This is a genomic window from Streptomyces aureocirculatus (assembly GCF_000720475.1).
GTDB classification, from domain to species: Bacteria; Actinomycetota; Actinomycetes; order Streptomycetales; family Streptomycetaceae; genus Streptomyces; species Streptomyces aureocirculatus.
In genome coordinates this window covers 115,031-156,070 of sequence record NZ_JOAP01000006.1, presented here as the reverse complement: position 1 = coordinate 156,070, position 41,040 = coordinate 115,031, and the positions used below count along the sequence as shown (strand labels likewise).

38 protein-coding genes (1 of these 38 running past the window's edge) are annotated in these 41,040 nt (G+C 70.3%); 19 read left to right on the top strand and 19 right to left on the bottom strand.

The window, feature by feature from the left end; all coding sequences use genetic code 11:
- Positions 1–278: 278 nt before the first annotated feature.
- On the bottom strand, positions 279–773 hold the full coding sequence (locus tag IG78_RS0108135) for a MarR family winged helix-turn-helix transcriptional regulator (RefSeq protein WP_030560713.1): 495 nt from the start codon (positions 771–773) through the stop codon (positions 279–281).
- A 300-nt stretch (positions 774–1,073) separates the two neighbouring features.
- Here IG78_RS0108135 and IG78_RS0108130 point away from each other — a divergent pair, with 300 nt between their 5' ends.
- A complete protein-coding gene (locus IG78_RS0108130; RefSeq protein ID WP_030560712.1) occupies positions 1,074–1,928 on the top strand; it encodes a lysozyme in 855 nt (284 codons plus the stop codon).
- A 313-nt stretch (positions 1,929–2,241) separates the two neighbouring features.
- Here the strand turns inward: IG78_RS0108130 and lon are convergent, their stop codons facing one another.
- Positions 2,242–4,677: an endopeptidase La gene (gene lon, locus IG78_RS0108125; RefSeq protein WP_030560711.1), complete on the bottom strand. Its 2,436-nt coding sequence runs from the start codon at positions 4,675–4,677 to the stop codon at positions 2,242–2,244.
- Between the two features lie 237 nt (positions 4,678–4,914).
- Here lon and IG78_RS0108120 point away from each other — a divergent pair, with 237 nt between their 5' ends.
- On the top strand, positions 4,915–5,580 hold the full coding sequence (locus IG78_RS0108120; protein ID WP_037687442.1) for a GNAT family N-acetyltransferase: 666 nt from the start codon (positions 4,915–4,917) through the stop codon (positions 5,578–5,580).
- 216 nt (positions 5,581–5,796) lie between these two features.
- On the opposite strand, the gene IG78_RS0108115 is transcribed toward IG78_RS0108120, so the two are convergent.
- The 3 genes from IG78_RS0108115 to IG78_RS41790 all read right to left on the bottom strand — a co-directional run bounded on the left by IG78_RS0108115 (position 5,797) and on the right by IG78_RS41790 (position 7,986).
- A complete protein-coding gene (locus IG78_RS0108115) occupies positions 5,797–6,489 on the bottom strand; it encodes a hypothetical protein (protein ID WP_030560709.1) in 693 nt (230 codons plus the stop codon).
- Between the two features lie 87 nt (positions 6,490–6,576).
- On the bottom strand, positions 6,577–6,975 hold the full coding sequence (locus IG78_RS0108110; RefSeq protein ID WP_051852434.1) for a PadR family transcriptional regulator: 399 nt from the start codon (positions 6,973–6,975) through the stop codon (positions 6,577–6,579).
- Positions 6,976–7,098: 123 nt separating this feature from the next.
- Complete coding sequence (locus tag IG78_RS41790) at positions 7,099–7,986, bottom strand: rhomboid-like protein (protein ID WP_404827828.1); 888 nt, start codon at positions 7,984–7,986, stop codon at positions 7,099–7,101.
- Between the two features lie 553 nt (positions 7,987–8,539).
- On the opposite strand from IG78_RS41790, the gene IG78_RS0108100 reads away from it, so the two are divergent.
- From IG78_RS0108100 to erm, 6 genes are all read left to right on the top strand, one after another.
- Positions 8,540–9,268 (top strand): spermidine synthase family protein, encoded by a 729-nt coding sequence (locus IG78_RS0108100; protein ID WP_030560706.1) that lies wholly within the window; start codon positions 8,540–8,542, stop codon positions 9,266–9,268.
- A 66-nt stretch (positions 9,269–9,334) separates the two neighbouring features.
- Positions 9,335–10,075, top strand: coding sequence for a response regulator transcription factor (locus IG78_RS0108095; RefSeq protein ID WP_016641312.1), 741 nt, complete (start codon positions 9,335–9,337; stop codon positions 10,073–10,075).
- A 149-nt stretch (positions 10,076–10,224) separates the two neighbouring features.
- Positions 10,225–11,301 (top strand): HAMP domain-containing sensor histidine kinase, encoded by a 1,077-nt coding sequence (locus tag IG78_RS0108090; RefSeq protein WP_030560705.1) that lies wholly within the window; start codon positions 10,225–10,227, stop codon positions 11,299–11,301.
- Between the two features lie 298 nt (positions 11,302–11,599).
- Positions 11,600–15,433 (top strand): multifunctional oxoglutarate decarboxylase/oxoglutarate dehydrogenase thiamine pyrophosphate-binding subunit/dihydrolipoyllysine-residue succinyltransferase subunit, encoded by a 3,834-nt coding sequence (locus tag IG78_RS0108085; protein ID WP_030560704.1) that lies wholly within the window; start codon positions 11,600–11,602, stop codon positions 15,431–15,433.
- A 153-nt stretch (positions 15,434–15,586) separates the two neighbouring features.
- Positions 15,587–15,769 carry a DUF6104 family protein gene (locus IG78_RS0108080; protein WP_030560703.1) on the top strand — a complete coding sequence of 61 codons (183 nt, stop codon included), beginning with the start codon at positions 15,587–15,589 and terminating at the stop codon, positions 15,767–15,769.
- Between the two features lie 278 nt (positions 15,770–16,047).
- Positions 16,048–16,830, top strand: coding sequence for a 23S ribosomal RNA methyltransferase Erm (erm, locus tag IG78_RS0108075; protein WP_030560702.1), 783 nt, complete (start codon positions 16,048–16,050; stop codon positions 16,828–16,830).
- 273 nt (positions 16,831–17,103) lie between these two features.
- Here erm and IG78_RS0108070 read toward each other — a convergent pair whose 3' ends face one another.
- Positions 17,104–17,940: a hypothetical protein gene (locus tag IG78_RS0108070; protein ID WP_030560701.1), complete on the bottom strand. Its 837-nt coding sequence runs from the start codon at positions 17,938–17,940 to the stop codon at positions 17,104–17,106.
- Between the two features lie 209 nt (positions 17,941–18,149).
- Here IG78_RS0108070 and IG78_RS0108065 point away from each other — a divergent pair, with 209 nt between their 5' ends.
- A complete protein-coding gene (locus IG78_RS0108065; RefSeq protein ID WP_030560700.1) occupies positions 18,150–19,145 on the top strand; it encodes a DUF4097 family beta strand repeat-containing protein in 996 nt (331 codons plus the stop codon).
- 1 nt (position 19,146) lies between these two features.
- Entirely contained in the window at positions 19,147–20,394 is a 1,248-nt protein-coding gene (locus tag IG78_RS0108060; protein WP_030560699.1) for a PadR family transcriptional regulator, read from the top strand.
- A 107-nt stretch (positions 20,395–20,501) separates the two neighbouring features.
- Here the strand turns inward: IG78_RS0108060 and IG78_RS0108055 are convergent, their stop codons facing one another.
- From IG78_RS0108055 to IG78_RS0108040, 4 genes are all read right to left on the bottom strand, one after another.
- Positions 20,502–21,074, bottom strand: coding sequence for a Clp protease N-terminal domain-containing protein (locus IG78_RS0108055; RefSeq protein ID WP_030560698.1), 573 nt, complete (start codon positions 21,072–21,074; stop codon positions 20,502–20,504).
- A complete protein-coding gene (locus IG78_RS0108050; RefSeq protein ID WP_030560697.1) occupies positions 21,074–21,283 on the bottom strand; it encodes a helix-turn-helix domain-containing protein in 210 nt (69 codons plus the stop codon). Before IG78_RS0108050 ends, IG78_RS0108055 begins: the two co-directional genes overlap by 1 nt.
- Positions 21,284–21,357: 74 nt before the next feature.
- Positions 21,358–22,320 (bottom strand): zinc-binding dehydrogenase, encoded by a 963-nt coding sequence (locus IG78_RS0108045; RefSeq protein ID WP_030560696.1) that lies wholly within the window; start codon positions 22,318–22,320, stop codon positions 21,358–21,360.
- A gap of 407 nt (positions 22,321–22,727) precedes the next feature.
- A complete protein-coding gene (locus IG78_RS0108040; RefSeq protein ID WP_030560695.1) occupies positions 22,728–23,969 on the bottom strand; it encodes an NAD(P)-dependent malic enzyme in 1,242 nt (413 codons plus the stop codon).
- Between the two features lie 565 nt (positions 23,970–24,534).
- On the opposite strand from IG78_RS0108040, the gene IG78_RS0108035 reads away from it, so the two are divergent.
- The 3 genes from IG78_RS0108035 to IG78_RS0108025 are packed head-to-tail and all read left to right on the top strand — an operon-like array spanning position 24,535 to position 27,243.
- Positions 24,535–25,497 carry an ABC transporter substrate-binding protein gene (locus IG78_RS0108035; RefSeq protein ID WP_030560694.1) on the top strand — a complete coding sequence of 321 codons (963 nt, stop codon included), beginning with the start codon at positions 24,535–24,537 and terminating at the stop codon, positions 25,495–25,497.
- 37 nt (positions 25,498–25,534) lie between these two features.
- Positions 25,535–26,482, top strand: coding sequence for an amino acid ABC transporter permease (locus tag IG78_RS0108030; protein ID WP_030560693.1), 948 nt, complete (start codon positions 25,535–25,537; stop codon positions 26,480–26,482).
- On the top strand, positions 26,482–27,243 hold the full coding sequence (locus tag IG78_RS0108025; protein ID WP_030560692.1) for an amino acid ABC transporter ATP-binding protein: 762 nt from the start codon (positions 26,482–26,484) through the stop codon (positions 27,241–27,243). The genes IG78_RS0108030 and IG78_RS0108025 overlap by 1 nt, the downstream gene beginning before the upstream one ends.
- A 108-nt stretch (positions 27,244–27,351) precedes the next feature.
- On the opposite strand, the gene IG78_RS0108020 is transcribed toward IG78_RS0108025, so the two are convergent.
- Complete coding sequence (locus IG78_RS0108020; RefSeq protein WP_030560691.1) at positions 27,352–28,125, bottom strand: class I SAM-dependent methyltransferase; 774 nt, start codon at positions 28,123–28,125, stop codon at positions 27,352–27,354.
- A gap of 117 nt (positions 28,126–28,242) precedes the next feature.
- Here IG78_RS0108020 and IG78_RS0108015 point away from each other — a divergent pair, with 117 nt between their 5' ends.
- The gene (locus IG78_RS0108015) at positions 28,243–28,872 is read left to right on the top strand and encodes a CGNR zinc finger domain-containing protein (protein WP_030560690.1); all 630 of its coding nucleotides are present in this window, start codon (positions 28,243–28,245) and stop codon (positions 28,870–28,872) included.
- Here the strand turns inward: IG78_RS0108015 and sodX are convergent.
- Positions 28,776–29,237, bottom strand: coding sequence for a nickel-type superoxide dismutase maturation protease (sodX, locus tag IG78_RS0108010; RefSeq protein ID WP_030560689.1), 462 nt, complete (start codon positions 29,235–29,237; stop codon positions 28,776–28,778). The genes IG78_RS0108015 and sodX overlap by 97 nt on opposite strands.
- 165 nt (positions 29,238–29,402) lie before the next feature.
- On the opposite strand from sodX, the gene sodN reads away from it, so the two are divergent.
- Complete coding sequence (gene sodN / locus IG78_RS0108005; RefSeq protein WP_030560688.1) at positions 29,403–29,798, top strand: superoxide dismutase, Ni; 396 nt, start codon at positions 29,403–29,405, stop codon at positions 29,796–29,798.
- Positions 29,799–30,327: 529 nt separating this feature from the next.
- Positions 30,328–32,355, top strand: coding sequence for an elongation factor G (locus IG78_RS0108000; protein WP_030560687.1), 2,028 nt, complete (start codon positions 30,328–30,330; stop codon positions 32,353–32,355).
- A gap of 1 nt (position 32,356) precedes the next feature.
- Here IG78_RS0108000 and IG78_RS0107995 read toward each other — a convergent pair whose 3' ends face one another.
- The 6 genes from IG78_RS0107995 to IG78_RS0107970 all read right to left on the bottom strand — a co-directional run bounded on the left by IG78_RS0107995 (position 32,357) and on the right by IG78_RS0107970 (position 38,484).
- Entirely contained in the window at positions 32,357–33,379 is a 1,023-nt protein-coding gene (locus IG78_RS0107995) for a sigma-70 family RNA polymerase sigma factor (RefSeq protein WP_063760718.1), read from the bottom strand.
- Between the two features lie 293 nt (positions 33,380–33,672).
- Positions 33,673–34,602 carry a hypothetical protein gene (locus tag IG78_RS0107990; RefSeq protein ID WP_030560685.1) on the bottom strand — a complete coding sequence of 310 codons (930 nt, stop codon included), beginning with the start codon at positions 34,600–34,602 and terminating at the stop codon, positions 33,673–33,675.
- Between the two features lie 168 nt (positions 34,603–34,770).
- On the bottom strand, positions 34,771–35,151 hold the full coding sequence (locus IG78_RS47750; protein ID WP_107054839.1) for a hypothetical protein: 381 nt from the start codon (positions 35,149–35,151) through the stop codon (positions 34,771–34,773).
- Positions 35,152–35,195: 44 nt separating this feature from the next.
- Positions 35,196–35,795 carry a dihydrofolate reductase family protein gene (locus IG78_RS0107980; protein WP_030560683.1) on the bottom strand — a complete coding sequence of 200 codons (600 nt, stop codon included), beginning with the start codon at positions 35,793–35,795 and terminating at the stop codon, positions 35,196–35,198.
- Positions 35,796–36,125: 330 nt separating this feature from the next.
- Positions 36,126–36,725: a GNAT family N-acetyltransferase gene (locus tag IG78_RS0107975; protein ID WP_030560682.1), complete on the bottom strand. Its 600-nt coding sequence runs from the start codon at positions 36,723–36,725 to the stop codon at positions 36,126–36,128.
- 352 nt (positions 36,726–37,077) lie between these two features.
- Positions 37,078–38,484 (bottom strand): family 2B encapsulin nanocompartment shell protein, encoded by a 1,407-nt coding sequence (locus IG78_RS0107970; protein ID WP_030560681.1) that lies wholly within the window; start codon positions 38,482–38,484, stop codon positions 37,078–37,080.
- Positions 38,485–38,854: 370 nt separating this feature from the next.
- Between IG78_RS0107970 and IG78_RS0107965 the strand changes: the two genes are divergently transcribed.
- The 3 genes from IG78_RS0107965 to IG78_RS0107955 all read left to right on the top strand — a co-directional run bounded on the left by IG78_RS0107965 (position 38,855) and on the right by IG78_RS0107955 (position 40,779).
- Positions 38,855–39,088: a hypothetical protein gene (locus tag IG78_RS0107965; RefSeq protein WP_030560680.1), complete on the top strand. Its 234-nt coding sequence runs from the start codon at positions 38,855–38,857 to the stop codon at positions 39,086–39,088.
- Positions 39,089–39,231: 143 nt separating this feature from the next.
- The gene (locus IG78_RS0107960; RefSeq protein ID WP_030560679.1) at positions 39,232–39,822 is read left to right on the top strand and encodes an N-acetylmuramoyl-L-alanine amidase; all 591 of its coding nucleotides are present in this window, start codon (positions 39,232–39,234) and stop codon (positions 39,820–39,822) included.
- A gap of 42 nt (positions 39,823–39,864) precedes the next feature.
- Positions 39,865–40,779, top strand: a complete 915-nt coding sequence (locus IG78_RS0107955) for a 1-aminocyclopropane-1-carboxylate deaminase/D-cysteine desulfhydrase (protein ID WP_030560678.1) — start codon at positions 39,865–39,867, stop codon at positions 40,777–40,779.
- A gap of 7 nt (positions 40,780–40,786) precedes the next feature.
- Here IG78_RS0107955 and IG78_RS0107950 read toward each other — a convergent pair whose 3' ends face one another.
- Positions 40,787–41,040, bottom strand: the end of a protein-coding gene (locus IG78_RS0107950; protein ID WP_030560677.1) for a Na+/H+ antiporter. It continues 1,345 nt past the right edge of the window; only the last 254 of its 1,599 coding nucleotides appear in the window; its start codon lies beyond the right edge, outside the window; it ends in the stop codon at positions 40,787–40,789.

Here is a 41,040-nt window from a genome sequence, read left to right as displayed (position 1 = left end):
GTCCCGGGGGGGGCGGTGCCGGGGGGCGTGGGGTGACGGGTGGTGCGGGGTGGTGGTGCGGGGGCGGCCGGGTGGCGGTGCGGGGCGCAGTGGGGCGACAGTGCGGGGGCGCAGCCTGGTGGCGATGCGGGGCGCAGCCCGGCGACAGTGCGGGGCGCAGCCCGGCGGCGATGCGGGGCGCAGCCCGGCGACAGTGCGGGGGGGCGGCGGGGCGAGGAGCTCAGCACGGTCCCCGTGGGCGGCGGCGCGGCGCGAGACCCCGGTGGATGCCGTCCGCCCTAGGACTCCGCGCCGACGTTGAGTTTGTGGAGCAGCCGAGCCAGCTCGGCGACCTCCCCCCGGTCCCACCCGGCAAGCTGCCGAACATACCGCGCCCGCCGGGCCACCCGAACCGTCCGGAACCGCTCCCGGCCTTCCTCCGTGAGCCGTACGAGCCAGGCCCTGCCGTCGGCGGGGTCCGGCTCCCGCGCGACCAGACCCAACTGCTCCAGGCTGCGCAACTGCCGGGACATCGTCGCCTTGCCGACCCCGATGAAGGCGGCGAGATCGGTGGCGCGCCGCGGCCCCGACTCGTCGAGGAACGCGAGCAACCCGTACGCCGCAGGCTCCAGCTCCGGATGCACCTGCCGGGCCATCTCCCCGGAGGACGCCCGCGCCCGGCGAAGCAGCAACGTCAACTCGCGCTCCAGGGAGAGGAACTCGTGGTCCACACCACCTTCGACCGCCGCCTCGCCCCTCTCGGCCCCACCGCCGTGAGCCGCGTCCTCGCGCATGTCAGCACCCATGCCACACTTTCCCGATCCTGAAAGTTTCCGCCGACCGCGGCCATCGCCGCAGCTCGCCCAGTATTTCGCAGGAGTAGACCAACGGCGGGCACCGGCGCCCCTTCCCTCACACGGTCTACGTGCGTAGCGTCATTTCTGACATGTTCACACCATCGACATGTCGACAGGTCCCCCCACCGAGTCCCCTACGTACGACGCGCCCGCCCCCGCGACGTGGGAACCGTGAGCCACACGCAGGGCGCCGCACGCCGGCGCACGGGACTCCACGAGGCCTTTCGGAGGCACGCCATGCCCGTGCACAGACCCGGTACGGCCCGCCGCGGACACCACAACGCGGTCGGCATTCTCCTCGCCGTCCTCTCCGCTCTCGCCCTGCTGATCACCCTGCCCGGCGCCGCGCAGTCCGCCGACGGTTCCGCCCGCGGTGACGACGTCCCGCCGCGCGGCTCCGCCCGCATGGGCATGGGCGTCGCCGAGCACGACGGCCAGGGCGGCCGCCCGACCGGCGGCTCCGCCGCCCAGACCGAGGGTGTCGACGTCAGCAGCCACCAGGGCAACGTCAACTGGTCAGCCCTGTGGAACAGCGGCGTGAAGTGGGCCTACGTCAAAGCGACGGAGTCCACGTCCTACAAGAACCCCTACTTCGCCCAGCAGTACAACGGCTCCTACAACATCGGCATGATCCGTGGCGCCTACCACTTCGCCACCCCCGACACCTCGAGCGGCGCCGCCCAGGCCAACTACTTCGCGAGCAACGGCGGCGGCTGGTCCCGCGACGGCAGGACCCTGCCCGGCGCCCTCGACATCGAGTGGAACCCTTACGGCGCCGCCTGCTTCGGCAAGTCGCAGGGCGCGATGGTCGACTGGATCCGCGACTTCCTCACCACCTACAAGGCGCGCACGGGCCGCGACGCCGTCATCTACACCGCCACAACCTGGTGGAAGCAGTGCACGGGCAACTACGGCGGCTTCGGCGCCAGCAACCCCCTGTGGATCGCCCGCTACAACACCAGCCCCGGCGAACTCCCGGCCGGCTGGGGCTTCCACACCATGTGGCAGTACACCTCCACCGGCCCCATCGTCGGCGACCACAACAAGTTCAACGGCGCCTACGACCGGGTCCAGGCCCTGGCCAACGGCTAGCCCCTCCGCGTAGGCAAGATTCCGCGTACGGAAAGGTCCCGCCAGCGGCAAGTTCCGCGTACGGCAAGGCTCTGCCTGCGGCAAGCCCCGCCTGCGGCCAGTTTCCCCGTACGCCGAGGCTCCGCGCACGCCGAGACTCCGCGCACGCCGAGGCTCCGCCCACGGCAAGGCTCCGCCCACGGCAACGGTCCGCGTACGGCAAGGCCCGGGATCCGCGAGGATCCCGGGCCTTCGCTTCCCCACCGCGCCCGTCACGCCGCGGCGGGAACCCCGGCCACGCCTGCGCAGCCCTGCCGCCGCGCGGGCGCCTTCGTCACGCCGCCGCGGGCACCCGCACCTCGGCCGGTGCCAGCGCGAGTTCGAGGACCTGCCGGACGTCCGTCACCGCGTGCACGTCCAGCTTCTCCAGGACCTCGGCCGGGACGTCGTCCAGATCCGGCTCGTTCCGCTTGGGGATCACCACGGTGGTGATGCCCGCCCGGTGCGCGGCGAGCAGCTTCTGCTTCACCCCGCCGATGGGCAGCACCCGCCCCGTCAGCGACACCTCACCGGTCATCGCCACATCCGTACGGACCGGGCGGCCGCTCAGGAGCGACGCCAGCGCCGTCGTCATCGTGACGCCCGCGCTCGGGCCGTCCTTCGGCACCGCGCCCGCCGGGAAGTGGATGTGCACACCCCGGTCCTTCAGGTCGCCCACGGGCAGTTCGAGCTCCGCGCCGTGCGAGCGCAGGAAGGAGAGCGCGATCTGCGCGGACTCCTTCATCACGTCACCGAGCTGCCCGGTGAGCGTCAGTCCCGCCGCGCCCGTCTCCGGGTCGGCGAGGGACGCCTCGACGAACAGCACGTCGCCGCCCGCTCCCGTGACCGCGAGGCCCGTGGACACCCCGGGCACCGCCGTACGGCGCTCCGCCGGGTCCTGAGCGGACTCCGGCACATGGTGGGGGCGTCCGATGAGCTCGCGCAGATCCTCCGCGTCGACCGTGAACGGTAGCTCGCGCTCGCCCAGTTCGTGCTGCGCCGCGACCTTGCGGAGCAGCCGGGCGATGGACCGCTCCAGATTGCGCACGCCCGCCTCGCGGGTGTACTCCCCCGCCAGCTTGCGCAGCGCGTCCTCGCCGATCGTCACCTCGCCGTCACCGAGCCCGGCCCGGTCCAACTGGCGCGGCACCAGGTGGTCACGGGCGATGACGACCTTCTCGTCCTCCGTGTACCCGTCGAGCCTGACCAGCTCCATACGGTCGAGCAGCGCCTCCGGAATGGCCTCCAGGACGTTGGCCGTGGCCAGGAACACCACGTCGCTCAGGTCGAGTTCGACTTCCAGGTAGTGGTCGCGGAAGGTGTGGTTCTGCGCCGGGTCGAGCACTTCGAGGAGCGCGGCCGCCGGGTCGCCCCGGAAGTCCGAGCCGACCTTGTCGATCTCGTCGAGCAGCACCACCGGGTTCATGGACCCGGCTTCCTTGATGGCCCGCACGATCCGTCCGGGCAGCGCGCCCACGTACGTCCGCCGGTGCCCGCGGATCTCCGCCTCGTCCCGCACCCCGCCGAGCGCGACCCGCACGAACTTGCGTCCCATCGCGTGCGCCACGGACTCCCCGAGCGAGGTCTTGCCGACACCGGGCGGGCCGACCAGGGCCAGGACCGCGCCGCCGCGCCGCCCGCCGACGACGCCCAAGCCGCGTTCCGTACGCCGCTTGCGCACCGCCAGGTACTCGGTGATGCGCTCCTTGACGTCCTGCAGACCCGCGTGCTCGGCATCGAGGACCTCCTGGGCGCCCTTGATGTCGTACGCGGAAGCGCTGTCGTCGGTTCGCTCGTTCCAGGGCAGTTCGAGCACCGTGTCCAGCCATGTGCGGATCCAGGAGCCCTCGGGCGACTGGTCGCTGGCGCGCTCCAGCTTCTCGACCTCCTTCAGCGCCGCGTCGCGCACGTTCTCCGGCAGGTCGGCCGCCTCGACACGGGCGCGGTAGTCGTCGGACTCGTCCTCGCCGTCCTTGCCGTTGAGCTCACGCAGCTCCTTGCGCACGGCGTCGAGCTGGCGCCGCAGCAGGAACTCGCGCTGCTGCTTGTCCACGCCCTCCTGCACGTCCTTGGCGATGGACTCCGCCACGTCCTGCTCGGCCAGGTGCTCCCGCAGTTGCTCGGTGGCCAGCTTCAGGCGCGCCGTGGGGTCCTCGGTCTCCAAGAGCCGGATCTTCTGCTCGGTGGTGAGGAACGGTGAGTACCCGGAGTTGTCCGCGAGCGCCGACACGTCGTCGATCTGCTGCACGCGGTCGACCACCTGCCAGGCACCGCGCTTCTTCAGCCAGCTCGTGGCCAGCGCCTTGTACTCCTTGACCAGCTCCACGGTGGCGCCGGGCAGTGGATCGGGCACGGTCTCCTCGATGCGGGTGCCCTCCACCCACAGGGCCGCGCCGGGACCGGTCGTACCCGCCCCGATGCGCACTCGGCCACGCGCCCGGATCAGCGCCCCCGGATCCCCGTCCGCGAGCCGGCCCACCTGCTCGACCGTGCCGAGCACACCGGTGGCCGCATACGTCCCGTCGATCCGAGGAACAAGCAGCACCGTGGGCTTGCTACTGCTTCCACTGGACCGGGCGGCGGCCTGCGCGGCCTCCACCGCGGCGCGTACATCGGCATCGGACAGGTCGAACGGCGCCACCATGCCGGGCAGCACGACCTCGTCATCGAGCGGCAGCACGGGCAGGGCAAGCGGCGCGTTGGCCCCTGACGCAACGGACTCAGCAGTCATGATCTCCCCTTCGGCATTCAAGTTGAGCTATACCGACTCAATGCTTATGAGCCCTGCAATGTTCCTCGGCCGTGTTCGCTGTCAGCGATCACCCCTGTCGCCTCCAGAAACCCTCTAAGTAAGGTTCACTCACGCCTAGCAGCTATTACTCACTCGGTGGCCACTACTTTCCCTCCGGTCCGCTCACCGGCCCACTTACTGAAGAGGTGCTCCATGCACGGCACAGAAGGAGCTCGAATGTCGGGCGGCGAAGCCGTACGCGCCTGGGTCGACGGCTGGGTCGCCTCCCGCGGGGCCGCCCCTCCGCTCATGGAACCGTGGGGCTTCACGGTGGACGTGGGCCAGATCAAGCACCCGACCAGGCACGTCATCGGCAGTACGGGCACGGACATCCAGGAGGCCGACGTCCGCAAGGTCGCCGCGTCGGTGACCGGAGCCGATGTGTGGCTGAAGGTCTTCGACTCCCCCGCCCGCGTCGCCCCCTGGCTCGGCTCCGAGTGGTGGCTCGACCCCGAACCCGGCTATCTGATGACCGTGCCCCTCGTCCCCGTCACCTCGGACCGCCTGACCGTCCCCGACGGCTACCGTCTGCGCACCTGGGCGCGCGGTGGCGTGATCCGCGCCATGATCGCCTCCGCCGACGGTGCCTGGGTGGCGCGCGGCCAGATCGCACCGACCGGCCGCACGGCGGTCGCCGACCAGATCGAGACCTCCCCGCAGCACCGCCGCAAGGGCCTGGGCAGCCTGATCATGCGCACCCTCGCGGCCGCCGCCTTCGAGCAGGGCGCGGAGATCGGCGTACTGGCGGGGACTCCGGAAGGACGCTCCCTGTACGAGTCCCTGGGGTGGCGGGTGGTCGCGGATCTGACGAGCGCGCGGCGGAAGGGGCCGGAGGAGGCCTGAGGCCAGGTATCCCGCGGGCTCGGCCGCCCTTGCCTGCTGAGGCCAGGCCGCTGCGGGGCTCGGGGCGCCTGCGGAGGCTCGGTCGCTTTCGGGGAGAGGCCCCCTCGGGGGCTCGGCCGCTTGCGGAAGCCAGGTTCCCTACGGAGGTCAGGCCACCGCAGGGCCCAGGTGGCCGGGGTTCCCGGAGCCCCCGGGAAGGTCCGCCCTCCCGGCGGGCTACCTGACGCCCGCCGCCGCGCCGGTCTTTCTCGCGCGAGTGTCCGCGTACGCGTACGGCAGCCCGGGGACCATCAGCAGCAGCGCCACCCAGAGAGGCAGTCGGAGCAGGCTGCCGTCACCGAACAGCGACGAGGCGATCTGCGCGAACGCCACCCCCGCTCCGCCCACGAGCAGCCAGCCCTTGAAGCCGAGGGAGCCGCGCTTTATCTCCACGGCGACGGTGCCCACGAGTATCACCGCGTAGAACGCCAGCCGCGGCGCTTCGATGGACAGCGTTAGCGTCCGGTCGATCAGGTGCGTGAGGAGCAGCAGCGAGCCGAGGACGAACGGGGTGAGCGCTGCCATCCGCAACACCCGCCGGTGCAGGGGTGTACGCGCTCGGGCCCAGGTGGCGGCGAACGCCTTGGCGTCCGGGCCGACCACGTCCTGGGCGGAGCGGCCTGCCGCGGCGGCCTCCTCAAGGTGCGCGGAGAGCTCGGCCAGCATCTCGCGCACGGAGGCGTCGTCGATGCCTCTGTACTCCCAGTTGCTGCGGCAGATCGCCAGGACGCGGGTTCTTTCCGCAGCCGCGGTTGTCTCGCCGGGGCCGAGTTCGCGTTCGAGTTCGGGTTCGCGGCCGGGTTCGAGTTCGGGCGCGGTTACGGTCGCTCCGTCACGGGCCGATTTCCCACTCGTCGTCTGTTCCGTCATGTCGTGCGTCCCCCCAGTCGCTCTGCCGCTGGTCCCTGCTGAATCCGTGGCCCTACGGCCCCACTGACCCTGCTGGCCCTGCTAGCCCTACTCGTGCTGTTCGTGATGGCCGTGCTGTTCGTGATGGCTGTGCTGTTCGTCGTCCAGCGTCCTGGAGACCGCCACCGTGAAGGTGCTCCAGGTGGCGCGGCCGGTGGCCAGCTCGGCTGCGCCCGCCTCGGTCAGGCGGTAGTACTTGCGCGGAGCGCCGCCCGCCGCGGACGGCGCGCGATAGCTGTCGACCAGCCCTGCTCGCTCCATACGGGCGAGCAAGGGATAGATGCTGCCCTCGCTCACCAGGTCGAGCCCGCTCTCGGTCAAGGCCTCCACGAATTCATAGCCGTACCGAGGCCGTTCGCCGATGAGCGCGAGCAGGCACAGATCCAGCACCCCGCGCAGCAACTGACTGCGGCGCTGGTCGTGCGACGCGGACAGCTCCTTTGTCATGCAGTACAAGATAGTCGCTATTACCTTGCACCGCAAGACATTTATGCGGAAGTCAGAGTTCCGGCTGGTGGCAGAGGTCGAAGCCGGGTCGGGATGAAGGGGAAACGGGGGGCGCGGAACGGGCTAAGTAGCCAGGCCGGGCCCCGCGGACCCCCGTCGCCGCAGCAGCGGCCACGTCGCCACGCCCACGACGAACGCCAGCAGATGACCCCAGTTGGTCATCGGATCGGCGAAGGCCACGAGGTCCTCGACGAGCATCCAGCCGAACCCCGCCAGGACGGTCCAGCGCAGCCACGGCGTGAGCAGCCCGGCGAGGGCGCCGACGCTGGCGGCGACGCCGAAGCTGATGCCGTAGTCCAGCCGGTGCAGGGAACTGCCGGGGAGGTGGCCGGCCAGGACCGAGAGCCCGACCGGGACTTCGGTGACCAGCGTGGCGACGACGTGCCCGAGCAGGAACACGCCCGCGGTGCGCAGGCCGCCGATGCGGCGCTCCAGCGCCGTGAGGACGAGCAGGAACACGATGGCGTACGGCGATGTGATGCCACCGGCGATCCAGAGGGCGCTGGCGAGGAGGACGAACACCGGCCGGTCCGCGAGGTGCGCCACGTCGGTGCTTGACCCCTGTTGCAGGGAGGAGACGAAGGAGGGGTCCGCGTGCTCGGCGAACAGCGAGGTCAGGAGGAGGAGAGCGGCGTATGCGAAGGTGAAGGGCGTTCCGGTCGGCGTCGGCAGGACCCGCCACGGCCGCAGCCGCAGCAGCCCGGCCGCCCACGGCCCCCGGGCGGCCCGCGCACCACAACCACCGCGAGCACTGCAAGCGCGGGCACCGCAAGCGCGGGCACCGCAAGCGCGGACACCGCAGGCGCCACAAGCACCGCGGGTGCCACGAACACCGCAGGCACCATGAACACCGCGGGCACCATGAACACCGCAAGCATCACCAGCACCACGAGCGCTATGAGCACCACGAGCGCCACGAGCACCAGAGCCCCCGGGCCCGGACGGACCCACGAGGGGGCTCACGGACCCAAAACCCGCCCCCTCCACACCCCCCTCGGCAGCCCCCCGCCTGCCCACCTGACGCGGCACAGCGTCAAGCGTCGACACAGCGCCAAGCGTCGGCACAGCACCAAGCGTCGGCACAGCCTCGGCAGCCCCGACAGCCCCGGACGGCAGAACCGCCGCCTCAGCACCCACCCCCGCGGCCATCCCCGTACCGACCGCATCGGCGCCCGCATCGGCGCCAGCGTCGGCGCCCGCGCCAGCACCCGCATCGGCGCCCCCGCCAGAAACCCGCACACTCCGGTTCACGCCGAGGCGCTCCTTGTCTCACGGACCTTCCATCACGGATAGATCACGGTTCACGCTTCACTGATCGTTCCCGTGCTGTCTATGACCGACGCCACGTGAGACGCGGGTCACAGAAACTCACATCAACCTCATGGCCTCTCCCGGCGTTGCCGGAGCGGCCCGTTCGCGTTCCTTCCGGAAGGGGGCGGACAGCCGTGGCGCAGAGGCGCGGAAAAGGCCGGGAAAGCCGGCGCGAGATGGAGAGAATGGGCCGATGCACACCCCGTACCGACCTGATCCCCCCGTGGTTCTCGACCGGCGCGAAGGCCCGCACGGAGAAGTCGTCCTGCGACGCCACGGAGACCTGCTGCAGATCATTGCCAATGGCACTTTCCTGATGGACACCTCGGACGGCCGCTCGGAGCGTCTCCTGGTCGACGCCGCCTACGAAGCGCTCGACGGGCGCCCACGTCCGAGCGTTCTCATCGGCGGTCTGGGAGTCGGTTTTTCCCTGGCCCACGCGGCCGTGGACCCGCGCTGGGGCCGCATCACCGTGGTCGAGCGCGAGCAGGCCATCATCGACTGGCACCTCGAAGGACCGCTCTCCGCGCTCTCCAAGGAAGCGCTCTCCGACCCACGCACGGACATCCTGCACGCCGACCTGGTCGCATATGTCAGCGGCGCATTCGCAGGCGCCAACGGCTCACCGGACGCGCCCCCGGCCTCGCACGCGGCGACGTACGACGCCCTGTGCCTCGACATCGACAACGGACCGGACTGGACCGTCACCCAGAGCAACGAAAGTCTCTACTCGCCCGCCGGTCTGGCCGCCTGCCACGCCCGTCTGAACCCCGGCGGAGTGCTCGCCGTGTGGTCCGCCAAACCCTCATCCGCTTTCGACTCCGCTCTACGGAATGCCGGGTTCCAGCAGGTACGTACGGAAGAGATCACCGTTGCCCGGGGCGTACCGGACGTGGTGCATCTCGCGACAAGGGCTGCGTAGCCGAGGTGCCGTCACGCCCCGTACTCTGCTGACCGGACACCAAGCGATCACGTCAGGGGCGGGGCGATGGAGCAGACACACACCTCCCACAACAGCGCCACGGCAGCGATGCCTGGCGCCCAGCGCCGAGTACTGGTGGTCGAGGACGACCCGACGATCGTCGACGCCATCGCCGCCCGGCTGCGCGCTGAGGGTTTCGTCGTGCAAACGGCGGCGGACGGGCCGGCGGCAGTGGACACAGCACAGGCCTGGCAGCCGGATCTGCTGATCCTCGACATCATGTTGCCGGGCTTCGACGGCCTGGAGGTCTGCCGTCGCGTGCAGGCCCAGCGTCCGGTGCCGGTGTTGATGCTCACCGCGCGGGACGACGAGACGGACATGCTGGTCGGGCTCGGCGTCGGTGCCGACGACTACATGACCAAGCCGTTCTCGATGCGCGAACTCGCCGCGCGCGTGCACGTGCTGCTGCGCCGTGTCGAGCGTGCGGCGCTCGCCGCCACGACACCGCGCAGTGGCATTCTGCGCCTCGGGGAGCTGGAGATCGACCACGCGCAGCGGCGTGTGCGGGTGCGCAGTGAGGACGTGCACCTGACACCCACGGAGTTCGACCTCCTGGTGTGCCTCGCCAACACCCCGCGCGCGGTGCTCTCGCGCGAGCAGCTCCTCGCCGAGGTGTGGGACTGGGCCGACGCGTCCGGCACCCGCACGGTCGACAGCCACATCAAGGCACTGCGCCGCAAGATCGGGGCGGAACGCATCCGCACGGTCCACGGCGTCGGATACGCCCTGGAGACCCCGACGCCATGACGGCGGACCCAGGCACCGCGGCCGACCCCGGCGGGACGGCACACGGTGCCCTGAGCGGTACGCCGGGCAGCGCCCACGGCACTCCCGGCGGCGCTGTGGAGGGTGGCAGGGCCCCGGCGCTGCGGTGGCGCTGCGACCGTGGCGGAGGCATGGGCCCGAACGGCCCCTTCGCGGGCCTGCGGCCGTTCTCCATCAAGACCAAGCTCGGCACCCTGGTCGTCGTCTCGGTGTTCATCACCACCGGGCTGCTGATGGTGGCCATGGAGACGGAGACCGAGCTGCGCTTCATCACCGTCTTCTCGGTGATCGCGACCCTGCTCATCACGCAGTTCGTGGCGCACAGTCTCACCGCGCCACTCGACGAGATGAATTCGGTGGCCCGCGCGGTCTCGCTCGGCGACTACACCCGCCGGGTGCGCGGCGCCGACCGGCGCGACGAGCTCGGTGACGTGGCCACGACGATCAACCGCATGGCGGACGACCTGGAGGCCCAGGACCAGCAGCGCAAGGAGCTCGTCGCCAATGTGTCGCACGAGCTGCGCACTCCCATCGCGGCACTGCGCGCCGTCCTGGAGAACGTCGTGGACGGCGTGTCCGCCGCCGACCCGGAGACGATGCGGACGGCCCTGAAGCAGACCGAGCGCCTTGGCCGCCTGGTGGAGACCCTGCTCGACCTCTCCCGCCTCGACAACGGCGTCGTACCGCTGAAAGCGCGTCGCTTCGAAGTGTGGCCCTATCTGTCGGGTGTCCTGAAGGAGGCCAACATGGTGGCCTCCGCGCGCAAGGGGATGCCGTCCGGTTCCGGACGGCACACGCGTACGGACGTCCATCTGCACCTGGACGTCTCGCCGCCGGAGCTGACGGCGCACGCGGACGCCGAGCGCCTGCACCAGGTGGTGGCCAACCTCATCGACAACGCGGTCAAGCACAGCCCACCGCACGGCCGCGTGACGGTGCGCGCCCGGCGCGGCCCCTACCCCGAGTCCTTGGACATGGAGGTCCTGGACGAGGGGCCTGGCATCCCGGAGTCGGAGTGGCACCGGGTCTTCGAGCGCTTCAACCGCGGCGCGCACGCCGGTGCCGCGCCCGGCAGCGACGGCGGGACCGGGCTCGGCCTCGCTATCGCGCGCTGGGCGGTGGATCTGCACGGCGGACGCATCGGCGTGGCCGAATCGGCCCGGGGCTGCCGCATCCGGGTCACCCTTCCGGGCCTTCCAGAAGATTGAAGTTGACGTAAGGTTCGAGGTGGAAGTGCTCCTAGGGCACGCGCACCGCGCGCAGCAGGAGACGCAACCGCGTGTCGATGTACCCAGGGCGGGCACACCCGCCCTCACCAGGGCTCCACGCGGTTCAGCGGCATAGGCAAACCTCGCTTGTTTCCCGCCATTTCCAGCACCGAAACCAGCTTTCCGGTGTGACTTACGCGACGGATGCCGGGCCCGGTCTGCACTGGACGACGATGGAGGCGTAGCCTTTATTTCCGCTGTCCATCACCTTGTGAAGCGGAAGAGGGCGGTTGCCGCCGTGTCGTCACAGTCCCCCAGTAACTCGAGCACCACGACCGACCAAGGAACGCAGGGCAAGAACCCTGCTGCCGCGTTCGGTCCCAATGAGTGGCTCGTCGACGAGATCTATCAGCAGTACCTCCAGGACCCGAATTCGGTCGACCGAGCCTGGTGGGACTTTTTCGCCGACTACAAGCCAGGCGTAGGCGCCACCGTCGTCGCCCCGGCCAAGCCGGCGGGTGACGCGGCCGCGGGGGCCGCGTCCACCACGTCCCCCGCCCCGGCGTCCCCCGCCCCGGCCGCCGCGCAGCCCGCGGCACCGGCCGCTCCCGCGGCGCAGCCCGCTGCTGCCGCGCAGGCCCCGGCCCCCGCCGCCAAGCCCGCCACCGCGAAGCCCGCAGCCGCCAAGGCCGCGCCCGCGAAGGCGGAGCCCGCCAAGCCCGCCGCGTCCGCCAAGGCCTCGGCGGACGCCAAGGAGTCGGCGGGACCCGAGTACGTCACGCTGCGCGGCCCGTCCGCGGCCGTGGCGAAGAACATGAACGCCTCCCTGGAACTGCCCACGGCCACGTCCGTGCGCGCCGTCCCGGTGAAGCTGCTGTTCGACAACCGCATCGTCATCAACAACCACCTGAAGCGCGCCCGTGGCGGGAAGATCTCCTTCACGCACCTGATCGGGTACGCGATGGTGCAGGCCATCAAGGCCATGCCGTCGATGAACTACTCCTTCGTGGAGAAGGACGGCAAGCCCACCCTCGTCAAGCCGGAGCACATCAACTTCGGCCTGGCCATCGACCTGGTGAAGCCCAACGGCGACCGCCAGCTCGTGGTGGCGGGCATCAAGAAGGCCGAGACCCTGAACTTCTTCGAGTTCTGGCAGGCCTACGAGGACATCGTCCGTCGCGCCCGTGACAACAAGCTCACGATGGACGACTTCACCGGCGTCACGGTCTCCCTGACCAACCCGGGCGGTCTCGGCACGGTCCACTCTGTGCCGCGCCTGATGCCCGGCCAGTCGGTCATCATGGGCGTCGGCTCGATGGACTACCCGGCGGAGTTCCAGGGCACTTCCCAGGACACCCTGAACAAGCTGGGCATCTCCAAGGTCATGACGCTGACCTCGACGTACGACCACCGCGTCATCCAGGGCGCGGCGTCCGGCGAGTTCCTGCGCATCGTCGCGAACCTCCTGCTCGGCGAGAACGACTTCTTCGACGAGATCTTCGAGGCGCTGCGCATCCCCTACGAGCCGGTCCGCTGGCTCAAGGACATCGACGCCTCGCACGACGACGACGTCACCAAGGCCGCCCGTGTCTTCGAGCTGATCCACTCCTACCGCGTCCGCGGCCACGTCATGGCCGACACGGACCCGCTGGAGTACAAGCAGCGCAAGCACCCGGACCTGGACATCACCGAGCACGGCCTGACGCTCTGGGACCTGGAGCGCGAGTTCGCCGTCGGCGGCTTCGCCGGCAAGTCGATGATGAAGCTCCGCGACGTCCTGGGCGTGCTGCGTGACTCGTACTGCCGCACCACCGGCGTCGAGTTCATGCACATCCAGGACCCGAAGCAGCGCAAGTGGCTGCAGGACCGCATCGAACGCCAGCACGCCTCCAAGCCGGAGCGCGAGGAGCAGTTGCGCATCCTGCGCCGACTGAACGCCGCCGAGGCCTTCGAGACGTTCCTCCAGACGAAGTACGTCGGCCAGAAGCGCTTCTCCCTGGAGGGCGGCGAGTCCGTCATCCCGCTCCTGGACGCGGTCATCGACAGCGCCGCCGAGTCCCGCCTCGACGAGGTCGTCATCGGCATGGCCCACCGCGGCCGGCTGAACGTCCTCGCGAACATCGTGGGCAAGTCCTACGCCCAGATCTTCCGCGAGTTCGAGGGCAACCTCGACCCGAAGTCGATGCACGGCTCCGGAGACGTCAAGTACCACCTGGGCGCCGAGGGCACCTTCACCGGCCTGGACGGCGAGCAGATCAAGGTCTCCCTGGCCGCCAACCCCTCCCACCTGGAGGCGGTCGACCCGGTCCTGGAAGGCATCGTCCGCGCCAAGCAGGACATCATCAACAAGGGCGGCACGGACTTCACCGTCCTGCCGGTGGCCCTCCACGGAGACGCGGCCTTCGCGGGCCAGGGCGTCGTCGCGGAGACCCTGAACATGTCGCAGCTCCGGGGCTACCGCACCGGCGGCACGGTCCACGTCGTCATCAACAACCAGGTCGGCTTCACGGCCGCTCCGGAGTCCTCGCGTTCGTCGATGTACTCCACGGACGTGGCCCGGATGATCGAAGCGCCGATCTTCCACGTGAACGGTGACGACCCGGAGGCCGTCGTCCGTGTCGCGCGGCTCGCCTTCGAGTTCCGCCAGGCGTTCAACAAGGACGTCGTCATCGACCTGATCTGCTACCGCCGCCGCGGACACAACGAGTCCGACAACCCGGCGTTCACGCAGCCGCTGATGTACGACCTGATCGACAAGAAGCGCTCGGTCCGCAAGCTGTACACCGAGTCCCTGATCGGCCGCGGCGACATCACCCTGGAAGAGGCCGAGCAGGCTCTCCAGGACTACCAGGGCCAGCTCGAGAAGGTCTTCACGGAGGTCCGTGAGGCCACCTCGCAGCCCGCCCCCGCGGAGGTCCCCGAGCCGCAGGCCGAGTTCCCGGTGGCCGTCTCCACGGCGATCAGCCAGGAAGTCGTCAAGCGGATCGCCGAGTCCCAGGTCAACATCCCCGACCACGTCACCGTGCACCCGCGTCTGCTGCCGCAGTTGCAGCGCCGCGCGGCCATGGTCGAGGACGGCACGATCGACTGGGGCATGGGCGAGACCCTCGCCATCGGCTCCCTCCTCCTGGAGGGCACCCCGGTGCGCCTGGCGGGCCAGGACTCCCGCCGCGGCACGTTCGGCCAGCGCCACGCGGTCCTCATCGACCGCAGCACGGGCGACGACTACACGCCGCTGCTGTACCTCTCCGAGGAGCAGGCCCGCTTCAACGCCTACGACTCGCTGCTCTCCGAGTACGCGGCCATGGGCTTCGAGTACGGCTACTCCCTGGCGCGTCCCGAGTCCCTCGTGATGTGGGAGGCGCAGTTCGGCGACTTCGTCAACGGCGCGCAGACAGTCGTGGACGAGTTCATCTCGTCGGCCGAGCAGAAGTGGGGCCAGACCTCCGGCGTCACCCTGCTCCTGCCGCACGGGTACGAGGGTCAGGGCCCCGACCACTCGTCGGCTCGCCCGGAGCGGTTCCTCCAGCTCTGCGCGCAGAACAACATGACGGTCGCGATGCCGACCCTGCCGTCGAACTACTTCCACCTCCTGCGGTGGCAGGTGCACAACCCGCACCACAAGCCGCTGGTGGTCTTCACGCCGAAGTGGATGCTGCGCCTCAAGGCCGCGGCCTCCAAGACGGAGGAGTTCACGACGGGCGGCTTCCGCCCGGTCATCGGCGACGCGTCGGTGGAGACCGACGCGGTCCGCAAGGTCGTCTTCTGCGCGGGCAAGCTCTACTACGAGCTGGAGGCCGAGCGGCAGAAGCGCGGCGTCAAGGACACGGCGATCATCCGCATCGAGCGTCTCTACCCGCTGCCGGGTGCCGAGCTCCAGGCGGAGATCGCCAAGTTCCCGAACGCCGAGAAGTACCTGTGGGCGCAGGAGGAGCCGGCGAACCAGGGCGCGTGGCCCTTCATCGCCCTCAACCTCATCGACCACCTGGACCTGGCGGTCGGCGCCGACATCCCGCACGGCGAGCGGCTGCGGCGCATCTCCCGCCCGCACGGCTCGTCCCCGGCGGTCGGCTCCAAGAAGCGTCACGAGCAGGAGCAGGAGCAGCTCATGAACGAGGTCTTCGAGGCCTAGGCCGCGGCGGTTCACGCCGTTCGGTACGTCGGGAGGGCCCGGCCGCCAGTCCTGTACGGGACTGGGGGCCGGGCCCTCCGGCGTACGGCCGTACGATGAAACGGAACGCATCCCGGCCGCAGGACCGGGTTCCGCCCGCACCAGGAGCAAGAGTTGTACTTCACCGACCGTGGCATCGAGGAGCTGGAGAAGCGGCGCGGCGAGGAGGAAGTCACCTTCGAGTGGCTCGCCGAGCAGCTCCGCACCTTCGTGGACCTGAACCCGGACTTCGAGGTCCCGGTGGAGCGGCTCGCCACCTGGCTGGCGCGCCTGGACGACGCGGACGAGGACGAGTAACCAGCTCTCTACGTAGAGGTCGCTTCCGATCCCCGGGCAGGGGCCGCATCAGGTCCCCGGGTGAAGTCCGTGCCCCCGGAAATTCAGTTGCCGGAGGGCCCTGGGGGTCCTCTACGCTGACCGGCATGTGCGCATTCGCAGCCATGGCTTTGACGAGGACCCGCCGCGCCTAGCGGCGGGCTCCCTCACTTCATTCAGGACGTGCCCCGCCGCTTCAACGCGTCAGCGCCGAGCGGCCCTTCGTGCTGCCCGGCTCACCTCGAAGCCGCGGAGATCCTGTGCGCACGCACCACCATGGCCGTCATGAGTTCGGCCAGAACTTCCTCACCGACGACGCCGTCATCAACACCTTCGTAGACCTCGTGTCCCGCACCCACGGGCCCATCGTCGAGATCGGCACCGGAGACGGTGCTCTGACCCTCCCCCTGCAACGTCTGGGCCGACGCCTGACAGGCATCGAGATCGACAGCCGCAGGGCGGAGCGGTTGCGGCGGCGGGTCGGCCCCTCGACGACGATCGTCACCGCCGACTTCCTCCGTCACCGGCTCTCCGCCGGGCCGCACGTCCTGGTCGGCAACCTCCCCTTCCACGAGACGACCCCCATGCTGCGCCGCATCCTGCGCTCGCCGGGCTGGACCGACGCCGTGCTGCTCGTGCAGTGGGAGGTCGCACGCCGCCGCGCCGGGGTCGGCGGGGCGACGCTGATGACCGCCCAGTGGTGGCCCTGGTACGAGTTCGGCCTCTCGGGCCGCGTACCGGCGGCGGCGTTCCGGCCGCGCCCGAACGTCGACGGCGGGTTGATGACGATCACCCGTCGAGAGCGCCCGTTGGTGGCGGGCGCGCGGCAGCAGGAGTACCAGGACTTCGTCCAGCGCGTGTTCACCGGGCGGGGTCGCGGGCTCCCCCAGATCCTCACCGCCGCGGCCCCCGACCTGCCGAGGCGCCGGGTCCAGGAGTGGGTGCGGTGGGGCGGCGGCTCCGCCCGCCTGCCCAAGGACCTGGACGCACGGGACTGGGCGGAGCTGTTCGGGATGCGGGTGGCTGGGGGCCGGAGGGTGTAGGTGCGGCGGGGCGGTTCCGGCGGGCGCAGGTGTGGCGGCGCTGTTCCGGCGGGGGTAGGCGCGGAGGAGACTGTTCCGGCGGGGGTAGGCGCGGAGGAGACTGTTCCGGCGGAGGTAGGCGCGGAGGAGACTGTTCCGGCGGAGGTAGGCGCGGAGGAGACTGTTCCGGACGGTGCTCGCGCGGCGGAGGCTGTTCCGGGGACGCGGCGCGATGCGACGGCTCCGGGGGCGCGGGCGCGCGGTAGGGCGGCGGGGGACCGAGGACCTGCACTCCTACGCCGCGCCCCGCGCCCGTTCGCACTCCTGGGCCAGACCAATCCCCCCGTGCAGCACCAGCAGCGCCCCGGCCGCCGCCCACCCGTGACTGCGGCGACTGAGGGACCAGAGCAGGAGCGGGACCCCTGCCGCCAACTGGGCTCCGGCCAGGGCGCGGCCGAGCGGACCGTGCTCGGTCGCGTCGAGCTCCGCCCGCACGGCCTCGCGCCAGCCGGACCACTCAACGTGCCGGACGTCGTCCCGCGTCCGGGCGGCTTTCCGCAGCCGGTCCGCCGATTCGCCGGGGCTGAGGCCGGTCGGCAGGGCGACACCCACTCGGGTGAGAACCGCCACGAGGCCTCGCATACGGGTGCGCGCGTCGGCCGCCGGGTCGGGCCGGGTCAGCGTGTCCAGGGCCTGCATGTCGAGCACCGGGTCCAGGCCGAGGCGGGCGGCGAGCGTCCGCATGGCCTCGCCCTCACCGACCGCCGTGCCGTTGGCCAGCCACACGTATCCGACCGTGCGGCGGAACCCGGCCGCGAGCGTGCAGCCGGAGCGGTCGGCGTCCCACCACAGCGCGAGCACCGGCCACGGCGAGCCGACGGCGAGCGCCGTGGCCCAACCGGTGAGCACCCGGTCCACCGGCTCACCGCCGTCCAGCCACGGCGTGCCCTCGGGCACGAGCACGCTCCACTCATCACCCGCGGGCAGCAACAGCATCCGCTCCCGCAGCAATTGCGCGACCGTCTCGACGGAGTCCACCCCGGCCCGGCAGAGCAACAGGGCACCGTTGGAGGGACTGGAAGGACTGGAAGGACTGGAAGGACTGGAGGGGCCAGAGGGCTCGGATGGCATGGCTCCACGCTAGGACAATTTGCGCATACCAGCCCATGAACCTCTACGCGAGGGCAGACGGCGAAGATCAGGACGAACGCGGAGTGACACGGAGAGAGAAGCGAAGAAGGCACAGGTCTTGACTTACCGGATCCGCGATATATCGTGTATGGCAGATACGCGATATTGCGCGTCGTGTCGCAACGACCCGCTCGAGGAGGTCCGCCACCATGCCGGAGTGGTCTGTCGCCGAACCAGGAATGCTGACATTCGACGAGCCCGTGAGGACACTGCGCGTCCGCGTGGTGAACGGCACGGTGAATGTCGTCGGCACGGACGCGACCGCGTCGAGACTGGAGGTCACCGAGATCTCGGGCCCTCCCCTCAGCGTCGCGCACCGCGGTGGCACGTTGTCCGTCGCCTATGAGGACCTGCCGTGGAAAGGCTTGCTGGAGTGGCTCGACCTCAGAGGCTGCGGCCGGGGCAGGCGTCGCCACGCGGTGATCTCGCTCACTGTGCCCGCCGGGACCCGTGTGGAGGTGGGCGCCATCGGGGCGGGCGCGGTGATCTCAGGGATCGAGGGCGGCGCGGCCGTACGGGGCATTTCGGGTGACACGACCCTCGTCGGCCTCGCCGGCTCCGTCCACGCCGAGACGGTTTCGGGCGATGTCGAGGCCCAGGGCGTCACCGGCGACCTGCGGTTCGACTCGGTCTCGGGCGATCTGACCGCCGTCGAATGCTCGGGGTCCTCCGTTCGAGCCGAATCGGTGAGCGGCTCGATGATCGTGGACCTGGACCCGGCCATGGGCGTCGCCGACGTGGGGCTCACGAGCGTGTCCGGCGAGATCGCCGTCCGCCTCCCCCACCCGTCCCACACGGAGGTGACGGCGAACACCACGAGTGGTTCGGTCTCCAACGACTTCGAGGACCTGCGGGTCAGCGGCCAATGGGGGGCGAAGAAGATCACCGGCAGGCTCGGCTCGGGCGGCGGCCGGCTGCGGGCGACGACGATCTCCGGCTCGATCGCGCTCCTGCGCAGACCGTCGATGGAGGAAGATCTGCACTGGGCGCGGAAGCCACCACGGGGCGCACCCCCCGAAGACTCCCCGCCCCGGCCCGAGCGCCCTGCGACCGCCGCCCCGACCGGCGCCCAGGACGCGGACGGCCCCACCGCCGCCCCGAAGGCGGAAGCCGCTGACGGCCCGACCGACAAGAAGGTGCTCTGAGATGTCTCCCGTGTTCGCCCACGGCCGCCTGCGCCTGTATCTGCTCAAGCTTCTGGACGAGGCCCCACGTCACGGCTACGAGGTGATCCGCCTCCTGGAGGAGCGCTTCCAGGGCCTGTACGCCCCTTCGGCGGGCACGGTCTATCCCCGTCTGGCCAAGCTGGAGGCGGAGGGCCTGGTCACGCACACCACGGAGGGCGGCAGAAAGGTGTACGCCATCACCGACGCGGGCCGCGCCGAACTGGCCGACCGCAGCGGTGAACTGGCCGACCTGGAGCTGGAGATCCGCGAGTCGGTCGCGGGGCTCGCCGCCGAGATCCGCGAAGGGGTGCAGGGAGCGGCGGGCGAGCTGCGGCGAGAGATGCGAGCGGCCGCACAGGAGGCGCGTGCCGACGGCGACTCCGGCACGGGTCTCGGCTCGGGCTTCCCGTACGCCTCCGACTTCCTCGACGGCTCCTGGACGGACGGCGACGGCTGGCGCCAGGCGAAGGAGGAGTTCCGGCGCGCCCGCAAGGAGTGGAAGGAGCAGGCACGGCGGGCCAAGGACGAGAGCCGCCGTGCCCGTGAGGAGGCACAGCGGGCGCGCAGGCAGGCCAAGGACGCGCAGGAGCAGGTGCGGGCACAGGCCCAGGAAGAGCTGCAGCGCATGGCCAAGCTCGTGCAGGAGCAGGTGCAGGTCCACTTCTCGCGGAACGACTGGCCGACGGGCGTCCACGAAGGCCTGGCCGAGCTGGCGAAGGAGTTCGGCGACCTCGGGAAGCAGTTCGGGAAGGAGTTCGGCAAGGACTTCGCCATGGACTTCGGCTTCGGGACGTCGCACAGTGCGAAGCCCTACGGGGAGGAGCCCTCCGGGGAGGAGCCTTCCCGGGAAAGCAGCTCCGGGCAGACGGCCGACGGGGAGAAGGTCTCCGGCGAGAAGGTCTCCGGGAAACCCGCGGGGGGCGGGGCGACCGGGAGTGATGCACCCGGGGGCGGGGCGTCCGAGCCAGGCCCCGTCTTCACCGCCGAGCGTGACGAGGTGCCTGTCGAGTACGTCCCGGACTGGGCGAAGGAGGACTCGACCGGCGACCCCGCACGCGACCTGGACCGCCTCCTGGACCGCTTCCGCGACGACATCCGCGACGCCGCCCGCGACCACGGGGTGTCCGAGGAGCAGCTCCGCGAAGCCCGCCGCCACCTCTCGGAAGCGGCGGCCCACATCGCGGTGGCGCTGCGCGCACCGAGGTCCCCCGGGGCCGCCACGCCCTGACCCGGGCTGCCCCCGACCCGGGCTGCCCCCGACCCGGGCTGCCCCTGACCCGGGCTGCCCCTGGCCGGGCCCTGGCCGACGCCCGGCAGGTGTACGGGGTGAGGGCCTTACGCCGACGGATGCGAAGTCGGATACAGCACGCGCTCGACCGACGCCCGGGTCACGCCGTGGTCCGCAAGGACCTCGCACACCACGCCGGGGCGGGTCGTGAGGGCGAGGAGGATGTGTTCGTCGCCGATGCTGCGCTCGCGCCGGGCGGTGGCGATGCGCAGGGCACGTTCCAAGGTGCTCTTGGAGTCCGGGGTGAAGCCACGGTGTCCGATCCAGGCGGCGAGACCCTTGCGCTGCCTGGTGCCCGAACCCGCCAGTGCGCCGGCTCCATGGGTCTGCTCGACGCGGGAGACGATCTCCTCGACGTCGATGCCGAGTCCTGCGAGGGCTTCGGTCTCGGCCTGGCTGAGGCCACCGCGGCGGCGCGTCTGCGTCAGCGCCCGGGCGATGTCGTCGCGGCGCCGGTCGGCCCCGAGGGCGGCCAGGGCGAAGGAGGCCCGGGTGCCCCCGCGGTCGAGGAGCGCCAGCAGAAGGTGACCGTCGTCGACGGAGTCGGCGCCCGCCTGTTCGGACTGCTCGACCGCGCCTGTCACCACATCGCGGGCACCCCTGGTGAACCGTTCGAACATCACTGCCTCCCGTACTTCTTGTGCACGGCCTGCCTGCTCACGCCGAGTTCGGCGGCGATCTCCTGCCACGACCAGCCCTGCCGGCGCGCGCTGCGTACCTGCACGGCCTCCAGTTGCTCCGCCAGGCGCCGCAGCGCGGTGACGGCACGCAGGCCGACCCGTGGATCGCTGTCGCCCGCACGCTCGGCGAGATCCGTAGCCTTGGTCATGCCCGTCAACGTACGTTGACAAGCCCGCGCTGTCAACCAAGGTTGACGGCGCGGGCTCGACGGAGCGGCGAGGTTCAGAGGGTCAATACGATCTTGCCGAACTGGCCGCCCGCCTCCAGGCGCTCGAAGCCCTCGCGGGCGCGGTCGAGGGGCAGCTCTTCGTCGATGACGGGCCGCACCCCGGTGGTGGCGCAGAACGACAGCAGGTCCTCCAGCTCGTCCTTGGAGCCCATGGTGGAGCCGACGATCTTCAGCTCCAGGAAGTAGACGCGGGTCAGCTCGGCGTGGGAGGGGCGATCGCCGCTGGTCGCGCCGGAGATCACGAGGGTGCCGCCGGGGCGCAGGGACTTGATCGAGTGGGACCAGGTGGCGGCGCCGACGGTTTCGATGACCGCGTCGACCCGCTGCGGCAGCCGGGCGCCGGACGGCACGGCCTCGATGGCGCCCAGTTCGAGGGCACGCTTGCGCTTGGCCTCGTCACGGCTGGTGGCGAAGACCTTCAGCCCCGCCGCCTTGCCGAGCACGATCGCGGCGGTGGCGACACCGCCGCCCGCCCCCTGGACGAGGACGGAGTCGCCGGGGCGTACGCCGGCGTTGGTGAACAGCATGCGGTAGGCGGTGAGCCAGGCCGTGGGGAGGCAGGCGGCCTCGGCGAAGGAGAGTTCCTTGGGCTTGGGGAGGACGTTCCAGGTGGGTACGGCGACCTGCTCGGCGAAGGTGCCCTGGTACTTCTCGGTGAGGATGGATCGGCGCTCGTTCGGTCCGACGCCGTGGCCGCTCTGGCCGACGACGGAGTGCAGGACGACTTCGTTGCCGTCCTCGTCGGTGCCGGCCGCGTCGCAGCCGAGGATCATCGGGAGCTTGTCCTCGTCCAGGCCGACCCCGCGCAGGGACCACAGGTCGTGGTGGTTGAGGGAGGCGGCCTTGACGTTCACGGTCGACCAGCCGGGGCGTGGTTCGGGGGCGGGACGGTCACCCAGTTCCAGGCCGGTGAGGGGCTGATCGCGGTCGATTCGGGCGGCGTAGGCAGCGAACATGGCGCCGACGATATGCCTGGCCCCTGGGCCTTCGGAACGCCACACGGGTGTGACCCACACCGCGCCGCCCCCCTGCCCGCCCTGCCACCCGGGGGCCACCGCGGGCGCCGCCCCCTCCCCCGCACCGAAGCTGTGCCCACCCGTCCCGCCCAGCGGGACGCTTGCCCACAGCAGAGACCATCACCACAGCAGCAGCAGCAGCCAACGGCGAGGAACCCGCACAGGCGACGCCCACCCCACGGACAACCAGAAACGGGCGGGCGGGCGGGAAACAAAACCACCCACACAGCCGCACCCGCCCACGGCGAGAAGCCCCCACAAGCGACGCCCACCCCACGGGCAACCGGAAACGGGCGGGCGGGCGGGAAGGAACGGGGCCCCGCCCACAAACGGGCGGGGCCCCAGTGTCAGCTCCGGGCCACGCCCTCGGCCCGCGCGGCCGCCGCAACAGCCGAGGTGACCGCCGGCGCAACCCGCTCGTCGAACGGCGACGGAATCACGTACTCCGCAGACAACTCGTCACCGACGACATCGGCGAGCGCGTCCGCCGCGGCGATCTTCATGCCCTCGGTGATCCGAGAAGCCCGCACCTGCAGCGCCCCCGCGAAGATCCCGGGGAAGGCGAGCACGTTGTTGATCTGGTTCGGGTAGTCCGAGCGCCCGGTCGCCACCACGGCGGCGTACTTGTGGGCGATGTCGGGGTGCACCTCGGGGTTCGGGTTGGCCATGGCGAACACGAACGAGTCCGGGGCCATCGAGGCGACCGCGGGCTCTGGCACCGTACCGCCGGAGACGCCGATGAAGACGTCCGCGCCGGCCAGGGCGGATTCGAGCGAGCCGCTGAGCCCGGCCTTGTTGGTGAGCTCGGCGAGCTCCCGCTTGACCGGCGTCAGGTCGTCGCGGTCCCGCGACACCACGCCCTTGCGGTCCGCGACCGCGACATCGCCGAGCCCCGCTGCGAGCAGGAACTTCGCGATGGCGACACCGGCCGCGCCCGCGCCGGAGATCACGGCCCGCAGGTCACCGAGGGTGCGCCCGGTCAGCCGCGCCGCGTTGCGCAGGGCGGCAAGGGTCACCACGGCCGTGCCGTGCTGGTCGTCGTGGAAGACCGGGATGTCGAGGCGCTCCTGGAGCCGCCGCTCGATCTCGAAACAGCGCGGCGCGGAGATGTCCTCCAGGTTCACTCCGCCGAAGGACGGCGCGAGCCGCACCACCGTGTCGACGATCTCGTCGACGTCCGTCGTGGCGAGCGCGATGGGCACCGCGTCGACGCCGCCGAACTGCTTGAACAGGATGGCCTTGCCCTCCATCACGGGGAGCGAGGCCTCCGGGCCGATGTCGCCGAGGCCGAGCACGGCGGTGCCGTCGGTGACGACGGCGACGACGTTGGACTTCCACGTGTAGTCGTGGACGAGCTCGGGCTTCTCGGCGATGGCGCTGCACACCTTCGCGACGCCGGGCGTGTACGCCAGGGACAGGTCGTCCTTGTCGCGCACGGGAACGGTCGCCTGGACGGCCATTTTGCCGCCGCGGTGCAGTGCGAAGGCCGGATCGAAGGGCTCCTCCGCGCCTTCGTGACCGGTTGTGGTGCCGCTGGGAAGACGGCTGCCGCTGCTGTCGCTGCGAGGATTGACGATCTCCGCTGCCACTGTGTCTGACCCCTTAAGTCTTCATGGTTGAGGGTGGTCCACTTCCTGGTGCAGAAGTGGGGCGGGCACCGCGTCCGTGCTGAAGCCGCGGGCCTGTCGGCCGTTGGCTCTCCGCCTGTCGGCGGAGCGGTACGGGGAGGTACGTACGAACGCGCGGGCACGCCGCACACGTGCCCTGAGCCCCGGATGAGGGGTGTAACCGTCTTTTCTACCGGATGCTTCCGACCGCCGACGAGCCCCATCTGTGTCAGACCGATGTGAACAGCAAGTATCTAGCAGACCTCCAGGGTGGAATGTCCGTATTATTGAGAAATGGCCAACCTGACAGTCCACATGGCGAGATTGGGCGGTTATCAATCGGTTGACGATCGTTCGTCCCGGCGACTCAATGACCGCGACGGACCGACCTGTTGGGGTTTGCCGATCGCTCGTTATCCGATTTTGACATCTCCAGCCCCCAGTATCGGGCAGTCCGAATGGCAAGATGCCTCATCACACGAGGTCGCGACACCCGAAGGTGTGTGCACGACCGCATGGCTACTCCCCCATCCGCCGGAGGACCCTTATGACCGCAGGCCCCATTTGTCGCAAGCCCGCCACGACGTCCGCGAAGTCCCGGATCGTCGCTGTCGGCGCGATCGCGGTCGCCGGTTCGCTGCTGCTCACCGGCTGCGGTGACCAGACGAACGACAAGAAGGACGGTGGCGACAAGGTCGTCAGCGCTCCGCTCTCCGACGAGCTGCCCTCGAGCATCCGCAACCAGGGCGTCATCAAGGTCGGCTCCGACATCGCCTATCCGCCGGTCGAATTCAAGGACAAGGGCGGCAAGACGGTCGGCATCGACCCGGACATCGCCGACGCGCTCGGCAAGCAGCTCGGCGTCCGGTTCGAGTTCGCCAACGGCACCTTCGACACCCTCCTCGGCGGTCTGCGCTCCAAGCGCTACGACATCGCCATGTCGGCCATGACGGACACCAAGAACCGTCAGGAGGGCATCGACGAGGAGACCGGCAAGAAGGTCGGCTCCGGTGTCGACTTCGTCGACTACTTCACCGCGGGCGTCTCGATCTACACCAAGAAGGGCGACGACCAGGGCATCAAGACCTGGGCCGACCTCTGCGGCAAGAAGATCGTGGTCCAGCGCGGCACCGTCTCGCACGACATGGCCAAGGCCGAGTCGCAGAAGTGCAAGGGCGGCAAGAAGATCTCGATCGAGTCCTACGACAACGACCAGCAGGCCCAGACCCGACTGCGCTCCGGTGGTGCCGACGCCGGCTCGTCGGACTTCCCGGTCGCCGCGTACGCGGTGAAGACCTCCGGCGGCGGCAAGGACTTCCAGCTCGTCGGCGACCAGGTCGAGGCCGCCCCGTACGGCATCGCGGTCGCCAAGAACAACTCCGAGCTGCGCGACGCGGTCAAGATGGCGCTCGACGCGATCATCGCGAACGGGCAGTACGAGAAGATCATCAAGAAGTGGGGCGTCGACGCAGGCGCAGTCAAGGAAGCCAAGATCAACGGCGGCAAGTGACCGCGTTTCGTCATCTCGTCGCTGAAAGGCCACACCCGTGACAACGGACATCAGCAAGTCGGGCGGCTCCGCCCCCAAGGACGAACCACCGCGCTCCGCCCCCGAGGCGATCAAGGCGATCCCGGTGCGCCACTACGGCCGCTACGTCGCCGCCGTCCTCGCCATCGCCGTGCTCGTCGCCATCATCCTCGCGTTCGCAGGCGGTGACATCAACTGGGGTGCCATCCCGGACAACTTCTTCGACGAGCGCATCCTCAAGGGCGTCCGCGAGACCCTGATCCTCACGGTCCTCTCGATGCTCATCGGTGTCGTCGGCGGCGTCATCCTGTCGGTGATGCGGCTGTCGAAGAACCCGGTGACCTCGTCGATCGCGTGGTTCTACATCTGGTTCTTCCGCGGTACGCCGGTCCTGGTCCAGCTCTTCGTCTGGTTCAACCTCGGCTTCGTCTTCGAGTACATCAACCTCGGTCCGATCTACAAGGACGAGTGGTCGGACTTCATGACGCCGTTCCTGACGGCGCTCCTCGGCCTGGGCCTCAACGAGGCCGCGTACATGGCGGAGATCTGCCGCGCGGGCTTGCTCTCGGTCGACGAGGGCCAGACGGAGGCGTCCCAGGCGCTCGGCATGAGCCACGGCAAGACCCTGCGCCGCATCGTCATCCCGCAGGCGATGCGCGTGGTCGTGCCGCCGACGGGCAACGAAGTCATCAACATGCTCAAGACGACGTCGCTGGTCGCGGCTGTGCAGTACTACGAGCTCCTGAAGTACGCCCAGGACATCGGCACCTCGTCCGGCGCCACCGTGGAGGTGCTGCTGCTCGCCGCCACCTGGTACCTGATCATGACGTCGATCCTCAGCGTCGGCCAGTACTACCTGGAGCGCTACTACGCGCGCGGCTCCTCGCGTGCGCTGCCCGACACCCCCTGGCAGAAGATCAAGGCCAACATGCTGTCCCTGAGCAACCGCGCGGGAGGTGTCCGCTGATGACCGCCATGGTCAAGGCCGAGAACGTGCACAAGTCGTTCGGCCACATCGAGGTCCTCAAGGGCATCGACCTCCAGGTCGAGTCCGGTGAGGTCTTCTGTCTCATCGGCCCCTCGGGTTCCGGCAAGTCGACGTTCCTGCGCTGCATCAACCACCTGGAGAAGGTCAACGCCGGTCGCCTCTACGTCGACGGGGAGCTGGTCGGCTACCGCCAGAAGGGCGACAAGCTGTACGAGCTGAAGGACAGCGAGGTCGCCCAGAAGCGCCGGGACATCGGCATGGTCTTCCAGCGTTTCAACCTCTTCCCGCACATGACGGCGCTGGAGAACGTCATGGAGGCGCCGGTCCAGGTCAAGGGCCAGTCCAAGGCGGAGGCGCGGGAGCGCGCCGGTCAGCTCCTGGAGCGGGTCGGGCTCGCCGACAAGGCGAAGAACTACCCCTCGCAGTTGTCCGGAGGCCAGCAGCAGCGGGTCGCGATCGCCCGCGCGCTCGCGATGGACCCGAAGCTGATGCTCTTCGACGAGCCCACGTCGGCGCTCGACCCTGAGCTGGTCGGTGACGTCCTCGACGTCATGCGCGACCTCGCCGAGTCCGGCATGACGATGATCGTCGTCACGCACGAGATGGGCTTCGCGCGCGAGGTCGGCGACAGCCTGGTGTTCATGGACGGCGGTGTGGTGGTCGAGTCCGGGCGCCCGCGCGACGTCCTGACGAACCCGTCGCACGAGCGGACTAAGTCGTTCCTGTCGAAGGTTCTGTAAAGCGTCGTCTACGTAGAGGGGCGGTACGGATCACCGATCCGTACCGCCCCTCTACGTAGAGCGCGAAGTCCCCGCTTGCAGCCGAAGTGCCTCTTGCAGCCGAAGTCCCTACTTGAGGCCTAGGACCAGGGCGTCCGACGGGGACGACCAAACCGTGCGGGCCTCGGTGAAGCCTGCTTCGCGAAGGGTGCGGATGTGCCACTCGGCGGGCGGGGTGTCGCCGTCGGCGTGCTCTCCGTAGATCGCGAAACGCTTGGCGGTGGGCTCGGCGAGCACGGGGTCCTTGGCTGCGAGCCCCCACCAGTCGGCCCAGTCCAGGGCGCCGGAGTCCTTGGCGGCCTCCTGGCGGGCGTGCCGCTGCTCGCGGTCGGCGGCGTTGATGCGCGGGGTGGCCGGGTCCGGCATGTGGTCGGCGTTCATGAAGACGCCGCCGTCGGACACGACCTTGGCGAGCTGCCCGTACAGCGCGGCGAGGGGCTCGCTGAACAGCCAGTGCAGGGCGGTCGCGGTGAGTACGGCGTCATAGGAGTCGTGGGGGAGCTGGGAGGTCCAGTCGGGGTCCTTCAGGTCCGCGGTCACGAAGGTGACGCGGTCGTCCCCGGCGAAGGTGCCCTCGGCGATGGCCAGCAGGGCGGGGTCGAGGTCGACACCCGTGCTGACCGCCTTCGGGAACCTTTCGAGGAGGCGGGCCGTAATACTTCCTGTACCGCACGCGAGGTCGAGCACGCGCGGCTCGGGGCCCACGAGGGCCTCGACCATGTCGAGCATGACGCGGAACCGCTCCTCGCGGTCCGGCATGTACCACTCCTGCTGCCGGTCCCAACTCTCCTGCCAGGCACGCCAGTCGGTTCCGAACCCCGTACCGCCAGCCGTTTCCGTCACCGGAAGACCTCCATCCCGTACTACGCTCGACTGAACGTGTCGCGTAACACCCACGAAGCCAGTGTGACCGTTACCACGCACAGAGATGAAGATATCCCGCCCCCGTAAGGACTACAAGTGGAACTGGCCTATTACTCGGACTACGCCGTACGCCTGGTCAACACCGAGGAGCCGGCTCGCAACAAGGACTCGCTGACCTCCGTCGACGCGGTGCGCGAGCTGTTCGGTGCGAACCAGCAGGCCGCACGGCGCGCCACGGACTCCGACGTGACGCGCTTCCGCTCGGTGCGGGGACGGCTGCGCGGCGTCTTCGAGGCGGCGGACGGCGGGGACGAGACACTGGCCGTCGACCTGCTGAACTCCCTGCTCCTGGAGTTCCCGGTGAGCCCTCAGATCTCCGGCCACGACTACCGCGACGACGACGGCCGCCCGCTGTGGCACATGCACCTGGCCGACCACCCCTCGAACGCCACCGCTGGGTTCGCTGCGATCGCCGCGATGGGCCTCGCCTTCCACCTGACGGAGTACGGCGTGGACCGGCTCGGTCTGTGCGAGGCGGCGCCGTGCCGCAACGCCTATCTGGACACCTCCACCAACCGGTCCCGGCGCTACTGCTCGGACCGCTGCGCGACCCGCGCGAACGTCGCCGCCTACCGGGCCCGCAAGCGCCTGGAGAGCGAGCGGTCCGCGAGCACGGGGCGCACGGCCGAGAAGGCCCAGCAGGCGAGCGCGGCCGGCGAGAGCTGACGCCGCCCCTGCGCCGCCCGCTCCTGGCGGAACCGCTGCAGCGGCCGGAACCGCGCGCGCACCCGCGCGAGGACCAGTTCCTCCGGCACGATCCCGTACACCGTGCTGTCACCGCCCGCGTTGTACGGGTTGTCGCCGAGCACCCACCAGCCGCCGTCGCGCCGCTCGACGGCGCGCTTGACGACCAGCAGGTCCTGCTGCAGCGGGTGACGCAGGATCACCACGTCACCGGGGCGGACCCGGGCGCCGTGCCGCACCAGCATCCAGTCCCCCGGATTCAGCGTCGGCACCATGGACGGGCCGTCGACCTCGATCAACTGGAACGGCACGCGTGTCTCCCGCCCGTCTGCCGTCGTCTCCGGCATCAGACACCTCCCGGACCCATCCTCTACCGGCATCCCGGTCCATCCTCCACCGTCTTCAGTCTGACCCTGGACTTTTGTCCTAAGCCCATGGGGGCGCTCGCGAAAACAGGTCTCTCACGGAGTAATGTCCCCCCTGAGAAGACGATCACGAGGAAGGACAACTCAATGCTCTCCCGCCTGTTTGCCCCCAAGGTGAAGGCCAGCGCACACTGCGACCTGCCCTGCGGCGTCTACGACCCGGCCCAGGCCCGCATCGAGGCGGAGTCGGTGAAGGCCGTCCAGGAGAAGATGGCCGGCAACGACGACCCGCACTACCAGGCCCGCGCCACCGTCATCAAGGAGCAGCGCGCCGAGCTCGCCAAGCACCACGTCTCGGTGCTCTGGAGCGACTACTTCAAGCCCCCGCACTTCGAGAAGTACCCGAAGCTGCACACCCTGGTCAACGACACCCTCAAGGCCCTTTCGGCCGCGAAGGCTTCGACGGACCCGAAGACCGGTGAGAAGGCGCTCGAACTGATCGCCGAGATCGACCGCATCTTCTGGGAGACCAAGAAGGCTTGATCTCGTCGCTCGGCGGCTTCCCCGTAGGGGGCAGCCGCCCAGCACGTGCACGCACCCGGTTCGCCGGGCCCGCCGAAGGTGGCGGGCCCGGCGAGCCGGGTGTTTTTCGTGCGCCCACGCCGTGCGCCCACGCCGTGCGCCCACGCCGTGCGCCCGCGCCATGCGCCCCTGCCGTGCGCCTCTGCCGTCCGGGTCGCGGGTTGCTCGGCTCCGACTTGAGGTCCGCTCCAGATGAGGTCAGCCACGAACGGGGTCCGCGTCAAGTGGGGTCCACACAAATTCGGTTGCCGTCGCCGACGGCTCCCTGCTGCACTGATCACGTCACCACCCGTGCCACCCGTGCCACCCGTGCCACCCGAGCCGAACCAGGAGCCCCAGATGCGCCAGACGTCCATGTCCCACCAGGAAGGAATCACCCCCCGACCCGAGGACATGACGCCTAGTGGCATCTCACCCACAGCAGGACCCGCAGGACACCCGCACCGCACATGAGCGGCCCTCGCATGAGCACACGCACACCGGCCCCCGCATCCTGAACCTGGGCATCCTCGCCCATGTGGACGCCGGCAAGACCAGCCTGACCGAGCGGCTGCTGCACACCGCCGGTGTCATCGACGAGGTCGGCAGCGTCGACGACGGCAGCACCAGGACCGACACCCTCGCCCTCGAGCGGCAGCGCGGCATCACCATCAAGTCGGCGGTCGTCTCGTTCGCGATCGACGACGTCACCGTCAACCTCATCGACACCCCCGGTCACCCGGACTTCATCGCCGAGGTGGAGCGAGTCCTGAGCGTGCTCGACGGCGCCGTGCTCGTCGTGTCCGCCGTCGAGGGCGTACAGGCGCAGACCCGCGTCCTGATGCGCACACTGCGCAGGCTCGCCATCCCCACGCTCGTGTTCGTCAACAAGGTGGACCGCGGCGGAGCGAACCCCGAGCGCGTACTGGCCGACCTGGCCAGGAAGTTGACGCCCGCCGTCACCCCCCTGGGCACGGTGGACGCCCCCGGCACCCGCACGGCGCACTACGTCCCGTACGCCACCGACGACCCGGACTTCACCGCCCGCCTGGCCGAACTCCTCGCCGAACACGACGACGCGCTGCTTTCCGCGTACGTCGAGGGCACCGCCCTGCGCCACGACGAACTGCACACAGCCCTCGCGGCCCAGACCCGGCGGGCCCTGGTCCACCCGGTCCTTCTCGGCTCGGCCATGACCGGTACCGGGATCGACGCGCTGACCGACGCGATCAAGGAGTTGCTGCCCGCGGCGCCCTGCGCCGCGGACGGGCCCGTCGCGGGCACCGTCTTCAAGGTCGAGCGCGGCCTCGCGGGCGAGAAGGTGGCGTACGCGCGGATGTTCTCCGGCACGGTGCGCGTACGGGACCGGGTCCGGGTCGGCGGGGCCGGGGGCGGGTCCGTCAGCGGGTCCAAGAACGCCAAGGACAAAGTCACCGGCATCGGCGTCTTCGAGCAGGGCACGGCGGCTCCGCGCGACGCCGTATCGGCCGGGCAGATCGCGCTCCTGTGGGGGCTGCGCGGCGTACGCATCGGCGATGTGCTCGGCCACGAGCGGGACGTACCGGAGCGGCACCGGGCACGGCACCACTTCGCGCCGCCCACGCTGGAGACCGTCGTCGAACCGCGCCACCCCTCGGACCGGGCCGCCCTGCACTCCGCGCTCACCCAGCTCGCGGAGCAGGACCCGCTGATCGGCCTGCGGCAGGACCCGCTGCGGCAGGAGATTTCCGTGTCCCTGTACGGCGAGGTCCAGAAGGAGGTCATCGAGGCCACGCTCGCCGCCGAGTTCGGGGTCGGCGCCGACTTCCGCGAGACCACGACGATCTGCGTGGAGCGGGTCGTCGGCATCGGCGCGGCTGTGGAGATCATCGACACCGACCCGAATCCGTTCCTCGCCACAGTGGGGCTGCGGGTGGAGCCCGCGCCGGTCGGGTCGGGCGTGGAGTTCCGGCTGGGCGTGGAGCTCGGTTCGATGCCGTACGCGTTCTTCAAGGCCGTCGAGGAGACGGTCGGGGAGACGTTGCGGCAGGGGCCGCACGGGTGGGAGGTGCCCGACTGTCTCGTCACCATGACGCATTCCGGGTACTGGCCGCGCCAGAGCCACGCCCACGCCGTCTTCGACAAAAGCATGTCGAGCACGGCCGGCGACTTCCGTCAGCTCACGCCGCTCGTCCTGATGGACGCGCTGCGGCGGGCGGGCACGCGGGTGCACGAGCCGATGCACCGGTTCCGGCTCACCGTGCCCGCCGATGTGTTCGGGACGCTGCTTCCGGCCCTCGGGCGGCTGCGCGCGGTACCGCACACACCGACGGCACACGGGTCCACATACGTCGTCGACGGGGTGGTGCCCGCCGCTCGGGTGCACGGCCTGGAGCAGGCACTGCCCGGGCTCACCCGTGGCGAGGGCGAGTTGGAGACCGCCTTCGACCACTACGCGCCGGTCCACGGCACCCCGCCGGGCCGCCCGCGCACGGACCACAATCCGCTCGACCGGAAGGAGTACGTGCAGCGGGTGACGCGGCGGACGCGGGTGGGGTGAGTCAGCCTGCGGCCGGGCCCGTGCAGCTTTCGGGCCCGGCCCCGGCTCCCGGCCCGCTTCCGACTCCTGGCCCGGTCCCGACTTCCGGTCCGCCCCCGGCGTCGGTGCCCGTGAGTTCCCTGATCGCCCGTGCGTCCAGGAGCGTTCGCAGCCGCTCCTGGTCGGCCAGGATGTTGATCTCGACGATCCGGCCGCCCCTGACGGTGAACTCCCCGACGGAGAACGGCTTTCCCTCGTGTACGGCGAGCTGGCCCACCCGGCCGTTGACCAGGGCCAGACAGGTGGTGCCTGCCAGCGCGGAGAACGAACGCGCCCCGGCGACCACCTCCCGCGCACCCCGCACGAACCGGGAGAGCCCCGAGACGTCGCCGCCGTCGGCCCGCAGCACCACGTCCGGGTCGAGCAGTTCGAGCAGCGCGTCGAAGTCGCCGCCGCGCGCCGCCGTCAGGAACGCCTCGACGACCTCGCGGTGGCGTGTGCGGTCCGGTCCCGGCTCCGGGGCCGTGTCGCGGACCCGGCGGCGGGCCCGGCTGGCCAGTTGCCGGGTCGCGGCCGGGGACCGCTCGACGATGGGCGCGATGTCCTCGAACGGCACCGCGAACATGTCGTGCAGCACGAACGCGAGGCGTTCCGCGGGGCCCAACGTGTCCAGGACGACGAGGAGCGCGAGCCCCACCGAGTCCGAGAGCAGCGCCTCCTGTTCGGGGTCGACGGGTTCACGACCGCCCGGCAGCGGGCTGATCTGCGGGTCGGGCACATGTGTGGCGGGCACCTCGACGTCCAGGGGCTGCTCACCCCGCTGCTTACGCGCCCGCAGCAGGTCCAGACAGACGCGGCCGACGACCGTGGTGAGCCAGCCGCCGAGGTTCTCCACCCGCTCGCCGTCGGCGCGGCTGAGCTTCAACCAGGTCTCCTGCACCGCGTCCTCGGCCTCGCTGAGGGAGCCGAGCACGCGGTAGGCGACGGCCTTCAAGCGGGGTCTGTGCTCCTCGAACCGCGCCGCCAGAAGCTCTCTTCCGTCCATCCGTCACATTCCTCCGTCGCGATCCGTCATAGCAGTGACGCACCCGCAACCTATCCGTGTACCAGGGAGACTCCGCCATGTACCCCAGCAGCAAGAACCCCGTTGCCGTGCGGCCGTCCGACTCGGGGTGGGGACGTGGCGTTCAGTCGAGCAGCACGCCGAGGGCCGGCCCCAGAGCAGCGGGTGATACCGCAGAGCGGCAGGTAATGTCGGCGCCGACGCGTGCGGCGGCGGTCTCGTAGATACGGGGGCCCGGTTTCACCACGCCGGGCAACCGCCGCGCACGCTCCGGCTCATCGCTCTCCTTCGAGTACGTCGCGCACGGTCGCCCGTATCCGTTCCTGGTCGGCGCGCACCGCCTCGTACGCGGACCGGTGCCGGTCGATGTCGCGGCGCTGCAGCTCCGCGGTGACGCTCCACCACACGCCGGCGGTGTTGTGCTCGCGCTTGCACTCGATGTCGGCGACGGCGGTGTCCCGCTCCCGTCGTGTGCGCCGGGTGTCGCCGTCCTCGCCCCTGCCCCACGCCTTGTCGCGGGAGGCGGCCTCCGGGCTCGCGTACCGCTTGAAGCCCTTGTCGGCCATGCAGTCCCCCCACGTGTCCAGGGCGCGCCGCATGCGTGCGTCCTTGGCGACCGCCTTGGCCACTGCCTCGCTGCGGTCGGCGACGTATCCCGACATGCGGGTCTCGTTCCTGACGTCCGCCTGCACGCGTCGCGTCCCGTCCTGGTCGCAGCCGCCCTTGGGTATCCCGCGTCCGCCGAAACCGTTCAGCGCCGCGTACTCCCTCTGCGTGACCAGTCGCCCCTTGGGCGCGTGCGCCTCGTAGAACTTCTTGAACGCATCACGGTCGAGGCCATAACCCCCTTTGCGTGCGGCATCGAGGTCCAGGGAGCCGTGCAGAGTCGTCGAAATGAACACGGCGTGGTGGGTTTCGGACATCGGCTCGAATTTCTGCTCGTGCCACTGCCGGGGGAAGTCGGCGAAGCCGTGGGACCTCATGCACCGCTGGGTGAGGCGGGCGACCGCCTGGTCCTGGCGGGTGTAGTCACGCGTGCTGAACTCGTAGCGAGCGTGCGGGAGCGGGGGCATGTCCTTCGTGTCGTCGATCTCGGGCACCCCGGGGCCGTGCGCCCCGCCTTCGTCCCGGCCCCCGCCGTCCTGCTCCGCCGCGCACGCCGCGAGCGCCGCCACGGCCACAACCGCGACCGCCCACCGTGCCACTCGGGCCCACCTTGTCCCTCGGGCACTCCATGTCCCTCGCGTCGCCCGCGCGCCCGCAGCCCCCCGCTTCGGCTTCATGCTCAGGACCCTAGCCGCACCCACTGACAGCGGCAGTTGCCTTCCGCCTCCGTCGTCCGGAGCGGTTCGTTCCGTTGACCGGAGCGGGCTTCACCCGGGCGGCGGATTCGGCGCCGGGTCCGGGCCCGTGTCGACGATTGGTACGGTCCCCGGGCCGTCGGCGGGTTCGGCGCCCGTAGCGGCCCCGACTTCGGGGGCGGCGGGCTTCGGCTCGGGTTTGAGGTCGCGCCGGGTCAGATGCCCGCGCTTGTGCTTGCTCTTGTGGCCGCGGGCCGCACGCGCCTTCTCCTGCGGCTCGTCGACCACGCACGCTTCGCACTCGGAGTTGCGGCAAGGAGCGGGGCCCCACACCGGGACGTACGCCCCCAGCACCTTGCGTCGTTTGATGGCCGTACCGACTGGCCGTCCGCAGTGCGTACACACGGGTTCGCTCTGCGGACGGGGGCCGGACCGGCGTCCGTCGCTGCCCATGGCCTCAGAGTAGGGCGGTTCCCCGAGGCCGGACAGTCCAGCGGTCAGTTCTGCGGGCGATTGCGGGAGTACGTACGGACGACGACACCACTGCCGAAGACCCGGGAAGAGGTCAGCTCAAACTCGCTGACCGCGGACTCCACGCCCTCGAACATCGGCATGCCCGAGCCGAGCAGCACCGGGTAGGTCTTCAGGACGAGCTCGTCGACCTCGTCGAACAACTGGCCCGCGATCCGCGCACCTCCGCACAGCCAGACGCCGAGCTCACTGTCCTCGGCCTTGAGCGCGCGGACCTTGCCGACGAGGTCGTCGGCGATGATCTCGACGTTCGGGTCGGGCGACGTGCCGAGGCTGCGCGAGGCCACGTACTCCCGCAGGTGCCCGTACGGGCTGGGCATGTTCTCGTCGAGGCCGAGCTGGTAGCTGCCCATGCCCTGGACGACGGTGTCGAACTTCTGGTTGGCCACGTCGTCGCCGAAGCCGAGGAAGCGGCGGCCGGCGGCGGAGACCGTCTCCGGGTACTCCGTCTTGAGGAACTCCAGGAACTCTTCGTCCAAGAACTTCATGAAGGAGTTGGCGTCCCCGCTCGGGTCACCGATGAACCCGTCGATGGAGACGGCGACGAAGTAGGTGAGCTTTCGCAAGCTGAATCTCTTTTCGCAGATGACAGAGGCAGGAGGGTGAAGCCGGACGGCCGGGCGGCCGCTGCACGTGGCCACCCGCCCTCGAACTACTCCGGTTATAGTGGTGCAAGTGCAGTGGTTTGACAACCCTTTTTTCGAACGAGTTCAAAAAAGTCGGCCCCGGAGACCGGATCATCCGGTTCCGAGGCCGTTTCCCGAGGCCGTTCCGCGGCTCACGTCCGAGGCCATGCCCGAGGCCGCTCCTGCGGCTCACGTCCGAGGCCATGCCCGAGCCCTACGTCCGAGGCCGTGCCCGAGGCCACGCCCCGGCCTACGTCCTGGACCCCGCGCTCACACCGTCCGCGGTTCCCGCCACATCGGCCACATCCGCGGCCCCTCCGGCAGGTCGAGTGTGCTGCCGAGATCGGCAAACCCGAGCCGCAGATACAGCTCCCTGCTGCGCGCGTTGCTCGCTTCCAAGTAGGCGTGCAGACCTTCCCGGTCGCACCGTTCGAGCACCGGGGCGACCAGCGCCGAACCCATTCCCTGCCGCTGCCGTTCCGGCTTCACGGCGATCATGTGCAGATACTGGTGCGGGCGGTCGGCCGGGTGGATCTCCGAGGTCAGTCGCCCGATCACCTCGATCCGTTCGTTGTCCGGGTCGACGGCGTGCCGTAGCAGCGCGGGCCCCTCCGCGGCGTCCTCGTGCGCGGAACCGGCGGACACCGACCACCACAGCGCGGCGGCCGAGCCGTCCTCGGCGACGTCCACATGGCCCTCCGCGAAGGCGAGATCGAGGAAGGCGCCCATCAGCGCGCCGTGCCGGTCGCGCCGCCGCCCCTCGTCCGGGAACAGCCAACTGCTCACCGGGTCCCGCATGAACGCCTCGTCGAGCAGCCGGATCACGTCCGCCCGGTCGCTCTCGCCGGCTCTCCGGATCGCCACGCCCACGACTTCTCCCCCTTCGCCCCGGCGGCTCACAACTCCCGCCCCCGCTGTGCCGCTTGCAGCCTAAGTGACCGCGTCGGGCACGACGACGGGCACCGCACCACCGGTTGACGGACCCCGCGCGACCGGTTCTCAGCGGTGGTGCGGGGCCCGTCGTCCCGTCGCGAGGCACCGGTGGCGGACACGCCGCTGCGCTGCGGCAGCGCACCCGCCCTCCTGGCGGGCGCCTCGAAACCGCCCGGCGGAGCGCCCCCTCACACGCCCCGCAGGGACTTCCTCAAGTGGTGTCCGTCATGGACTTCCTCCGGCGGGGAGGCGGACGGTGGCCGGCCGCCCGCGATGACGAGGCTTCGCCTCACCTCCACCGGCCGATCTCGACGTTCTCCAGGATGCCGAGCGCGTCCGGCACCAGGACGGCCGCGGAGTAGTACGTCGAGACCAGGTAGGAGATGATCGCCTGCTCGCTGATGCCCATGAAGCGCACTGACAGGCTCGGCTCGATCTCGTCCGGGATGCCCGCCTGATGCAGTCCGATCACGCCCTGCTCGTCCTCGCCCGTACGCATGCAGATGATCGAGGTGGTCCGCTCCTCGGTCACGGGGATCTTGTTGCACGGGAAGATGGGCACGCCACGCCAGGTGGGGATGCGGTTGCCGGACATGTCGATGCTCTCGGGCACGAGTCCGCGCTTGTTGCACTCGCGTCCGAACGCGGCGATCGCGCGCGGGTGGGCGAGGAAGAGCTTCGATCCGCGCCGACGGCTGAGCAGTTCGTCCAGGTCGTCGGGGCTCGGCACGCCGTCGTGCGGCTGCAGTCGTTGCTCGTAGTCGCAGTTGCTGAGCAGCCCGAACTCGCGGTTGTTGATCAGCTCGTGCTCCTGGCGCTCCTTCAACGCCTCGACGGTGAGCCGTAGCTGGTGCTCGGTCTGGTTCATCGGCTGGTTGTAGAGGTCGGCCACGCGCGTGTGGATGCGCAGTACGGTCTGGGCGACGCTCAGTTCGTACTCGCGTGGCCGCGACTCGTAGTCCACGTACGTACCCGGCAGGACCGCTTCCCCGACGTGGCCCGCGGAGAGGTCGATGGCCGCCTCTCCGTAGGCGTTGGTGCGCTGGGCGGGGATGGTGCGCAGGCTGTCGAGGTGTGCCTGCAGCGACTCGGAGCGCTCCGCGACCTGCTCCAGGTCCTGGCGCGGGAGGGTGAGGACCGTGCAGGCCGTCACCGCGCGCACCGAGTACTCCCAGATGGCCTCCGGGTCGATGAGTGCCTGCTCGCCGAAGTACGCGCCGTCGGCGAGTGTGCCGAGGACCGAGTCCTCGCCGTAGGGTCCTGTGCCGAGCTTCTCCGCGCGGCCGTGGGCGAGCAGGAACACCTCGTCCGCCTGGTTGCCGAACGACGTGAGGACCGCGCCGGGCTCGAACTCCCGTTGCTGGCAGCGGCGCGCCAGCTCCGTGAGCACATCCTGGTCCTCGAAGTCCCGCAGCACCGGCAGTTCACCCAGCTCGGCCGGGATCACCTCGACGCGGTCCCCGGCCTTGACGAACGTGACACGGCCGTCGCCCACGGAATAACTCGTCCTGCGGTTCACCCGATACGTGCCGCCCTGCACCTGCACCCAGGGCAGCATCCGCAGCAACCAGCGGGAGCTGATCTCCTGCATCTGCGGCGCGGACTTGGTGGTGGTGGCCAGATTCCGCGCTGCGGATGTGCCGAGACTCTGCTGCGGCCTGTCCGGCTCCGTACGGATCTCTTCGCCTACCGACATGGTGAATACCCTCCCGATCATGCGCCGACCTCGCCTGCAACCCTTTCAGCACGGTGAGTGCGGGCGCCATCACACAAACGAGCGGGAATGGATGGGCGAAGCACCGGGCAGGTGGCCGCCGGCCTGGTCAGATCCTTCGTACATTCGTCCGAGAAACCCGCGCTCAGCGCTCTGTGCGACGTCGGCGGCCGGATACCGGCCGCCGGGTGAAGGGTTTCCGGCCAACCCCTGTGTGCGGGCCGACCGGCTGACGCGGCCGCGGGGCCGGGTACGGCGGCGGGGCGGAGGGGAACTGCAAGATCCGGGCGCTCGTTCAACGGGACGAGCGCAGCGCAAGCACCATCCGCACCACATCGTCAGGAGAAGCAACATGGCAGGCTTCCTGGACCGCGCCAGAGAACAGGTGCAGCAAGGTCTCAACCAGGGCAAGCAGAAGCTGGACGACGTACAGGCGCAGCGCGCGGGAAACGACCTGCTCAAGCAGCTCGGCGCGGCCTATTACGCGGAGCGGCGCGGCAGCGGCACCCCCGACGCCACCCAGCAGGCACTCTCCGCCCTGGAGGCACATGTCGCGACCCACGGCGACGGTTTCCTGCGCGCCTGACGCCACCTCGCTGACCAGCCCTTCAATTGACCGGATCGGCTCGCACGGTGCCCGAACAGAGGGTTCGGGCACCGGCAGTTCCGGTAAGAGCTGCGTACGAGGCGGCCGCGACGGGCGACCGTCGCGCCCCGAAGGAGACGGTCATGGCCCCACCCATGTCCGCGAACAGGTTCCTGGACGTACTGGAGGACGAAGGCGTCACGGTCGTCGAGGTCGGCGACTGGCGCGAGCACAACCGCAACCATGTGGGCCCCTGGGGCCCGGTGCACGGCGTGATGATCCATCACACCGTCACCTCCGGCTCCGAGGCGACGGTGCGGCTGTGCCGCGTCGGCCACCCCTCGCTTCCCGGCCCGCTCTGCCACGGCGTCATCACCAAGGACGGCCGCGTGCACCTTGTCGGCTACGGCCGCGCCAACCACGCGGGGCTCGGCGACGACGACGTCCTGCGCGCGGTCATCGCGGAGAAGGCCCTGCCCCCGGACAACGAGGCCAACACCGACGGCAACCGCCACTTCTACGGCTTCGAGTGCGAGAACATGGGCGACGGCGAGGATCCCTGGCCCGACGCCCAGTTGGACGCCATCGAAAGAGTCTCTGCCGCCATCTGCCGTCATCACGGCTGGACGGCCCGCTCGGTCATCGGCCACCTGGAGTGGCAGCCGGGCAAGATCGACCCCAAGGGGTTCACCATGGGCGCGATGCGGGACCGTATCCACGAGCGGCTGAAGTAGCGGCGGCACACCAATGGAGGGCACGCGAGGGACAATGGCGGGGTGTCCTCCACCCCGCCCGCGTCCGAGCTGAGCCCCCGGCTCCCCACTCCGCTCCAGCCGGTCACGGACCCCCGTTTCGAGGCCCGCGGCCTGCGGCTGCTGCTCAAGCGCGACGACCGGATACACCCCGACCTGCCCGGCAACAAGTACCGCAAGCTCGTCCTCAACCTCGAGCGGGCCCGTGCCAGGGGGCATCACACGCTGCTGACCTTCGGCGGCGCCTACTCCAACCACCTGCGGGCCACCGCCGCCGCGGGCCGTCTCCTGGGCTTCGGTACGGTCGGGATGGTCCGCGGCGACGAGTTGGCCGACCGCCCCCGCAACGCTTCCCTCGCCCGGTGCGAGGCGGACGGCATGCGTCTGCACTTCATCGACAGATCGACGTACCGCCAAAAGGCCGAGCCGGAGGTCCTGGCCAGGCTCCAGGGGCAGACGGCCACCGAGGACGCGTACGTCATCCCCGAAGGCGGCAGCAACGCCCTCGCCGTCCAGGGGTGCGCGGCCCTCGGCGCGGAGCTGCGCGGCCACACGGACGTCGCGGCCGTCGCCTGCGGCACCGGAGGCACCCTCGCGGGCCTGGCGGCGGGCCTCGGCCCCGGCCAGCGCGCGCTCGGCATACCCGTGCTCAAGGGCGGCTTCCTGGGCTCCGGGACGGCTGCGCTGCAGCGCGCCGCGTTCGGCGTTCCCGGGACCAACTGGACTCTCGACGACCGCTTCCACTGCGGCGGCTACGCCCGCACCACCGCGGAACTGAACGCCTTCGCTGACGACTTCGAGGACCGGCACGGCCTTCCTGTAGAGCGGATCTACGTCGCCAAGCTCCTGTACGCGCTGACCGCACTCTCCGAAGAGGGCGCCTTCGCCCCGGGGACCAGGGTCACGGCTGTCGTCACCGGCACCCCGCCGGTCGCGTGACCCCGCCTCAGTCCTCGACCTCCCGGTGGGCGGCCGCCTCCTCCAGGTCCAGCTTGCGCAGCAGCGTCCGCAGCATCTCGTCGTCGATGCGCCGCTCGTCCCGCATGCGCACGAACACCTCGCGCTCGGCGGCGATCGCCTCGCGCGCCAGTCTGCGGTAGGTGGCGTCCGCCGTCTCCCCCGTCACCGGGTTGGGCTGGCCGAGGCGCTCCCACACCGCGTTGCGGCGCCGTTCGAGAACGGTGTTCAGGCGGTCCTGGA

Coding starts and splice junctions, on each gene's coding strand:
- IG78_RS0108120 (WP_037687442.1), top strand. CDS start 4,915: ATGTCGGGCGGCGAAGCCGTACGCGCCTGGGTCGACGGCTGGGTCGCC.
- sodN (WP_030560688.1), top strand. CDS start 29,403: ATGCTCTCCCGCCTGTTTGCCCCCAAGGTGAAGGCCAGCGCACACTGC.
- sodX (WP_030560689.1), bottom strand. CDS start 29,237: ATGCCGGAGACGACGGCAGACGGGCGGGAGACACGCGTGCCGTTCCAG.
- IG78_RS0107970 (WP_030560681.1), bottom strand. CDS start 38,484: ATGTCGGTAGGCGAAGAGATCCGTACGGAGCCGGACAGGCCGCAGCAG.
- IG78_RS0108095 (WP_016641312.1), top strand. CDS start 9,335: ATGGAGCAGACACACACCTCCCACAACAGCGCCACGGCAGCGATGCCT.
- IG78_RS0107995 (WP_063760718.1), bottom strand. CDS start 33,379: ATGGACGGAAGAGAGCTTCTGGCGGCGCGGTTCGAGGAGCACAGACCC.
- IG78_RS0108025 (WP_030560692.1), top strand. CDS start 26,482: ATGACCGCCATGGTCAAGGCCGAGAACGTGCACAAGTCGTTCGGCCAC.
- IG78_RS0108045 (WP_030560696.1), bottom strand. CDS start 22,320: ATGTTCGCTGCCTACGCCGCCCGAATCGACCGCGATCAGCCCCTCACC.
- IG78_RS0108115 (WP_030560709.1), bottom strand. CDS start 6,489: ATGACGGAACAGACGACGAGTGGGAAATCGGCCCGTGACGGAGCGACC.
- IG78_RS0108110 (WP_051852434.1), bottom strand. CDS start 6,975: ATGACAAAGGAGCTGTCCGCGTCGCACGACCAGCGCCGCAGTCAGTTG.
- IG78_RS47750 (WP_107054839.1), bottom strand. CDS start 35,151: ATGGGCAGCGACGGACGCCGGTCCGGCCCCCGTCCGCAGAGCGAACCC.
- IG78_RS0108060 (WP_030560699.1), top strand. CDS start 19,147: ATGTCTCCCGTGTTCGCCCACGGCCGCCTGCGCCTGTATCTGCTCAAG.
- IG78_RS0108135 (WP_030560713.1), bottom strand. CDS start 773: ATGCGCGAGGACGCGGCTCACGGCGGTGGGGCCGAGAGGGGCGAGGCG.
- IG78_RS0108130 (WP_030560712.1), top strand. CDS start 1,074: ATGCCCGTGCACAGACCCGGTACGGCCCGCCGCGGACACCACAACGCG.
- IG78_RS0108035 (WP_030560694.1), top strand. CDS start 24,535: ATGACCGCAGGCCCCATTTGTCGCAAGCCCGCCACGACGTCCGCGAAG.
- IG78_RS0108090 (WP_030560705.1), top strand. CDS start 10,225: ATGGGCCCGAACGGCCCCTTCGCGGGCCTGCGGCCGTTCTCCATCAAG.
- IG78_RS0108050 (WP_030560697.1), bottom strand. CDS start 21,283: ATGACCAAGGCTACGGATCTCGCCGAGCGTGCGGGCGACAGCGATCCA.
- IG78_RS0107965 (WP_030560680.1), top strand. CDS start 38,855: ATGGCAGGCTTCCTGGACCGCGCCAGAGAACAGGTGCAGCAAGGTCTC.
- IG78_RS0107960 (WP_030560679.1), top strand. CDS start 39,232: ATGGCCCCACCCATGTCCGCGAACAGGTTCCTGGACGTACTGGAGGAC.
- IG78_RS0108055 (WP_030560698.1), bottom strand. CDS start 21,074: ATGTTCGAACGGTTCACCAGGGGTGCCCGCGATGTGGTGACAGGCGCG.
- IG78_RS0108100 (WP_030560706.1), top strand. CDS start 8,540: ATGCACACCCCGTACCGACCTGATCCCCCCGTGGTTCTCGACCGGCGC.
- lon (WP_030560711.1), bottom strand. CDS start 4,677: ATGACTGCTGAGTCCGTTGCGTCAGGGGCCAACGCGCCGCTTGCCCTG.
- IG78_RS0108065 (WP_030560700.1), top strand. CDS start 18,150: ATGCCGGAGTGGTCTGTCGCCGAACCAGGAATGCTGACATTCGACGAG.
- IG78_RS0108070 (WP_030560701.1), bottom strand. CDS start 17,940: ATGCCATCCGAGCCCTCTGGCCCCTCCAGTCCTTCCAGTCCTTCCAGT.